Raw genomic sequence first — 49,389 nt, 5'->3', positions numbered from 1 at the left:
AACTTATGTTGAGCGTGGGCGGGCAATAGCGCGCTCGAACTTTTTTGAGTTTTTTGGACTTATTCAGCAAGCCCTACGTATGATTTGAACTTGAAAACCTACGCGATCGAGTGCTTCAGCAATATCTTTTGCCTTGTACAACCGCAAACAGTGTATTTCCTCATCTCGCCTGTAGGTTTCCCCTACTTTACGAAGAGTAATGATGCGGCGAATTAAAGTTTCATTTTCTTGATTTTCTTCCTTCTCAACCAGAACTATCCAATCTTTTCCTTCCGTGAATCCTTTGGTTGTGTTTCCTGCTAGAATCTGTCCGGGTTCTGCAATGTCAAAAATGAAAACACCGCCCTCGGTTAAGGCGTGATAAATGCGACGGAAAAATTGCACCAGGTTTTGGCGATCGTTGTCTGCATCAAACAGATAATTCAAACATTCGCCGATCGAGGTGACAGCATTACACGGTGGGATATCAGTTTTAAACAGGGACTCAACTCGAAACTCGCCATCTGGCACTCTGTTTCGGGCAATTGCAATCAAAGACTCAGAAATATCAACTCCCAGAACACGATAACCAGCCTTTGTGAATTCTAGTGCGGATAATCCGCTGCCACAACCCAAGTCCACGACTAAACCTTCTTGTAGGTTGTTTTGGGCCAAAATATTCAATATAGCAGGGGCAGATTTGAGAGCATAATCGCTATGCCCAACATGATGAATATATGCGAGGTCTTCCTTATACCACTGTGTCATGACTTCGTTCCAGCAGACTAACTCACAAATTTAGTTGCGATCGCACTTTTATTCCGGCTTGACAGACTCAGCCAACCACTTCGCATTCTCTCGCCGATGAACATTAATCGGACTGTTGCGATATATCAGCTTCTACCATCGCAATTAGTTCATCTAATGTTCGAGCCCAAGCTTCTAGCATTCGCTTGCTGTCCCACACCCAGGCGACTGTTTTCTTAACTTTCTTTGAATCGGGAAGTTGTCTTTGCTCAATCATAGTATGTTGCAATCCCTTTGAGTCTCTCCTTTCGATTAACCCCAATATACCAATCGCCAAGACAGTTAGGACATTCTTGATCGCTGAAGCTATTACCGTGGCTGCATTTTCTTTCTTCCTTCTTCCTTCTTCCTTCTTCCTTCTTCTATACAAAAAAATCCCCCGCCAGAAGGCAGGGGATTTCATTTAATTACCTAGAAACCAGAGTTCAGAGTTACCCGAATTTCCCGGCTGTCGAGGCAATTACAAAGGCGGCGTAAGTGAGGATGTATCCCACAGTAAAGTGAGCCAAACCAACAACGCGACCTTGGATGATTGACAAAGCAACAGGCTTGTCTTTCCACCGAACCAAGTTAGCCAAAGGAGTGCGCTCGTGAGCCCAAACCAAAGTCTCGATCAACTCTTGCCAGTAACCTCTCCAAGAGATCAGGAACATGAAACCAGTTGCCCAAACAAGGTGTCCGAATAAGAACATCCAGGCCCAGACAGACAAGTTGTTAGTACCATACGGGTTGTAACCGTTGATCAACTGAGAAGAATACAGCCAGAGGTAATCGCGGAACCAGCCCATCAGGTAGGTAGAAGACTCATTAAACTGAGCCACGTTACCTTGCCAGATGCCTAGGTGCTTCCAGTGCCAGTAGAACGTTACCCAACCCAGGGTGTTCAGCATCCAGAACATAGCCAGGAAGAAAGAGTCCCAAGCAGAGATGTCGCAAGTACCGCCACGGCCGGGGCCGTCGCAGGGGAAAGCATAGCCGAAGTCTTTCTTGTCCGGCATCAGCTTAGTACCGCGAGAGTCTAGAGCTCCCTTGACCAAGATCAATGTGGTGGTGTGCAAGCCTAGTGCGATTGCGTGGTGAACCAAGAAATCGCCAGGTCCGATCGCCAAGAACAGAGAGTTAGTACCGTTGTTAATCGCGTCCAACCAGCCTGGGAGCCATACGTTGCCGTAGTTCGGCCAAGCGGTAGAAGCAATGCTGTCGGGGTTAGACAACAGCACATCCATGCCGTAGAGAGCTTTTCCGTGAGCAGCTTGGATGAACTGTGCGAACACTGGTTCAATCAAGATTTGCTTTTCCGGAGTACCGAAAGCTACTACAACGTCATTGTGAACGTACAAGCCGAGAGTGTGGAAGCCCAAGAACAGCGACACCCAGCTCAAGTGAGAGATAATCGCTTCTTTGTGCTGCAACACGCGATCGAGCACGTTGCCTTTGTTTGCTTCAGGATCGTAGTCCCGCACCAAGAAGATAGCTCCGTGGGCGAAAGCGCCGACCATGATGAATCCAGCAATGTACTGGTGGTGGGTGTAAAGCGCAGCCTGAGTCGTGAAGTCCTTACCTATGAAAGCGTAGGGGGGCATCGCGTACATATGCTGTGCTACCAGGGAGGTAATTACGCCCAAAGCAGCGAGGTGAAATGCCAGTTGGAAGTGCAGCGAGTTGTTGTAGGTTTCATACAAGCCTTGGTGAGGCAAGTTGAACTGCCCTTCACTCTTGCCGCCGACCAAACCTGCCTTAGAATCCAACATCTCTTTGATGCTGTGACCGATACCGAAGTTAGTCCGGTACATATGACCGGCAACGATAAACAGAACTGCGATCGCCAAGTGGTGGTGAGCGATATCTGTCAGCCACAGGGATTCTGTTTGAGGGTGGAAGCCACCCAAGAAAGTCAGAATTGCGGTTCCAGCGCCTTCGGAAGTACCGAAGACATGGTTCGCTGCATCTGGATTCTCGGCGTATACGCCCCAGTTACCAGTGAAGAACGGAGCCAAACCGGCCGGGTGAGGCGGGGTAGACAAGAAGTTGTCCCAACCTACGTGCTGTCCGCGAGATTCGGGGATAGCAACGTGAACCATGTGACCAGTCCAAGCCAAAGAGCTGACACCGAACAAACCAGCCAAGTGGTGGTTGAGGCGAGATTCAGCATTTTTGAACCAAGACAAGCTGGGACGGTACTTGGGCTGGAGGTGCAACCAACCTGCGAACAGGAAGACAGCCGCCAGTAGTAGCAAGAAGATAGCTCCTTGATACAGGTCGGCGTTTGTCCGAATCCCTTGGGTGAACCACCAATGGTAGACACCAGAGTAAGAGATATCCACCGGGTTAGAAGCGCCCCCTTGAGTGAAAGCTTCTACAGCAGGAGCGCCGAATTGCGGGTCCCAAATCGCGTGAGCGATCGGGCGGACGTTTAGGGGGTCTTTAATCCACTGTTCAAAGTTACCTTGCCATGCTACGTGGAACAGGCTGCCCGAAGTCCACAAGAAAATGATTGCTAGGTGGCCGAAGTGAGAAGCAAAAATCTTTTGGTAAAGATTTTCTTCGGTCATGCCATCGTGGCTTTCAAAGTCGTGTGCTGTGGCAATCCCGTACCAGATCCGCCGTGTGGTCGGGTCTTGGGCAAGGTCTTGGCTAAATTTTGGAAATTTCGTTGCCATAAGCCTTGATTAATCCTGAATCCTGAACAAAATTGAAGGGATTCGGTTCGGAGTTTGGATTCTCGATTTGAGATTCCTCCCAAATCGAGAATCCAAAACCTAGGGGTAGTTTACCCTACCGAAATGATTCGCGCTAGGAAAAATGCCCACGTAGTGACAATTCCTCCTAGGAGGTAGTGAGCTACACCCACAGCCCGACCCTGAATAATGCTCAGAGCACGAGGCTGAATCGACGGAGCTACCTTGAGCTTGTTGTGAGCCCAAACAATCGACTCAATCAGTTCTTGCCAGTAGCCACGGCCGCTGAACAGGAACATCAAGCTGAAGGCGAAGACGAAGTGTCCAGCTAGGAACATCAAACCGTAGGCCGACAGTGCCGAACCGTAGGACTGAATTACCTGAGAAGCTTGCGCCCAGAGGAAGTCCCGCAGCCAGCCGTTAATCGTGATCGAACTTTGTGCGAAGTTGCCGCCGGTAATGTGAGAAATTGTGCCGTCTGGCGCTACTGTTCCCCACACGTCCGACTGCATTTTCCAGCTAAAGTGGAAAATCACGATCGAGATGCAGTTGTACATCCAGAACAAGCCTAGGAACACATGATCCCAACCCGAAACTTGGCAGGTGCCGCCACGGCCGGGGCCGTCGCAAGGGAACCGGAAGCCCAAGTTGCCTTTGTCGGGAATCAAGCGAGAACTGCGTGCAAACAACACGCCCTTCAAGAGAATCAGGACTGTAACGTGAATGGTGAAAGCGTGGATGTGGTGGATCATGAAATCCGCCGTACCCAACTCGATCGGCATCATCGCTACTTTGCCGGCGACGACTACTGCACCGCCGCCAAAAGCGTGGCTGACGATTTCCGTAGCATTAGGCGCTGTTGTGCCCGGAGCCAAAGCGTGGATGTTTTGCACCCACTGGGCAAATATCGGACGCAACTGAATCCCGGTATCCGAGAACAAATCTTGAGGACGACCGAAAGCCCGCATCGTGTCGTTGTGAACGTACAGACCGAAGCTGTGGAAGCCCAAGAATATACAAACCCAGTTCAGGTGGGAAATGATCGCATCTCTATGCCGGATCACGCGATCCAACAAGTTGTTGACATTTCCAGCGGGTTCGTAATCCCGAACCATGAAGATTGCTCCGTGAGCGGCTGCTCCAACAATCAGGAATCCGCCAATCCACATGTGGTGGGTGAACAGGGATAGCTGAGTCGGGTAGTCCGTCGCGATGTACGGATACGGAGGCATCGCATACATGTGGTGGGCAACAATGATGCTCAGAGAGCCCATCAGTGCCAAGTTAATCGAGAGTTGCGCGTGCCAAGAATTAGTCAGGATTTCGTAGAGACCTTTGTGACCTTCACCAGTGAAGGGGCCTTTGTGGTTCTCTAGGATTTCTTTCATGCTGTGGCCGATGCCCCAGTTCGTCCGGTACATATGACCAGCGACGATGAACAGCACTGCCAAAGCTAAGTGGTGGTGTGTTGTATCAGTCAGCCACAAACCGCCTGTGGTGGGGTTCAGACCGCCTTTGAAGGTCAGGAAGTCTGTGTATGCGCCCCAGTTGAGGGTGAAGAAGGGGGTTAAACCTTTAGCGAAACTCGGGTAGATGTCAGCCATCAAGCCCGGTGTCAAAATCCACTCGTGCGGCAGGGGGATGTCGGCAACTGTTTTGATCAGCTTGCCGCCGACTGTCAGCGGTGAACCTGCATCGATCGCGTCCATGCAAGCGTTGATTGGCAGCGACACGTGAATTTGCTGTCCCGCGTAGCCCAAGCAGCCGCAGCCCAACAACACAGCCAAGTGGTGGTTCATCATCGATTCCACGTTCTGGAACCATTCCAGTTTCGGAGCGCGGACGTGATAGTGGAACCAACCGGCAAATAGCATCAAAGCTGCCATTACCAGGGCGCCGATCGCAGTGCAATATAGCTGGTATGAGTTAGTGATGCCGTTGGCGCGCCACCACTGGAATAGACCAGAGGTGATCTGAATTCCGTGAAAGCCGCCGCCTACATCTGCATTTAAAATTTCTTGACCAAAAATCGGCCAGACCACTTGAGCGCTGGGCTTGATGGCTGTAGGATTTGTCAGCCAAGCTTCGTAATTGGAAAATTTAGCGCCGTGGAAATATGCGCCACTGATCCACACGAAGATTACTGCCAAGTGGCCGAAGTGAGCGCTAAAGATTTTGCGCGAAACGTCTTCTAAGTCACTTGTATGACTGTCAAAGTCGTGAGCGTTAGCGTGGAGGTTCCAAATCCAAGTGGTGGTTTTTGGCCCCTTAGCTAGAGTGCGATCGAAATGGCCGGGTTTTGACCACTTCTCGAAAGAAGTTGGAACCGGATTCTTATCGACTACTACCCTAGCTTTTACCTCTCGCTCTGGAGGACTAATGGTCATGAAGACTCTCCTCTCGGTAAGACAAGGAACGAGAACTGAATACTGTACCGGACACTCCCCGCGCTTGATTAGGCGGGGGATTCTCGAAAAAGCCGACACTGCACTACACTTTACTCTTTGCAGAGTTAGACGCAGGTGCATCGTCTCCCCAAGCATTTTGCTTCTGTGAAGAAGCCAGTTTCCCAGTGTCGCTAACAATGTGACTGGGTACTGCCAACTCTTCTCTCCAGATGAGCGGCCGATCTCGTCCTTGATTCAGACTTGATACGGCTGCTCCTTTTGAGGGAGTTTTATGAATTATAAGCTTGCTAGAGGAGTATTAATCGCTTGTTAACAATACTTAAAAAAGGCTCAATTCTTGATGTAATAACGCCTTTAAATCCCACAGTCCCTCGAAAAAGTCAAGGGGTACTGCCATTAACTTTACAAAACTCAAAGATAAAGTAATTTAGGAATACTCATTTGTAGATATATGTTTGGGAAAAAGGCTGCGGGAATTAAGAGTGGGAGATGATGGGTTGCCCGCTGCTGCCTCAATCCTGCCTCCTAGGAGCCTTTGGAATTCATGAGCTGCAATTCCCCAATACTAAATTCATTTTTGGGCTATAGTTCCCTATGAGAAGGCTTCTAGGAGTATGGTTGCGTGATTGGGATCAATTGGCACAGAACGGTTGCAGGCAGGCTGCTGGCATTGTTCGCAGTAGCAGTATTAATTTTGGGTTTAGGAAGTTGTGGCGCGGGCCATTCCGAATTGCCCAAATCAGGGAACAAGAGCGGCTCAGCTACCGCCCAGGTAAACAGAATCTCAGAGGTTTCTCCCCCAGAAGCCATTCAACAACTGCGTCAGGCTCTAGAAATCTACCAGCCTCAAATTAGTATTTTGAATCCAAAACCTGACGAAGTGCTTCAGGATATAAATGTGTCTGTTCAGTTCCAAGTGAAGGACTTGCCCATTTTCAAAGATGCAAACTTGGGTTTGGGCCCCCATCTGCAAGTTTTATTAGACAACCAACCTTATGCAGCAGTTTACGACATCAACCAACCTTTAACGCTCTCCGACTTAGAACCCGGAACCCATACCCTGCAGGTGTTCGCTGTTCGCCCTTGGGAAGAAAGCTTTAAAAACAAAGGTGCCGTTGCTCAAACCACCTTTCACGTTTTTACCAAAACAGACGACAATAATCCCGATCGAACATTGCCCCTATTAACGTACAACAGCCCCCAAGGCAGCTACGGGGCAGAACCCCTCCTGCTCGACTTTTACTTGACAAATGCCCCCCCCCACGAAGTGGCGCAAGAAAATTCCCAAGATGAAATACTCGATTGGAAAATTCGAGCCACAGTCAACGGCCAAAGCTTTGCGATCGACCAGTGGCAACCTATATATCTTAAAGGATTCAAACCAGGGAAAAACTGGGTACAGCTAGAATTAATTGACGAACGAGGAAATATCGTCAAAAACGCCTTTAATAATACAGTCAGACTGATAAATTTCCAACCGCTCGGTCAAGATCCTCTTTCAAAATTAGTGCGGGGCGAACTAACAACAGCAGAAACTCGCGGTATAGTCGATCGCACCTACCAACCCCCCGAACCCACACCAACCCCAAGCCCCGAACCGACACCGACACCGACACCTGCATTAGAAAAAACACCAGTTGTCGAACCGTCACCAGCAGTTGCAGAAACCCCTGTTACCGAACCCAGCTTAGAGCCAACAGTCGCTCCCGAAGTTGCTCCCGTTCAAGTAATAGAACCGACACCGACAGCAACCCCCGAACTCGAAGCGCCGAAAATTGTAGAACCCATTCAAGTAATAGAACCGACACCGACAGCAACTCCCCAGTTAGAAACCCCGAAAGTTGTTGCACCAGTTAAAAAAATAGAACCGAACCCAACAGCATCTCCCCAAACAAAAAAACAGGAATATAAAGGATACTACAATCGGTTCCGCAACTTCTTGCGTGAAGAACCCCAACCTGCTCCTTCAGAGCCACCAACCCTGCCAGAAATAACAGGAAAAGCTCCAGTACCAAAAGTAGTCGCTCCCGCGATACCAGAAGAGTCTCCCAATCTTGTACCGCCAACCCCACCAGTTGCCGCTGAAACTCCTAGCCAGCCAACCACCGAATTAGCAGATCCCAAAACAACTGTTTCCGAACCCGAAAATCCGCCCAAATCCGAACAAAAAGTCGAATTTGCCACCTAACAAAATCTTTCGGGGCTTCTTCGTGGCATGGGGGTCCCGCCCGTGCTCCATCTGCGGTTAAAAATTAAAGGACACTAGAAAATGACCTACCTCGAAACAGCAGCCAAATTCTACAGTGATGTTGCCGAAACACCCCAAATCGGACTTTGCTGCGTCCAAAGCAGTCCCTTGCAATTGCCAGGATTAAAAATTCCCGAACAAATGCAAGAAATGAATTACGGCTGTGGCACAACCGTTCACGCCGCCGAACTTGTCGGCAATCCCTTCGTGCTTTATGTCGGCGTCGGCGGCGGCCTAGAAGCACTACAATTTGCATATTTTTCTAGACACAAAGGAGCCGTTATTGCCGTCGATCCGGTTCCAGCAATGCGAGATGCGGCTGCACGAAACTTGCAAATTGCGGCCCAAGAAAATGATTGGTTTGATCCGAGTTTTGTAGAAATTCGTGAAGGCGATGCTTTTGCGTTGCCGGTGCCGGATGCTTCTGTAGATGTTGTGGCCCAAAACTGCTTGTTTAATATCTTTGAACCCGCAGATTTAGCTAAAGCATTAAAAGAGACTTATCGAGTGTTAAAACCGGGTGGCAGATTGTTGATGAGCGATCCGATCGCAACTCGGCCAATTCCGCAGCATTTGAAGCAAGACCAACGCTTGCGTGCCTTGTGTTTGTCCGGTGCTCTGACATACGAAGAATACGTTCAACACCTTGTAGACGTTGGTTTTGGGCAAGTCGAAGTGCGGGCGAGAAGGCCTTACCGATTGCTGGACAAACACAATTATCAATTGGATGCGGATTTGCTGTTAGAAAGCCTGGATTCGGTGTCTTTCAAAGTGGATGTACCGGATGACGGAGCTTGCATTTTCACTGGCAAGACGGCGATTTATACGGGGTCTGAAGAGCTGTTTGATGACGGGGCAGGTCACGTTTTGCAACGAGGAGTTCCGGCGGCGGTGTGCGATAAAACGGCTGGGAAGTTGGGCGGATTAATGCCGGATAAGGTGTTAATTACGGATTCGACTTGGCATTATAACGGCGGAGGTTGCTGTTAGGAGAAAAAACGCCGGTTTAAACAGCGCCTAAACAAACGAAGTCTGCCTGCGCGGCCTCTTGAGAACCCGCCCAGGCGGGTTTTGTGTGTGTAGTGACGATTTCCAATCGCCCCGTAGATTTGGGAAGAATCAAGAGTTGCATAAGGTCTGTTACCAAGCTATAAGCTGAACTTGAGGCGCGACTGATTCCCTGCAATACTGCCTGATTAGCGCTTGGGCATTTTCCCTGTTTTGTCCCGTGTATCAATTGTAAACTACTTCCTCATTTTGAGAGGATAGATATAACAAACCACAATTTTTTACCCGCGAGTAAATTAAGGGAACTTTGGCAAAGTCAAGTAAAGTAGCTTTTTTGCGATCGCGCTCTTTCGCTTCTGGGCTATCGTGGTACTGAGACTGAAACTCTACTACTAGGCAAGGATTGTAGTTCAAGTCTGTGATTAGGGCATCGACAGCACTGGGACTAAATAAAAACTTTTTGAGTTCCCAATCAAGGTTGCTGACTTGTTCGCAAACTTGGGATAAGCTAACCTGTGTATGGATTTTATAGTTGTTGTCTACACAGGTGTGAAGAAACTCAAGCATTCTTTCTTCGTAAGGGTTGACAAGTCTTTTAGCTTTGACAGACATTATTGTGCCTCCATGATAATTTTTGCAAAGTGACCAAGGAACTCTTCTAAAACTTCACTTGAACTGATAGAAACCTGCCATGCGTAGGGAAAAAGCTTATCTTCGCTGAGTAGGAGGTAGCTGTCCCTATTACTTAAGGTTTCAATGGGAAATTTTTCGTTTTTTTTAAGGGGAATTTGGAGACTTGTTCGTTTACAGTAAGCCAAAGAAACGTTAATTTTTTCCGAAAAATCCGAAGAGTCTATTAGTCGCTCTGTAATTTTATTTATATAAAAAACTCCCCTGGTTTTTCCTTCTATTAGGGTAGAAAATCGCGCATCGAGTGAATTTAAAAAAAGCTCTTTTTTACTAGGTAAAACCCAGACTGCTCCTGCTGTAAGTTCAGGTTCTAGTTCTAGCAATGTCCAATACTTGAAGTTGAGTATATGTTCGTCTAAGATATCTTGAGGAATAGAAATAAACAAACTATCCTTTCGCTCTTGAAAAACAAGTTGATAACGTTTATCCCCTTTCCCTGGCTTCTTCACTCTGTATCCTATATATTGAGAGGTTCGCTTCTCCTCAAACTTTTCGTAGAAACCAAGTTCCTTTAACAAACTAATAGCCAAAGACATCAAATCTTCGCCACCTTCAATCACTTGAATATTGGTTGAAATCAGGCGGGGTACGCCTTTTTCTACCTCAAAACGCTGGATGACATCATAGATAATTTTAGACATAGGCTGCTTCCTAAAAACCTTGGCTAAGGTTCCTAGACCTAGCTTAAACTGGTCAGCCACGAATGTCAAGCATCTTGGCTAAGATTTTTAGATTTTAATTACAGAGGATTTTTTTGAGTATTTATACACAACAAGGACAGTGAGACCCGATCGCACCCCTCGCCCCCCTCTTGTGGTACAGGCACTCCGACCTGTACCACAAGCCATCGTTTAACCTCCAGTTTTCCCCATCCTGCCAAACTTCCCGCTAAATTAAAGAAGTAAAAAAATCATTCACATCCTACCCAGGAGATGCCATGCCTCGCGTCAGAGCACCAGAATTCCCCGGAAACTACCCCTGGCTGAACACCGAAAAACCTTTATCCATTGAATCCTTAAAAGGGCGCGTTGTCCTCCTCGACTTCTGGACGTACTGCTGCATCAACTGCTTGCACGTCCTCCCAGACTTAAAATACCTCGAACAAAAATATAAAGATTCCCTCACGGTTATCGGCGTTCACTCGGCCAAATTTGAAAACGAAAAAGAAGTAGAAAACATCCGCCAAGCTATCCTCCGCTACGATATCGAACATCCGGTAATTGTAGACAGCGGCATGAAAGTTTGGCAAAGCTATGCCGTTCGCGCTTGGCCGACTTTAATGGTGATCGATCCTGAAAGTTATGTCGTCGGCTTTGTTTCCGGCGAAGGCAATAGAGAAGCACTTGACGAGTTAGTTGGCAAGTTAATTGCTGAATACAAAGATAAAAATGCACTCAAATTTAAACAACTCAGTTTTAGCTTAGAAAAACAGCGCAAACCTGTATCAACACCGCTGGCTTTTCCAGGTAAAGTGCTGGCCTTTGCGATCGCTGCAACGGAGGCAAAACAGCTTCACCAACAAGGCGCGCTTTTGGGCGAAATGAGCCAGGAAAATGAATCTGTAGATGAAACTGTATTGCCCGGGCCTGCTAATTCAGTCATACAAAACTTAGTCGGTTCTTGCTTATTTATTGCTGATTCAGGACATAATAGGATTGTTGTCAGCACCCTCGAAGGTGAGGTACTGCACGTCATCGGTAGTGGCAAATCGGGTTTAACTGATGGGGACTTTGAAGAGGCTGAGTTTTTTGCACCTCAAGGTATGGCTTTTGATGCAGAAAGTCAAATTCTATATGTTGCTGATACGGAAAATCATGCTATCAGAAAGATTGATTTTACGACTCAACTGGTAGAAACTGTTGCTGGTACCGGCGAACAAAGTCACGAAATTTCACCCCGCAGCGGCAAGGGTTTAGAAACGCAATTGAATTCGCCTTGGGATTTAGAAAGAGTTGGAAATAGACTTTTTATTGCAATGGCGGGTTCACACCAAATTTGGGAAATGCAGTTAGACACTGGCACGATCGGCACTTATGCGGGTATTGGCCGAGAATCCTGTGTGGACGGGAATCTTGCAGAATCTGCTTTTTCTCAGCCCAGCGGCCTCGCTACGGATCGATCGGAGTTGTTTGTTGCCGACAGCGAAATTAGTTCGATTCGTGCTGTGGGTATAGATGAAGACCCGAAGGTTCGCACTGTTTGCGGTAGCGGTGAATTGTTTGGTTTTGGGGATAAAGATGGTCGCGGTGATGAGGTCAGGTTGCAGCACTGTTTGGGTGTTGAATACGCTCAAAATTACCTCTGGGTGGCTGATACTTACAATCACAAAATTAAGCGGATCGACCACCGGGGCGGTACGTGCAGAACAATGATTGGAGATGGTACAGCAGGTTTGGTTGATGCTAAAGGTCTCAAGGCTCGATTTTTTGAACCTTCAGGGTTGAGTGCGATCGGGCCTCACTTGTTTGTAGCTGATACGAACAATCATGTAATTCGCAGAATTGAGTTGGATACGCTGGAAGTCACAACTTTGGATTTCCCCGGTTTGTGCGCTCCTGATGTTTGTCTTCCTGATTAAGTCGATCGACCTTTTTGACATCAGGCACGGTTTTCAATTCTCCTGATTGCCAGATTGATTGTGGTAAAGTAGGGTGCTCTTCGGCGCACCTTACCACAATTTTCAAGCCAAGTAAGTTACCCTAATTATTCGCGGTGAGTGCAGTGCCTCACCCGCAATTCACTCCTGGATGCAGTACGTCTATATTTAGGGTGTACGGCCCAAGAACACCTAACCGATATAAGTAGAACGCCAAACCACTTTTTGCGTCCAGGACTGAATTACTAAATGCTGTTAATTCCATCGCTACTAAAACCGCGATCGCCAGTAGTAAATAATCGCAAAAATCCTCGACCCTATCTAAAATTCCGAATAGCTCAGCAGCCGCACTATTTTTTCATCATCGTTCAATTCCCCGACAATTCGTCGCACCGGTTTCGGCCAGATTTTAATCAAAGTAGGAGTTGCTGAAATCTGATCTGCCTCAGCTTGGTCTGGATGTTTCAAAACATCAATTACTTTTAAAGTGTAGGGACGATCGAGGCATTTCTCTAAAAACTGGTGTAAAGTTTCCAGGGTGCGTTCAGTGCTGGGGTTGCTGCCGGAAACAAACAGACGCAAAACGTACCCTTGAGTTTGTGGCGGTGGGGTAAGTGCTGTTGGTTTGGGCAGCCGAGTCTGCTGCGATGGCGGAAGATCCAAGGGAGTTACGATCGAACTGCTCCAGTCCGATCGAGCTTCGGGGCTGGCATACTGTACAACTAAGTCGTGATTTTCCCAAAGTTCGGGGAATTGTTGGTAATAAGTAGCGATCGCCATCGGTTCGCACATTTCTTCGCTCCGGGGATGCCACACTAAGTCGCCAGTCCCAAAAATGGCGTTCAGCAGCGTTTGATGTCGCAGCACGGGGGGGTAAGCCTCGGCAGCAACCCGCACCTGCCTATCGCCTGGATCGAGCCAGGAGTCAACGGTTGCAGTGTAGCAAGGTATCAGAAAATGTGGCGGTTCCGACAAACCGAGGATCTCCTGTAGAGCTACGCACAACTGCAAATGCCAGCGAGTTTGCTTGTGCGGGTCTATGCAATAGATTAAGTCTCCCCCTGGTGTAAACAGCGCAATGCCTTTGAAAATTTCTGGCAAAATCGGGCGATCGACTTTCAATTCAGTACACCAATAGCAGTTAACAGTTAACAGTTAACAGTTAACAATTAACAGTTAACAGTTAACAGTTAACACTCGACCTTTAGACTCGACCTCGCAGCATCTGAGCCATTTCGTTCGGGTACGGCGAGTTCTCTACACAAAGTTCTTCAGTAATCCGACCTTCTTGATAAAGGCCGTAGAGCGACTTATTCATCGTCGTCATGCCTTCATAAGTATCTTTGATCATGATTTGATTGATTTCCTCATTCTGGCCCTTCAGAATGTATTCCTTAACCACGTCGGTATTGATCAAAACGTCGTGGAAAGCAGCCCGCTTCCCGTCTGTGGTTTTGCACAGCAGTTGAGCAATAATCGCCACTAGGGATTCGGAAATGGAAACCCGTATGGCCTCCTGTTCTTCGGGCCCGAACATATCCAGAATCCGGTTCAGGGTTTTAATCGCACTGTTGGTGTGCAGGGTTCCTGCAACTAAGTGACCTGTCTGAGAGGCTTTGAGGGCGATTTCCACCGTCTCTCTGTCCCGAATTTCTCCTACTAGCATCATGTCCGGGTCTTGCCGCAGAGCGCCTTTGAGAGCGTTCATAAACTTGAGCGTGTGCCTGCCGACCTCCCGGTGCTTGATCAAGGATTTTTTGCTTTCGTGTACGAATTCTACCGGGTCTTCGATCGTGATGATATTGTAGGCTTTATTCTTATTGATGTAATCGATCATCGCAGCCAAGGTGGTAGACTTACCCGAACCTGTCGGGCCCGTCACCAAAATCAGCCCTTTGTGGTAGCCGCATATTTTCTTAAAGACCTCCGGCAGCTTCAATTCCTCCAGTGTCATTATTTTGGAAGGAATTAGCCGCAGCACCATTGCCGGCCCGGCTAAGGAGTCCATGCAACTGATCCGAATCCGCACGAACCCGAAGTCGAAAGCGCCGTCAAAGTCTAGGGTTTTTTGGAAAATTTCAATTTCTTCATCGCTCATGCACTCGCGCAACCAGCCAAAAAACGTATCTAAATCTGTTGGTGGATAGCCGATGTCGGCAATTTCGCCCCGCGTGCGGAAGCGAGGCACTTCGTTTACGCCGAGGTGAAGGTCGGATACTCCTTCATCTTTGGCTCGGAGGACTAGCTCTTTCAAAGTCGGAGATCCGCCGCTGCTAAAGCTGGCACCTTTAGGTGTGGCGAAGGATTGCGGCGGCGGTGCTGGTGCTGGTGCTGGTGCGGGCGGCGGTGCGGGCGGCATTCCTGCTGCTCTGGGGGGCATCCCTGGAGCTGGAGGGCGGGGTATTCCTGGCAGTGGGGGAGCTCCGGGTACGGGCGGGCGAGGAGCTGGCGGATGCTGCTGTGTCATATGCGCTACCTTAAGTTGGTGAGAAGGCTGACTCGAACAGATGATTTGTGGGAGTTGGACAATGCCGATCGCCCGAAGAGCGTCTCTTGCACAAAAGCTTAACTGTTCTCCTCAGTCTATCGCAAGATCAGGTTCTGCTGGTGAAATACAAAGGAAATATTATGCCAATAGGAGGATGCGCTCACTCTTTATCTACGCCCAAATAGGGATTTTCCACATTTTTGGATAAATTTTTTAATGGAAAGAGTTTTCCGCACTCAAACAGTATAAATTGATACTTCATCCAACTATTAAGGACTTAAACCGATGAATTCTGTCGATCTGGCTTTTACTCCAGCTCTGGAGTTGGCGGAGTCGATCCGCACCCTGGAAGTGTCGCCTTTAGAAATTGTCAATCTCTACTTGGAACGGATTGAGCGATTAAACCCTGAGCTGGGCAGTTATTTTACAGTAACGGCCGAGCGGGCGATCGCCCTAGCTAAATCTCAAACCGAAAAACTAGCTGGGTTAAACAAGCCACAGGAATTGCCACCTTTTTTCGGAGTGCCGATCGCCATTAAAGACTTGACACCAGTTACCGGCGTTCCCTGTACATACGGCACTCAGGCTTTGCTGGGTAACATCTCTGCCTACGACGAGTCAGTAGTATGGCGGATCAAAGCAGCGGGATTTAACATTCTGGGCAAAACAGCCACCTCTCAAATTGGCTCATTACCTTACACCGAACCAGAAGGTTTCCCGCCCGCGCGCAATCCCTGGAATTTAGACTATACGCCCGGAGGTTCTAGCGGCGGCTCAGCGGCCGCTGTAGCAGCCGGTTTGTGTGCGATCGCCCAAGGTTCAGACGGCGGCGGTTCGATCCGAGGCCCAGCTTCCTGCTGCGGTTTAGTGGGCATTAAACCATCGCGGGGGCGAGTTTCCTGGGCACCTGTCGGAGATTACCTCAGCGGCATTTCTGCCAACGGCCCCCTGGCGCGCACTGTAGCTGACGCCGCCGCACTTTTGGATGTAATGTCAGGCTACACAACAGGCGATCCGTACTGGCTACCAGATTCAAATCCGACGTTTCTAGAGGCTTCCCGTCAAAAGGTGGACAAACTGCGAATTGCGTTTTCTACGACTATTTCCCCTGTGGGCGAGGCTGCGGCTATCTGTCAGGAAGCCGTACTCGAAACAGTAAAATTATTGACAGATTTGGGCCACAATGTCGAACCGGGATGCCCGGATTTTACGGGTTTAATCGAACCGTTTATCGCAATTTGGCAGTCTGGGGCGGCGGCAAGTGGCATTCCAGGCCCTGCTTTGGAACCGATGAATCGCTGGCTGTTGGAAAGAACTATTTCCGCTGGGGAATATTTGCGGGCGGTGAATCAAATGCAGGTGATTTCACGGCGGATTGTGGGATTCTTTGAAAAATTTGATGTGTTAGTTTTGCCGACTTATCTGCACTCCCCCATCCGGGTTGGAGAGTGGGCGGATTTGAGTTTTGAAGAAACTTTGCAGCGGATTATTAATTGGATTGCTCCTTGTCCGCCATTTAATGCTAGCGGTTTGCCTGCGATCGCACTTCCTGCCATTTTAGATAACAACGGTTTGCCCGTGGGAATTCAAATTATCGGGCGACCGGCGGCGGAAGCAACTTTAATTGCTTTAGCGGCGCAGATGGAAGCGGCGAAACCTTTCCCGGTTTTAGATTTTAAATAGGGAAGAGCAAGAAATAAAAGCACGTTTCCCTTTTTTATGGGTATGCCAAATCAGGACTTGTGCGCGGCGAACAAGAAATCCGGTTTTTGGCATAAATTTCTATTGACTGTTGACTGTTTGACATTTGAACAATACCGATGCAACGGCAAACGATAGGATTGAGAAAGGGGACAAATTTCAGGTTGAGTTTTTGTAAAATATAAAATACTTCTTAAACTACTTGACTTTTTGGGGAAGTAGGGTAAAATTCTTTCAAATTAATTCCCGGTGGCGGGTGTATCTAAAAAAATAACTTATGTTTAACACAGCAGGACTGTTTGAAGAAAATCAGATTCCGGGAAATGTTGTGGGTGTTCCAGCGGAAATACCAGACTTATTTGGCAGTAAGTTCGATCGCTTAAATCAGATCGGGACAATTGCCGTAGGCGATACCAATATTTTATTTGATACCAGTTACGATTTGAATCAAAAACCAGATTTGACGGCTGCTGCGACTGGTAGTGCGATCGACCTTTTTGGGCCATCCACCGACAGTGGTCTCCAATCGTTAGGAGGCGATAATCTTAAAGTTGATAGTAGTGTAAAATCCCAGACCGCTGTCTCCACTCAACTTCAGACAGACGAACTGACAGGGATGGATTTTGCTGTTGGTGATAGTGGTGGCGGGCCAGAACTCACCCTATCCCAAACTTCTTCCCTATTTCCTGATGAAAACTGGGCTTTCAATTTTAAAGATTACACCATCGAGCACCAAGGTTTAAACACCCTAAATCTCAAAGTAGGTTACGGATTAAAACCGGGAATTACCCAGAACGAATATCCCGATTTTGTGCCCATTTACCAAAGTATTGATAACTTCCTAGTTAACTACCCGAACGAAACAGATTTTTGGGAAATTGTTAACAAAAATTTGACGGAAAAGCTGCTTAATGAAAATCCGGTATTGACAGATGTTACAATTCAACTTGAAGTTTTGCCAACGGAGACATTGCCCTACGATCGCGCCAGTACAGTTTTCCGCAGTCAATCGGGAACAATCACAGAAGATTGGAATTTTTCAGTCAAAGACTACGCAATCAATCACCAAGGATTGAACAAGCTCAATCTCGATATAGATTACCAGTACAAGCCGGAAATCTCTCCCAATGAATATCCGGATTTTGTGCCAATCTACAAGAGCATTGATAACTTTTTAACCACATATCCGAACGAAACAGATTTTTGGGAAGTTGTCAATAAAAACTTGACTCAAAATATCCTCAACGAAAATCCTGCATTGGCGGCAATTAAGATAGATTTCAACGTTCTGCCAAGCCAAACCTTGCCCTACAACCGCACCAGCAAAGTTACTCGCACTCAACCCAGCAATCCTCAAGGAACTTTCCTAGTTGGCAATAGCAGGGGAAATAATGTACTTCGGTTTGACGGCAATACCGGCAATTTTCTAGGCGAATTTATTGCACCGGGAAGCGGCGGTTTGTCCAATCCAGATACCATCGTTTTTGGGCCAGATGGCAATGGCGATGATAAGTCGGACATTTACGTTAGTAGCGGCGATCAGCCCGGAAATTCGGGAGAACCAACAGCATCGGCGGTATTGCGGTATGACGGAATTACTGGCACATTTATTGACAAGTTTGTCGGCGATAATCCGAACACGGCGGCCGATGAAAGTGGCGGATTGTTTCGCCCTTACGGTTTAGCGTTTGGCCCTGACGGTAATTTTTATGTCAGCAGTTTTTTGAGTGACCAAATTCTCCGATACAACGGCAAAACAGGACAGTTTATTGATGTATTTGCTGCGGGAAATCAGCAAGCGGGAGGATTGAATGGCCCGAACGGTTTACTGTTTGCTCCTGACGGCAATTTGTACGTGACAACGCAGGGGAGTGTTGCGAGCAACGGTAAACCAGATTTTAGCGCAGGTTTCCCCAGTCAGGTGCTGCGTTACAACCCGCAAAACCGGCAGTCAAGTATCTTTGCTTCGCCCGATCCTTCGCCTCGGAGTCAGGGATTTGCAAGTCTTTTGGGAATGGCAATCGGGCCCGCTGACGGCGACCTTTATGTCAGCGATTTTGCTAACGATATCAGGCGCTACAATTTAAGAAGTGGGGAATTGGTCAAGGTTTTATTTACCAATTATACTGATACTTCGCCCAGTAGCAATTATGTAGGTAGTTTGGCTTTTTCGCCGATCGGCAATTTGTTTGCAGTTGGCTTTGACAACCGCGCCAATGCTAACGGTGCCGGCGCTGTTTTGCGGTACAATGGCAAGACTGACGAACCGCTGCCAATATCGGGAAATCCTGGGTCGAGTAACAGTTCTATTTTTGTCCCTCCCGACAGCAAGCTACAGCGTCCAATAGGAATTGCTTTCTTTCCGTCCGATGCTCAACTGACGCAGAAATGGAATTTTACATTGGCAAATTACCCAATTAATCATCAAGGTTTAAATAACCTGAATATTGATGTAAATTATCAGTACAAAGACGGGATTCAAAATTATCAGTATCCTGATTTTGTGCCGATTTACAAGAGCATTGACAATCTTTTAGTTAACTACCCCAACGAAACAGATTTTTGGGAAATTGTTAACAAAAATCTGACCGAAAAAGTGCTCACTGACAATCCGGCACTTTCGTCGGTGACGGTTAATTTGGATGTTTTACCGACGAACCGATTGCCTTACGAGCGCAGCAGTACCGTTACTCGCAGTCAAGATGGTAAATTAGGCGAATCATGGGATTTCAAGATTCCTAATTACTCGATCGATCACCAGGGTTTGAATAACCTCAATATTGATGTCAAATATCAGTACAAACCAGGAATTACGCAGGATGAGTATCCAGACTTTGTGCCGATTTACAAAAGCATCGACACTTTCTTGACTAATTATCCCAATGAAACGGATTTCTGGGAAATTCTTAATAAGAGTTTGACGCAAAAGTTGCTAGCCGAAAATCCTGCTTTGGATTCGTTGCAAATGAATTTGGAGGTTTTGCCGACTAACAGATTGCCTTACGAGCGAGCTAGTATTGTGTCGATCGCTTAGCCTATCATTGAAAACTAGATGGACAAAACTTGACAACAAATACATACTTAGCTACGGTAAGGGTACGGTTAAGTACGCTGCGTAGAAACCGGGTTTTTTCGCGTCCAAGACTAACCCATCGAAATTCTCTGTTGTGGTAAAAAACCCGGTTTTTTTAAGAAACCGGGTTTCTGAATTAGACCGAGTTTGCCAAGAAGCTCCATCTTGGGATCTATGTCTGTGTCTCCCTGCATTTGATACCTAAATAGTGGTGGACACAAATAGAATCAAAAACCAGATTTCGACGTTAACGTCGATCGCTCACAACCTGTTATTTTGAATTTTAACCGGGTTTTTGTGCCTCCAGGACTGAAAAAGATAGTTTTTTATCGCAGTTCGTGATGCACCCAATTTACAGTCATCAAACCCATATTTTCCCTATAAACCGAGTTGGTACCGCCCAGTCTTACTTATTACCAATTACGCTGTAATTAATTGATAATACCTCTTTAGATTGATAGATATTGTGCTTATTTTGTTTTAAAAATGGTAGCAGTTCGCTGCCAATATTTAGGGTGACATTTATGTTAACTTCCGGGCCGATTACCGCTCCCGTTCCCGTTTTCTTGGTTCTTTTAGCAATCATGCTACTTGCGCCGCTGTTATTTGAGCGCTTGCGACTGCCGGGAATAGTCGGTTTAATTATTGCTGGCGTAATCGTCGGGCCCAACGGTCTCAATTTGCTGCAACGGGACGCTACTATTGTTTTGTTAGGTACTGTAGGATTGCTGTTTTTGATGTTCTTAGCGGGACTGGAAACTAGCCTCGACGACCTCAAACTCAATGCGGACAAAGCTGTCATATTTGGGCTGGCTACTTTTTCGCTACCGATGATATTGGGTACAGGAGCAATGCTGCTGTTGGGATATAGCTGGCTGGCTGCAATTTTAGTCGCTTCTTGTTTTGCTACGCACACCCTTTTAGCGCTGCCAATTCTCACAAAATTGGGATTGATGCGAACTCAGACTATTACTACGACTTTGGGCGGGACTTTAATTACGAATGTGTTGGGACTGTTGGTGCTGGCAATTGTTGTCAAAGCTTTCAAAGGAAATCTCACTCTCGAATTTTGGCTGTTTCTAATTCCATCTCTTGCTATCTACACTTTTGGTACTTTGTGGGGAGTCCCCAAAATCGGTCGCTGGTTTTTTAAGAAATTTGGACACGACGAAAATGCAGAATTTATATTTGTATTGGCAACCCTCTTTCTAGTTTCTTACGCAGCAGAACTAATTGAAATTGAGGCAATTATTGGTGCATTTTTATCTGGAATTGCTATCACTCAAATTATTCCCAAAATGAGTCCGCTGATGAATCGGATTGAGTTTATTGGCAATACGCTGTTTGTGCCGTTTTTTCTGATTTCTGTGGGGATGTTAATTGACCCGCTAATTTTGGTGAAGCAGCCGCAGTCTTTATTGGTGGCGGCGGTGATGATTTTAGCTGAGGTGGTGAGCAAGTTTTTGGCAGCTTGGCTACCTGGGAAATTATTTCGTTTTGAGTTTCCCAGCATTATGGTAATGTTCGGTCTTTCTGTTGCTCAAGCTGCTTCTACTTTGGCGGCGATTACTGTTGCTTTTGACATTAAATTGGTCGATCGCGTAACGGTGAACGGCATCATTGCCATGATTTTAGTAACTTGTGTCGCTTCTCCTTGGATTGTATCTCGGTGGGGTCAACAAATGCAGCAGCCGGGGTCGAGTTTGCCGGCTGCTACGTCGGGAAAGCATTCATGGGGAGAGCGAGTTTTAGTGCCTGTTGCTAATCCGAATACGGAAGATAATTTGCTGCGTTTGGCTTTGATCTTAGCAAAAAGATATCAGGGAACTTTGCTGCCACTGCATATTTTGTCCGATCGCGGGGAAGCAATTTCGCCCGCAGAGAAAATGCAGCAAACTCAACTTTTGACGGCTGCGGAAACTGTTGCCCATGCGGCTGCTTGTGCGGTTGAACCGATCGCGAGGATAGATGATGCGATCGATCGCGGAATCCTTCGGAGTGCAACCGAACGCGAGGCTAGTTTAATTGTTTGCGGTTGGAAGGGATTTTCTACGACGCGCGACAATTTTTTTGGCAGCATCATTGACACAGTGATCAGGCGATCGCCCGTACCCGTACTGATTGCTCGATTTCCCGATCCTCTCCAGAATACAGCCAGAATAATTTTGGCGGTAACTGACAGCGAGTTGACTCGGTTTGGATTTCAGGAAACCGTGGATATTGCTAAGAGTTTGGCCGAGGAACTCAAGGCGAGTTTGCAAGTGTTGTTGGTGGCGACAAAACGGGAACAAAGCAACAAAAGTGCTGCGGAGGTGGAAATTATTTCTGAGATACCAGTAAATCGGGTGCGGGGAAATTTTATCAAGCTAGTTTCGCAGAATTTGTTAGAACACGATTTGCTGATTTTAACAACAATTTCTCACCAGAATTTGTGGGAAAAACCGGGAACTCTTAAAGAACCGGAAGCGATCGCCCGGACTCACCAAAATATTTCGATGCTTGTTGTTTATTTTCCTGTATCTTGAGGAAGATTTTAACCGCAGATGATGTTATGAATCTGCATTCATCTGCGGTTAATGTTTGAGGACTAAAGCCAAGTGGCAAATTAAACAAAGGTATGTAGTTATGCTTGTGCGCTCTTTCTTAAGCTGAGAGCGCACAAGCGCAACTACATACCTAAAATTTAACCCCCCTATTTGTGAGAATTGTGTAAGTCATATATTTAAGCCTAATCCAACGGAATTGCTAGCAAAATTTCCGCTGCGCGACTCTGAAATACACTAGATCGCCGTACATAGTTTTTAGGCAAAACTTTGATAGCTAATCGCTAGAACCTATTTTGAATCTTTCCCTTATCGCAATTTGGCTTAGTGCCTTAAGAAATATCAAATCCGGTATCATCAGAATTAATATTACCCCGAGTCAGGACAAGCGCCGTGCAGTTTCCGGAAAATTAATCGGGCGAGCAGATCGCTCTTTTCACTCGTGAAGTTTGTATTTTTGTCGCCCGATAAAAAATATTTCAACTCATCATCGTTAGCACCCGCACAAGAAGTGCACTTAGGTACGGAATGTGCGATCGGCAAGTAAATATGCGTAGAGGCCTTGACGATCGCACCCCGATGGAGACAATTTCTCGGCATCTAGGACAATTTCTCGGTATCTGGGAGAATTTTGAGAATATGGTGATCTACCCCCTCTAGTTCAATAAGGTAAAAATGAGCATCAGACCAAATTTCAGATGGTTTTCTTCGGTGGCGAGTGTTTTGGGTTCGATTTCGATTAATCCTTTCAGCGACACGACATCTCCTGTAAAAGCTGCAGAAACGGTTGTTGTCCGCAAAGGTATTTTAGAATCTTCAATATCGGTTGCGGATTTGCGCGAACTCGCAGAAACAGGAAGAGTCCCGGCAAAACTGCAAGCTTATGCCAATCTCCTGTCCTCCGAACAGCGCAGTAAAATTTTTCGGGCGCTGAAAGCGAAAATTCCCCTAAATGTAGTCGGCCTGAGCAACTTGCTAAATACGGGCATCGGCACTGCTATCCTGACGGATTTGACTACAGTGATACCCAGGCGCGACGGTGGGGGTGTGGAAGTGCTGCGAGCGGCTCTGCTGCAGGGAGCAAACGCGCCGGAAGGCTTATCAGTATTGAGTTTTATTGAATCTTATCCGAGCTCGCGGGTCGTGGTGGATCTCGATCGAGCTTTCACTGTTTTGGGAAATATGAACGCAAGTTTTTGGCAAACTCAGCGCTTTATGGCGGCGATCGCACCTCAGTTAGCACCGGTTAAACCCGCGTTTAACCTGCCTTTCGATCCAACCCAGCCCGGCCCTAATTCCATGCAGGTACGGGCGCTAGATTTGAACGATAGTGCCCGCAATCGACATATTCCGGTTGATGTGTACTGGTCGGAAGCTGCGACAGCCGACAAACCGACGATCGTCTTTTCTCACGGGTTGGGTTCCGTCCGGACGGATTTGCGCTACTTAGCCGAGCATTTGGCGTCTCACGGCTATGTAGTAGCAGCTTTAGAACATCCGGGCAGCAACGAGACGAATACCAATGCTGCGATGGCGGGTAAGTGTCCCTTGCTAGCTCCTCAAGAGTTTTTAGACCGTCCCAAAGACATCAGTTTTGTACTCGACGAACTGACAAAATTGAACCAAACTGATGATAACTTGCAGGGGAAAATCGCGATCGACCGATGGGTAATAATTGGCTATTCCTTCGGCGGCGCTACAGCCTTGTCCTTGGCCGGCGCCGAACTGCAATTGAGCGGACTCAAACAAAGGTGTGAGGGAGATTTGATTGGGTTCAGCTTGGGCGAAGGCATTCAGTGCGCGGCTGCCGGATTGCCCGAAGAACGGTATCAATTGCGAGATGGGAGGATTAAAAGGGCGATCGCCATGAATCCTATCACATCATTACTATTTGGAGAAACGGGTTTGAGTTCAATTCAAATTCCCACATTAATAGTAGCATCTTCTGCGGACAAAACAACTCCCGCCTTAGCCGAACAAATTGCCGGCTTCCCAAAGATTCCATCTCCCAAATGGCTAGTCGGTTTTGTAGGAGGAACCCACTTAAGCGTCAAAGATCCGAGTACAACTTTAAACCAAGTTCGCAGACCTAGCACAGTAATTACCGGGGATGAAGTTGTCGGCGACCAAGCTGCTAGCATACGCAATTATATAAAAGCTGTAAGTTTAGCGACCGCCGCTCAACTAACTCCAGAAGCTGACAAATATGCAGTTTTTATAACGCCAGAATACGCGCAATTTGCCTCTACAAATGAAATTCCGGTGCGGCTGGTAACAGAAATTTCCCCTGAAATTAATGCAGTAGTGCAAACTTTTATTCAAGGAAATAAGTAGTCATTAATCATTAAGTAGGTAAGCGCCCAAAAACCCTAGTATCTTGTACAGTTCTCGACCTCAGAAATAATTATGTAGGGTGCGCCCTGCGCACCTTACGGCTATTAGTCATTAGCTAATAATTTGATGTCCGGTCTAACACCTATAATAAAACAGTTTGTAGTGGTCGTTCGAGAGGACATCATATTGTGAGCAGCAGTCTTTCCTTTTCTCTGCGCCGCCGCGTAGCCCCGAAGGGTGTATTTTTCTTCTTAAGCTGTCTCTGATATTTTTTGTCCGTGCAAGGGCAAAATATAACAAAGCGCTTTCACCAACTCTACTCCCAAACTGCCATGCCTAAAAAAAATCTTATCCCACTGTTGCTGCTGTTTGCAGCCCTGTTTACCCTTTACGGTGACACTTTAACTTTTCTGCCCAAACCTGTAAGAGATACTAGCGTGGCAAGTCGAAAGTTCTTCGTCGGGTTGTGGCCAGATTGGTTGAGGCCGAGAGATTTCAACGAGCAAAGGCAACAGGATATTGAGAAATTGCAAAAAAGTCCTAGTCCCAGGCGATAGTTTTGAACTACCAGCGAGAAACCCGGTTTCTCTAACAATAATTAGCCATTTTCTTGTAGCTTTGGTTAAGCGAAGCACACTCAAACATGACGATTTGAGATTGTAGATTTTAGATTTTTCCTCCAATCTCAAATCGATTAAACTTGAGATTTTAGATTTTCCTCAAAGCAGTAAGGTGTGCAATGCACACCTTACTGATAGAGGTTATGCCTCCAGGACTGTTTTAGATTGGTATTCCCATCTAAAACCTAAAATCTAAAATCTAAAATTGATTAGGCGTGCTTTTTCAACCAGCTAAACATAGCTCGCAAATCTTTACCAACTTCTTCAATAGGATGTTCTGCTTCCTGACGGCGCATGGAGGTAAAACCTGGTTTGCCGGCTTGGTTTTCCAGAACGAATTCGCGGGCAAATTGGCCGGATTGAATTTCGCTGAGAATTTTCCGCATTTCGGCGCGGGTTTGATCCGTAACGATGCGGGGGCCGCGAGTTAAATCGCCGTATTCTGCGGTATTGGAGATGCTGTCGCGCATTTTGGCGAGGCCTCCTTCTACTACTAAGTCAACGATAAGTTTAACTTCGTGCAAACATTCAAAATAAGCTAATTCCGGTTGGTATCCGGCGTCAACTAAAGTTTCAAATCCAGCTTTAATTAAGGCGCTCAAACCGCCGCACAAAACTACTTGTTCGCCAAAAAGATCGGTTTCTGTTTCTTCGCGGAAAGTGGTTTCCAGGATGCCGGCTCTGGTGCCGCCGATACCTTTAGCATAAGCCATTGCCCGATCGCGCGCTTGACCGGAAGCATCTTGATATACTGCAAACAAACTCGGAACGCCTTCCCCTTGTTCGTAAGTCCGCCGCACTAAGTGTCCGGGGCCTTTGGGGGCAACCATTACTACGTCTACATTGGCAGGGGGAACAACTTGGCCGAAGTGAATGTTAAAACCGTGAGCAAATGCTAAAACATTTCCTTCAGAAAGGTTCGGTTCGATTTGTTCTTTGTAAATAGTTTTTTGAACTTCATCGGGCAATAAAATCATGATGAAGTCAGCGGCGGCGGCTGCTTTGTCTACCGGGTGAACTGTTAAACCCGCGTCGGTTGCTTTGGCTGCCGATTTGCTACCGGGATACAAACCGACAACGACATTCATGCCGCTGTCTTTGAGGTTGAGGGCGTGGGCGTGTCCTTGGGAACCGTAGCCGATGATAGCAATCGTTTTGTTGGCTAAGAGGTCTAGGTTCGCGTCGGTGTCGTAATACATACGGGCCATAGTGCTTGTTTCCTGAGATGCAAATAGGGTGATTGACTGCAAAACTCTCATTTTATCAAAGTAGGGTACTTTTTTAACAGAAATTTTTCGATTAAGATTTGTGCGGGGGAAAATAAAGGGCGATCGCGCTGAATTTAGCAGGGTTTTTCGCCGAGTCTGCGATCGTCAAATATAATTGTCAATAGCGTGCTGTGCATTTGCAAAAACGCAACTAACTAACTTCTTTAAGATGAAAATAAAAGCAATACATCATGTGGCGATTATTTGCTCGGATTACGAAGCATCGAAGAAATTTTATGTAGAAGTATTGGGATGTTCCATTATCAAAGAAACTTTCCGAACCGAGAGGAATTCTTACAAACTAGATTTGCGAGTCGGAAACGGCGACACCATTGAGCTTTTTTCATTTTCCCATCCTCCTGAAAGAATTAACAATCCTGAAGCTTGCGGTTTGAGACATTTAGCTTTTGCAGTTGATGACATCGAAGAATCAGTTGCATACTTAAAATCTCAACGAGTAGAAGTAGAACAAATTCGCATTGACGAGCTTACAGAAAAACGGTTTACCTTTTTCCGAGATCCCGACAACTTACCGTTAGAAATTTATGAAATTTAGAGCAAAAGCCCAATCATAAAAAGCTTAACATAGAAGATAAACAATGGACTCTATCATCAGAAACACAATCACGGTCGGATTGCCTGCTTTAATGCTATTTATAGCCATAGTAGCTACAGGGAAAACAGGTGACGCAGCCGTTTGGTCGGGCTTGGTCAAAGTCGGCGGTTCCTTTGGTATGCTGATCGGCTTAGGTGTGTTGGTATTTGTAGGATTTGTTGCCAATTCGGTTAGTTATTTTGTGGTAGATAGCTTGCTGGTGAGATTTTATCAAAAGCGGCGAGTGTTGGAACAGCCAGAACAACTGGTAACAGAAATTGATAAATTGCCGATTACCAACGACCTCAAAATCAAGCTCAAATGGGCGGTGATGCACAGTACGATCAACAAAAGCCTTAGCTTGAAGCACGTAATTTTAAAATGGTTTATTATCGCAGCAACTGTAAATGCCGTATTGTCAATAGTCGGTTATTTGGGGGAATTCAACATTTTTTTTGAATTGAGTTCTCATTTTAAACTACAATATTTGCTGGTTGGTTTCTCTACTTTTATATTCTTCGCTATCGTGCGCTCAAAAAAAATCTGGTGGCTGGTAAGCGCATTTTGCATTATCATTAATTTGGCGGAAATTGTTCCTTGGTATTTTCCAGCGGCCGCCTTTGCCGGAGCAACTCCTGGACAAAACCTGCGGATTTTGCATTCAAATGTTTTAACGAATAACCGACGCTATTCAGACGTGATATCGCTGGTTAAAACAGAACAACCGGATATCGCGGTTTTTGTGGAAGTTAGCCGAGTTTGGGCGAAGGAGTTAGCCGTCTTAAGCGAGATTTTTCCTTACTCTTCCAACCTGCAAGAATCTGAGAGATTTGGCAGTGCAATATACAGCAAGCTGCCTTTAGAAAATACTTCTGTTAAAGCCTTTTCCAAGCAAAGAAAAAGCTTGTTTGCAGATGTGAATTTTCAAGGTAAAATCATTTCTCTGATTCTTGTTCATCCGACTATACCGATAAAACAGCAGAGTTTTATCGCTCGCAATAAACAGCTCGCAGCCATTGGCGAGTATGCAGGCCAAATCAAAAATCCGCTGATTGTGGTTGGGGATTTCAATACCACCATGTGGTCGCCATTCTACAAAAATATGGTAAAAACCGGAAATTTGCGAAATGCGCGATCGGGCTTTGGCATTTTACCGACTTGGCCGACTTTTATGCCGCTGGCTTATATTCCGATCGATCACTTTCTAGTCAGCAAAGAAATTGGTGTTTTAAAGATTCGTACTGGCCGCAATGTCGGTTCGGATCATTTGCCGTTAATTACAGATTTGGTCATTTGAAGGCAGGATTCGATATTTTCTAACAAATTATTGATTAACTGTATCTGGTATTGCTGAATATTTGTCTGTAGCGGTTCTTTGCTGTCTTGAAAACAGATAACTTTTCCGGCGATTTCCTTGTAGTGTTGCAGCATGGAAAAAGTATCGGTGCTGAAGCGAGCGAGATAGTTTTTAGCAGCCTCGCTGCAAATTTCCTTTACTTGATTTAGATAAGCTTCTGACGATTCAGGCGGCTTTTCATACCCTGTTCTTTTATTCAAAATATAGCTAGCACCGCCGACTACGGCGGCTCCCACAGGCCCGCCCAACAGCCAACCTAAGCCGGTGGCGATCGCCACTGGAGCCACTTCGCCCTCGATCGACTTTTGAGCTGGAGGTGGCGGCGGTTCGGGTAAGGTGACTTGCGGGGCTGGAGGAAACGAAATCAAAAGCGCGATCGGCTGTTCTTTCTCAAAGAATTCGCAAGCTTTATTTACCCATTCTGCGATCGTTTTCTGGTGATGTAAGACCTCTCGCTGAAATTTTAGCTTCCACGCATCAAAACTTCCTTCCTGGAGCGACAGCGCCATTTCCGATTGATACCGCTGCAACAGTGTGGGCTGGTAAAGCCAACTCTCGAAGTCAGAAACGTTGGCAAAAAACCCTTTTGATATCAGTTTTTCAGCTTTTTGTTTAATTTCAATTTTGTCTTTGTGCTTTTTTTGAGCGGCAGCTATTTCTGCCGTGACAGTTTCAGATTTTGCTCGGAGAGATTGGCAAATTTTAGTAGCTATAGCTTCAATTCTGGGCAACTTAACTGCTAGTTGTTCCTGTTGAGCTGCCACAATACTTTGCAAAGCCGATTCAAACGTGGCAATTCCTGTAGTTTGGGCGGCCGCCACATCTCCTTTCAGCCTCGCCCTCAAAGCCGGCAAAGCATCGACGCGGTAGATATTGCTGATATTGTTCGGCAAGTTCGAGCGAAAACTTTCGGCAACAAACAACAACCGATTGTAGACTTGTTTTTGTTCGTCTGGTTCGAGTAGATTGAGAAAATTGGCAACAAAGACTACAGTGTTGATGTGGCGATCGCTCAACCAATCTCTCAAGTTCTCTCGTTCCCCTAAAGTCATCAATTTGCGAGCATCTAAAACCTGCACAACCAAATCAGCAGTTAGCAATTTATCCCGAACCAAATTATCCTGTTGTTCCCGATCGTTGGTTCCGGGCAAATCCAGCAATTCCACACCTGTTTTCAGGAAAGGGTGGGGACAGTAAACATTAACAGCGGCCACATCATCCCGCATTTGTCTCGCGTCGTCAAGGATGGCATAGCGTTTCAAAACATCAGTCCCCGGTTCGCTAACTTCCGTGCCGTCTTTCAGGGTAATTTTTGCGCGCAATTCCTCGCCGTAGTTGACATAAATGGCAGCACCTGTAGTGGGTACTAAGTCGATCGGCAAAGCACGATTTCCCAGCAAAGCATTGAGCAAAGTTGACTTGCCGTAATTAAACGGGCCAAAGACAGCAATTTGAAAAGTTGGTTTGGCGAGATAGTCGCAGATTGAGGTTGTATCTCGATACAGTTGGGAGTTTTTATCCAGTTCGAGAATACCGAGTGCTGATTTGAGATAGTCGGTCAGGTTTTGATAAATTTCGGGTTGTTGCATATTGCTGTTTTATTTCATTTAGCGGATGCTAGGAAAGCTTGATATAGCGATTCAATACTCTGCGACTCGGCAGAAACATCAGCCTCCAATTTTTTCAACCGCTGCGATTCAGCTTGACAATTAATCTCGCGAGATTCCTTTTGTTCTAGCAAATTATCTAACTCAGCTTTCCGAGAATTAATATCCGCATTCATGCGATCGCCCACTTCCCGCCCGTAAACATCAAAACACTCTTTCACAGCATCGTGAATCGGCTGCCACTGCTCTTGAGCCACCTGCGGCAGATATTTCACCAGCTCTTTTTTCGCAGCTTTCACCAACTCTTTGCGAGCTCCGTCTGCTTGCAAAAACCCAACACCCATCCCCAATAAAGCCAAGTACAGCGGCCCCAAAACAATCCCCGTCAAACTAGCAAGAATCGTACTAACGCTTAACACAGTGATTAAATTAAGCAGGATATTTTTCCAATCAAAACCCGCTCCTGCCATTGCTACGCCCGCCAGATTTCCGGTCGTTAAGGAGAACAATCCCATCGCCCATTTTGCCCAAGCTGGCGAGTTATCTTCGTTTGAGTTGCTGACTGCTGCTGGTATTTTTTGCCCGGTCAGTTTTTCTGTGATTTTTTCAGTCACTTTCGTGTAAGATGCTCCGTAATTTGCCGCACTTTGCGATAGCTGTGAAAATGCAGAATTCATCTCTTGTTCTGCTGTGAGAGTCCAAGCTGCTAATTTGTCGTTTATGTACTGTTCTAATGCTCGTTTTAGCGATGCTTCAAAGGCTTCTCGCTTGCCTTGGCTGAAGAAATCCAGAAATTTTAGATCCGGTTGATACCGCAAAAAGTCAGTTTCAAAGGTATTTTCTAAGTTTAGAACATAGGCGCGGAAAGAATCTGCGATCGCCCGCGATTTACTATCTCTAACTCGGCTAATTTCTTGTTGAAACTCATCGCGAATCTGAGTCAGCTTTTTAAACTCCGGCTCAACTGAATTAATCTTTTCCTTCAACTCATTGACATCGCGATCGAGTAATGGTAATCTGCGCCCAACAGCTTCGCGGACGCGAGCAGAAATTTGACGCGCCAAAGTCCTCGCCGGACGCAACTCCGAAATCGCCCTTTCCTGGGTTAAAAATGTATTCAGTGCGGCCATAAACTCGGGAAAACCAGTTCCTGCCAAATCCGCATCCGGGTTTTTCATCCGCAACCTGAGTGCCTTAATTGAGGTAATTGCAAACACTCGCTCGTCGTAAATATCGTGTCCTTCTGTTAAACAATATTCAGCTAAATTAGCTTGAAAAACCCGCCGCAGTTTCCCTTCGGCTTCTGCCAATTCTTCAGGATCATCCGGGTCAATCAAACTTTCTCGCACTTGATCCCAAGCATTAATCAGAAAGAAAATGCTCAATCCGCGATTTTTGATGTAATTTTCTAGATACCGTCTTTCACCCATTGTACAAGGCTGAGTTGCCCTGAGTACAAACAAAATAGCGTGGCAGTTGTTGATATAACCGAGAGATAATTCGTTGCGGGCTTCTGTATCGTTCAGTCCGGGACTGTCTACTATTTCTATGCCTTTTTCCAGCAAAGGTAAGGGATATTCTACTACGGCACAATCGATATCTGGAAATGCTGGTTTCTTTTCTTCTTCTAAACGTTTGGCCTCAGCGGGGTCAATTGTGTAGTTCTGTTTAAAACTTTTAAAATCTAGCTGTTTTGGGCTTTTGCCGTCATTGAAATAAACGGTGACTTTTTTTTCTGAACCGTAGCGCAAAATCGTCAGCAAAGCTGTACAGGGATTTACATCGCTCGGCAGTAGGTTTTCGCCGATTAACGCATTGAGAAAAGTGCTTTTGCCGCGTTTCATGTCGCCTAGCACTAGCAGCCGAAAGACTCCTTGGCGCAAGTTTTTACTGGCGACATTGATGTCAGCGTTGTCTGTTTCTAAACCGAGTTTTCCCGATGCTTCTCCTGCTACTAATTCTGATTGGTTGATGGCTGTCGCGATGTTGCTGAGGCGAGCGGCAATTTCTCGGCGAACGGCGGCTACTCGCTCTAAATCGTTGAGAAAGTTGCTAGTTTCTACTTTAATGTTCATGGGTATTTCCTGATAGTTTCCCTCTTTAAATTCTCAACTTTTGTCTTCTTCAATAAACATTTTGTAAGCTATGAAAGCAATGCCTCCCACTATCAGGGCGGCTGCCAGCCAAGATGCTATCCGAACTGCAACGATAACAGCAATGACAATGCCTGTAAATTGAGCGGCTGCTATAATTTTTCTGCGCCACAGTTTGAGTTTGCTCTTAGCTTGGCTGTCTGGTTCTTGGTACTTGCTCGTTAGATGTTCGGGCACTGAGCGGTCGATTTCGGCTTCTAGTTCGCGGAGCCGAAGTTCTTGTTCGCGCTTCCGCAGTTCTTGTTCTTTGCGCCGGAGTTCTCGGGATTTGTTGTCAGGAGAATTCATAAATTTTAGCCTGTTTTTCGCTGGAAAAATGTGTTATTTTTTGTCAATGTTGCGGAGCGATAAGTTCTCTACGACTGTAACTCACATTTTCCCAGGTGTCTAGAAATGTTAAGAAATTTTAAAAAGGGCGATTCCCTACGGGATAGCTACGGTTCACAACTAATTAAGCCGATCGCCCTACGCCCTAGACTAGCCGCTGCAAATCATCAATAGCCTTCGGGCCCGATAGTCGTGCGATCGCACTCCGCTTCCGACAAATCAACCAAGCGCGATCGAAATAAGTTGCAGCCCGCTAATTGAGCTTTGCTTAACTTTGCTTTCTCCAAATTAGCTCTGCTCAAATCCGCATATCTCAAATCGGCATTTGTCAAATCTGCATTGTACAAATCCGCACCTTGCAAATTGGCTTTCTGCAAATTAGCACCTTGCAAATTGGCGTGACGCAAATTGGCTCTTGATAAGTTGGCTCTTGATAAAGTTGCTTCCGACAAGTTAGCTTGATAAAGTTGAATGTCGCCCAATTCAGCATCTTGCAAATCAGTTTTATAAAGATTGGCTTGAGTCAAATTTCCGTAGGGCAAATAAGCTCGCCTCAGAACGCTACCAGAAAGATTTATTTCTGTTAAATCTGCTTGAAACAAGTTATGTTCACTTAAGTCAACGGCGTTAAAGTTTCGCTGGCCCTCAGCATACTGAGCAAGCAATTCCTCAGCGCTTAGCTTTTGCATTTTCATTCCTCATGACGACAGCTACTGCAGCCAATCCATAACATTAATTAATGGTTATTATTCTGCGTATTTATACTTATGTCTCTTATTATGTTAAGCTTGTGTAACAACAGTCGCATTTTTTCTAAGATTTTTTTTATATTTGTAAATTTCTGCCTTGCTCAACCAGTAAGCGGTTAGTAATGTCAAGATCGATCGAGAAACCAAAGCCAATCCTCTACTGAAATATGCCAGAACATCCTCTCTCCATTGCTCAGCACTACCACGAACGGACAAAATACGACCCTGAAACCATTGCTGCTAAAAGTAAACAGCTAGATTGGACAGAGCAACCTGTGCCTTTCAAAGAATATAAAATTGGAGCGTATTTTGACCTCAAGCCTTATCTAAAAGACCCCTCGGAGGATGCCGATGCCGAGTCCGATGCCGCTTGGTGGCATCGGTTATCCAGCTTGTTGCTGTGCAGCTACGGGTTGACGGCGAAAGTGCAGACGGTAGACGACAGCTACCTGTATTTGCGATCTGCACCGTCGGCGGGTGGACTCTACCCAGCAGAGGTTTATTTAATCTCCCGCGGCACTGCCCAGTTGCCGGCCGGACTCTACAACTATCAGTGCAGAACTCATTCACTTGTTCATTTTTGGGACAGTCAAGTTTGGCCATCATTGCAAGCCGCTTGTTTCCAGTCGCCAGCGCTAGAAAATACCCAATTGGCGATCGCCATTACCACTGTTTTTTTCCGTTCTTCTTGGCGTTACGAAGACCGAGCTTATAGGCGAATTTTTCTAGACACCGGTCATTTATTGAGTAATATCGAGTTAGCTTGCGCCGTCAACGATTACCGACCTCACCTGATTGGAGGATTCGCCGACGAAGCTGTCAATGAATTACTGTACATCGACTCGGAGCAAGAAGGAGCTATTTGTGTAGTTGCTTTAGCCGACTTGCTAGATATTGACCAAAACTTGCCTAAATTTAAAACTGCTTTGCCCGGAAACACCACCACAGATTACCCTAAAATTTCCGACGGTCAACTGTTAAAATACCTCCACAAAGCCACGCATTTAGACTCAGACCCTACCGGAGCAGACGGCTGGAAACTTGATGAAAGTGAAGGGGTACTAGAGGATAAATACAACTTTCCCTTTTGTACTAAAGTTTCGACGGTCACTCCTTCGATTCCTTGGGGAGTGAACCTGGAAAGTTTAGAAAACACTATGCTAAAAAGGCGTTCTACCCGTGCTTATACAGGTGCTTCTTTGAGCTTGGGCGAACTGCTAGCTATGCTCGATTTTACTTACCAGCCCCAGCACTATATCGACCAAGGGTTAGACGGTTCTCCAGACTATTTCGATCTAAGTTTGATCGAGACTTTTATTGCTGTTTCGGGAGTGAATGGGTTAGAAGAAGGCTGTTACTATTACGCTCCGAAAGCTCAAGAATTGCGGCAAATTCGGTTTAAAAATTTCCGCCGGGAATTGCATTTTTTGTGTTTGGGGCAAGATTTAGGCAGAGATGCGGGGGCGCTGTTATTTCACACGGCGGATTTGAACAGGGCTGTAGGAAAATATGGCGATCGAGTTTACCGCTATTTGCACATGGACGCGGGTCATTTGGGCCAGCGGTTGAATTTAGCAGCTATGCAACTCCGTTTGGGTGTCAGCGGTATCGCGGGCTTTTTTGACGATCGCGTCAATGACGTTCTCGGTATTCCGGCAGGTGAAGCTGTGCTTTATATTACAAGTCTGGGAAGACCTCGATCGTGACAATAAGTTAGTTGTTATTTGTCAGTAGTATTGCTTCACTAAGCCTAGGCGCATCTAAATTTTACAGTCAAGTTTGATGAAATTAACATCTTACACCATTCTCAAGAACAGGCAAGATGCCTGTTCCACAAAGAGTAAAATTCTTGTGGGGTTGGCGTCCCGCCCGCCCTAAAAATACAACTAAAATGCGAGACATCTTACCTATTTAATTTACTCTTTTTCTATGACTATTTACCAATGCAAAACCTGCTAAATATTCTGTCGAGCACTGATTCTGTCACTTCTTCGCCCGTAACTTCCCCCAATGCTTGAATTGCCCCGCGCAAATCTATTGTCCAGAAATCTAAAGGCAATTTGTTGCTAATAGTATCCGTGCATTGTTCTAGAGAAATTTTAGCTTTGGTTAAGGCTGCTGCTTGCCGCTGGTTAATTGCTAAGTCTGAGTTGGCTGCTTGCAAATTTCCCCCGCTGACTGCATCTAAAATTGCTGTTTCTAAGTCTTCTATGCCTCTATCGAGGGCGGCGGCTGCGGTAACTATGCGGTGAGTTTCCGAGGAAAAAGGTAGTTCAGTGATGGTTTTTACTAGGTCGATTTTGTTGATAATTATAATTAGCTGGCGGTACTTTACTTGTTCGTAAATTTCCGAATCTTCCTCTGTCCAGCCAGATTCCGCGTCAATTGTCAACAACACTAAATCGGCTTGTTTTGCTGCTGCGCGCGATCGCTCAACACCAATTTTTTCTACCTTGTCTTCTGTTTCTCGAATTCCCGCAGTATCGAGCACCTGCACCGGAATGCCGCCCACAACTAGCTGCGACTCTACCACATCCCGCGTCGTACCTGGCAAATCCGTGACGATCGCCCGATCGCTCTTACTCCACGCATTCAACAAACTCGATTTTCCCACATTCGGTCGCCCGACAATCGCTACTTTCAAACCTGTTCTCAACAATTCTCCACGATCTGCGGTTGCCAAAATTGTTGACAATTCCTCCAAAACATGACTTATTTCCAAAGAAGTTTTAGCTTCGTCTAAAGGCGGCAAATCTTCCTCAAAATCAATTCTCGCCTCAATTTCTGCCAGCACGTCCAAACAAGTTGTTCTCAATTTGCGAATGGGCTGCGCTAATTTTCCTTGCAAACCAGCCAAAGCACTTTGTGCAGCAGCGGGCGATTTTGCTCCCACCAAATCTGCAATACTTTCAGCTTGAGTTAAATCCAGCCTCCCGTTCAAAAAAGCCCGCAGCGAAAACTCTCCCGGCTGCGCCAATCTCGCCCCATTTTCCAAACACAACTGCAAGACTTGCTGCACGGCCATAATACCGCCGTGACAGTGAAATTCCACCACATCTTCGCGAGTAAAAGAACGCGGTGCTTTCATGATTAGCAGCAAAGCTTCATCGACTAATTCTTGAGTTTTGGGGCGGCGGATGTGACCGTAAAGAATGCGGTGAGACTCCCAAATTTGCCGTCCTGGGGCGCAAAACAGAGTTTCGGCAATTTTTAAGGCTGCGGAACCGGAAACTCGCACAATGCCGACGCTGCCTTGTTGGGGAACTATGGCAGTGGCGATCGCAGCGATCGTTCCTCCTTTTGTTAATGATTCAGACATTTTTATTGTTCACACATTTAAAATTTCTCTCAATTTCCTGTTTTTGAGTATCAGGCAATTGCTTCTCGGTATTCGAGGATATAAATCTCTGGTTCGTCATTCAAAAAAATTAAATTTCCGCCCTTTTGGGTAAGCTGCACGAGTTTCTGAGTCAAAAGGCAAGGGAGATTTTTTAATCTTTTTCCTGCGATCGCTAATTGCTCGCCGGCTTCGAGAGACAGGATAACTTGAATTAGGGATTCAACCAGTTGTACGTTCATTTGAGTCACCTCCGCCCCGGTTGTTAAATTATACAGTTTTCATTGAGAGGATAAACAATTTCAGCATTTTTTTTCTAAGATATTAGAAGAGCGTGGCTACAGCGCTGGACTTGGCTCGCCATTCCCATCACCCGTTTGCTCAGTCAGTCTATTTGAGATTTGAGATTGACTCCACAGATGAATCGGGGATATTCAACTCTGGTCTAAAATTTGGGGAGGCTAACGACTCCTGTGGGAAAGCAACTATCCGTTTTTGGGTGGGAGTCACGGCTCGATCGAACTTAAATTACTCAGCCAAATATTTTGGCTATTCTGATTTCATGCGATAATGGAACATTGACAGGGTAGAGGGCAAATCATGATTGGTCAACTTCTAGACAGACGTTACCGCATCATTAAAGTCACAGACTCAAGTGAGGTGGGAAAAACTTATCTAGCAGCAGATACTCACCGTCCCGGGTATCCGCAATGCACGGTTAGAGAAATGCGGCTACCCGGCACAAGTTCGCAAACTCCAGAATTAGTCAAAGTTATATTTCAAAGAAACGCAGAAATAATTGAAAAATTGGGTAAACACGACAAAATTCCCGAATTATTGGCGTATTTTGAGGAAAATCAAAGTTTATACTTAATTGAAGAATTTATTGCCGGATTACCCTTAAGTCAAGAACTAATACCCGGTCAACCTTGGGATGAAGACCAAGTAATTAGTCTGCTATCAGAAATATTAGAAATTTTGGTGTTCATACACGAGAAAGGTTTCATTCACCGCAGAATTCAACCAGACAGAGCGATCCGGCGCGAGTCAGACGGCAAATTTGTATTGGTAGACTTTAGCTTAGACAAAGAAATTAACCCGGAACTTGCTAACTGTCATTTGTTGTCGCAAACTTCCCCGAACTCTGTGAAACGGCATGAGGCAAAAAAACAGGATTTGGGGGCCCAGGAGTTATACGTGCCGATCGAGCAATTGAACGGCAACCCCCGGTACAATAGCGACATTTACGCTCTAGGTACGATCGCCCAGCTTGCCGTGACGGGACTCTCACCCAACGAACTGAGTGCCTTAAAAAACAACAAAAACGAAATTCCCTGGCAAAACCGAGCAACTTGTTCACCGGCCCTAGCAGATATTATCGATCGAATGGTGCGCCCTGACTGCGAGGAACGCTATCAGGAGGCAGCGGAAGTTTTAGCAGACCTCCAACAAATCGCCGTAAAATTGGAGGTTGAGCCGCCGCCAGCCACTATCATCACGCACGCTATGAGTCAACCGCGAAGACAAAGCCAAACCAAACTGCTGCTTTTGGTTGCAACAGCGGCAGCTTTAATCCTCACGGCACTGATAATTTACTTTTGGCAGAGTCAAAGTCCCGCGAGAGCAAAAGAATTGTTAGCCCGTGGCGTTACCAAGGCGCAGCAAGGTGACACAACAGGCGCGATCGCCGATTATACTCAAGCGATCGCCCTGAATGCCAGCGACGCGGAAACTTACTACAAGCGGGCAAACGCTCGCTACGACATGGGCGCAACCGAGCAAGCAATACAGGATTACACGCAAGCAATTAAAGTCAATCCTAACCACACCAAAGCTCTCTACAATCGAGGTATGGCCCGCCTCGACATCGGGGACAAGCGGGGGGCAGTGGAAGATTTCACCCAAGTAGTGCGACTGAATCCCAGCGACGGTGAGGCATACTCTCAGCGGGGTTTAGCCTACTACGATTTGGGCGACTACCGCGCGGCAATTGAAGACTACACTCAAGCAATTCGGCTCAGTCCCAACGATGCTACAGCTTACAGCAATCGGGGTTTAGCTCGATCGGCAGCAGGCGACAAAACAGGAGCAATGGCAGATTTTACTCAAGCCCTTCAAATTAGCCCCAAACAAGCTGGCGTATACTACAGTCGCGGTCGAGCGAGGTTTAATCTGGCAGATTATCAAGGAGCGATGGAAGATTATACTAAGGCGATCGAATTGCAACCAGATCTCGCTGATGCTTATACCAATCGGTGCAGCGCTTACTTGAATTTGGCCACCTACGACAAAGCGATTGCAGATTGCACCGAAGGAATTCGCCTCGCTCCAAAAGATGAAGCAGCTTACAACAACCGCTGCATTGCTTATCTGAATTTAAAACAATTTCAAAAGGCCAGCGAAGATTGCAGTTTGACGATCGGACTCAACGGCAACAATGCCAAAGCATACAGCAATCGAGGATTAGCTCGATCGGCTTCGGGAGACAAGCAGGGAGCTTTAGAAGATTTTACTCAAGCAATTCGACTCAATCCCAGCGATGCTGTAGCTTACAGCAATCGCGGTACTATTTACTCAGAACTAAAAAATTACCCTTTAGCGGTTGAGGATTTCGCTCACTCGCTACGGCTCAACCCCAACAATGCTAGCGCTTTTTACAGCCGAGGCCTCGTCCGCCGCCAACTCAAAGACCGTACCGGGGCGATCGAGGATTTTCAGAAAGCTGCAACCCTCTTTCTAGAACAAGGAAGAGCCGATGGTTTCCAAAACGCACAATCACAAATCAACGACCCTAAATAAAATATTAGTCACCATTCAGATGTTAAAAAAAGAAGAAAAAAGGGAGAAGGAAGAAGGAAGAAGGAAGAAACAAGAAGACCCAATTACCAATTCCCAATTACCAAGTTCTCATTACCAACTCCCCGTTACCAATTCCAAATTACCACCTCCCCGTTACCAATTCTCACTTATAGATATGAACATGGTTGGTCAACTTTTAGACAGGCGTTATCGCGTAGTGCAAATTCTCAGTTCAGGAGCTTTTGGACAAACTTATTTAGCTGTCGATACTCGCCGGCCGGGCCACCCTCAATGTGTAGTCAAACAACTGCGCCCTCCCAGCAACACTTCCACTGTTCTCAAAACCGCTTACCGCTTATTTAAACAAGAAGCAGAAATATTAGAAAAGCTGGGAAAACACGATCAAATTCCATTTTTACTAGCTTATTTTGAAGAAGCCAATCAGTTCTACCTCGTCGAAGAGTTTGTGCCCGGACACGCCCTAAATAGGGAAATTGTAGCCGGTCAACCTTGGCGAGAAGAACGCGTGCTGGATCTGTTAGAAGAAGTGTTACAAGTTCTCGCCTTCGTACACTCTCAGGGAGTGATTCACCGCGATGTTAATCCCTCCAACTTAATCCGCCGCAAACCAGACGGCAAATTAGTTTTAATTGACTTCGGTTCGGTTAAAGAAGTTGCGAGTCACGTCAGTGACTACGATACAGAATTTCCGCGCACCATTGCTACGGGAACTCCGGCTTATATGCCGATCGAACAATTTCAAGGCAACCCGCAATTTAGCAGTGACCTCTATGCAGTCGGGATGATGGCAGTCCAAGCTATCACTGGTTTACCCGGTACGGATTTGCCAAAATTGCAAGATCCGAGTCCTTCTCATACGGGAGAAATTGTTTGGCGAAACCGATCTCAATGTTCAGTGGGATTAGCCAATATAATTGACAAAATGGTCTGTCACCAATTTGCCAAGCGCTATCAATCTGCCGAGGAAGTTTTGGTAGCTCTTAGCAAGTTGAGACACCGCCAAGAGCCGGTGAATACGGCTCACAAGAAAAGTATTGCTCCCAGCTTAGTGTCTTCCGATCGTTTTTATTCAGGTTTGGGAAGTCGATTTGGGTTGCTGATTTTGGGGGGCATAGGGGCGGTAATAGTTCTGATATTTCTATTTAGTTATTGGAGCCGACCGAATCCGATTAAAGCTAAGGAATATTACGAACAGGGAGTAGAAAAGTCTCGCAATAAAGATGCGGAGGCAGCTTTGCAGGCTTTTAATAAGTCAATTCAATTGAATCCTAAAAATGCTGAAAGTTTTTACCAGCGCGGTAATGCTAATTATGATTTAAAAAAATATCAAGAAGCAATTGCGGATTATTCTCAAGCTATTACTCTGAATCCTAAATATGTTCAGGCTTATTTTAACCGCGGGCTAGCCCGTCACGATTTTAACGACAAGCGCGGGGCGATTGAGGATTACAATCAGGCTTTGAATCTCCAGCCCAAGGATGCTGATACATATTATGAAAGAGGAGTTACTTATTTAGAGCTGCAAGACTACAAGATGGCTATTCAGGATTTTACCGAAGTAATTCGGTTGCAGCCGAACCTTGTTAAAGCTTATCATTCGCGGGGGTTGGCTCGTGCTGGGAGCGGCGATTTGCAGGGCGGGATTGGAGATTATACTGAGGCAATTAAACTTGATGCTAAGAATGTTGATGCTTTTTACAGTCGGGGGAGAGCTCGCTTTCACCTAGGAGATTATCAGGGATCTTTGGCGGATTATTCTCAGGTAATTGCGATCGATCCCAAGAGTGCAGATGCTTATGCTAATCGTTGCAGTACGCAGTTGAATTTGGGAGCGCATCAAGCGGCAATTGACGATTGCACTCAGGCAATTTCGCTGAGCGATGAGGATGGGGTTCCTTACAACAATCGCTGCATTGCTTATTTAAATTTGAAGGAGTATCCGAAAGCAATTGCCGATTGCACTCAAGCGCTGAAAGTGAATCCGAATGATTATAATGCTTATAACAATCGTGCTTTAGCTCGCAGCGCAGGGGGTGACGCCCAGGGAGCGATCGCAGATTTTACAGCAGCAATCGGGTTCAATCCCAACAATGCTGAAGCTTACGCCAATCGGGCTAAGATTTATCAGGAGTTAAAGAATTACAATAGTGCGATCGCCGATTACGTGCAAGCTATTCGGATCAGTCCGAATTATGCTGCTGCTTACTACGGTAGAGGCATAGTTCGCCGCTCCTTGGGAGACAAAGCAGGAGCAATTAGCGATTTAGAAAAAGCCGGCAAAATGTTTTTAGATCAAGGACTTACTGGCGGTTACAAAGATGCACAATTTGAGATTGAAAAGCTCAAGTAGTCATTAGTCATTAGTCATTATTTCTGGGTATTATATTTTTTATGTGGCAGAATTTTATAATCTCAGATTGCTCAGGGGCTGGGTCACGCTAATCTTTCATACCAACAGAAAATGCACGTAAACCAGCCCCTGAGCGCTATTAATGCCAGCTATTATCAATCAATTTTCTGGGTCTTGAAGTCGTTTAACCAACTCATAAAACGGTTCCCAATTATCCTCAATAGCTATGGCTTCCCAAACAGCCTCAATCGTCGGTCTCAACAGGGATTGTTTGGGATTGTGCCGGAGCAGCCAGTCAGCCATTTTATCCATATCATCCGCAGACAAACTTTGCAAAACGTGATAATAAAACTGTCGCCAAGGTGCTATCAAGTCCGCGGGTTCCGCCTCAGCAAAAATTAAACTAGCATCATCTCGCCAAGTGCGATCGAACTGTCTTCGCAGTTCAAAAAAGAAATCGTGATAGCCTACTTGAGACTCCGCCAGCATTTTAATTGTCACCTTCAACAACTCATCTCCCTCCGCCTCTGGCAAATCCTCAAATCCCAATCTATTGAGCATCAACTGCCGATAAGCTGCATTATAATAATCGCCAAACTTTGCCAAACCCGCATCCATATCAGCTTGAGGAATCGCCGCTGCTAGCGGTTCCTGGAGCTTCTCTAAATTGTCCCTACAAATCAACGGTTGATTCCCGTAACAATAAAGACCGTAATGGTCAAAATAAGCTGCTGTAAATTCAGGCTTGTAAGTTGGGATAAAAGCGAAAGGCCCGTAATCGAAACTTTCTCCAGTAATCGACATATTATCAGTATTCAGCACAGCGTGGCAAAATCCTGCTGCCATCCACTGAGCGACTAATTCGGCTACTCGCTTGACTAAATCTGCATAAAATAGCGCATATTTTTCGGCAGGCGAGATACCAACATTACTTGCTTCTAAATGCAGTTCTGGATAGTAATATTCAATAACAAAATCTAAAAGTTTTTTAGTTAAATCCGGGCGGCGGATATAGTGCAATCTTTCAAAAGTTCCAAACCGAATGTGAGAATGACTGAAACGCACCATTACGGACGATCGCGTCGGAGATGGTTCATCGCCCCGCCACAAAGCCTCGCCCGTTTCAACTAAACTAAAACAGCGAGATGTCCGAACTCCCAACCGGTGCAAAGCTTCGGCGGCTAAAACTTCGCGAACTCCCCCTTTGAGAGTGAGTCTACCGTCACCGCCGCGCGAGTAGGGAGTGCGGCCGGAACCTTTAGTGCCGAAGTCGTAAAGTCGGCCGTCAGTCCCGCGAACTTGGCCGTATAAGAAGCCTCTACCGTCACCTAAATTGGGGTTATATGCGTTGAATTGATAGCCGTGATAGCGAAGTGCGAGAAAGGGACGGACGCAGTGAAATTCGCCGAACGCTTCGATAAAATGTTGGTCGGTTACTTGTGCGGGGTCTAAACCCAATTTTGGCAATAATTCATCGTTGCGGAACCGGAGAATGTGCTGCGGAAAATCGGCCGCAGGGACTTCATCAAAATAGTCGCCACCGAGAGATTCGATGGCGGGTTCGTAGTTGAGGGAAAGTAAGGGATTTGACATTTTTCTATTTTATCTTGAAATTGGCGATCGCTCCAAATTATATACAACTAAGGTGCGAACTGCATTGGTCTCAACAATTGCCTCAGACCCTTTTTATCTCTCGTTTATAGCCGAGTTCGATGCCCTCCCATCTGCGGGCTTTTTCATGCTCAAATTTTAGCCAAGCTGAAGTTTTAGCATGAGAAATTAATGTCTTCCTCGAAGGGAAAAACTTTTTACGGTCAATTTTATTGATAGTTGAATTAACCGTTTTCCTTGCTAAAAAGGGAGTTTAAGGCTTAAATTTTAGTTGGATTCACTAGCTAATATACATTTTGCCCTATTTAAAATTCGTCAACACCCCGTAAATGGCCCAAATTGCCATCGCCCGCAAATAGTGACTCGCCCGGAAAGTTCCCCCCGCCGTAATCGCTTCCGGCGTCCGAAACTGCAACCCATTCTCATAAATCTGCTTCACCACCGCATCCGTCAATTTAAACGCTTTATCCTCCATCCCCATCTGTACCAAAAAAGCCGCCAACCCAAAATTAATCCCCGTCCAAACTTCCAAAGGATGAGTCGCATTCGGATTTTCCGGCGAACCATTCAGCATCACGCCATTTGCCGCACCGAACTCGCCATCGTTGAACTTCAAAAAGCAAGAATCGTACACAGTTTCTAAAGCGCTGACTGCACATTCTGGCGGCACAATATCCGGCAATCCTAACAGTTTCGCGTAAAATTGACCGCACAGTTGGTCAGCCATCACCACTTCGGAATTACTCTCGCTGTCCAAACGGTAATATTGACCGTTCCACAGTTTTTCTTGATAGCTCGGTCTTGCTTGTAGCAGCCAACTGTGATATAGTGCTATCTTTGATTTGGGATTAGGAATTATCTGCGGTGCTGCCTCTTCCAAGATTTCGCCGATCGCGATCGCAGCCTCCAGCGCCGCCAACCACAAACCCCCGCAATACGCACTTATCCCCCGCATTTGCCAGTCATCAAACGTCTGATCCGGTGCTCCCGAATTCTCAGGAATTCCGTCCCCATCCTCATCAAAAGTTTTTAGATAAGCCAAAGCCTCAACAATTGCCGGCCAACACTCTTGCAGAAACTCACAATCTGTGCCGCCAGTCAACAGGAAATCCCGATAAACCTGCAACACAAAATCGCAAGGTAAATCCTTCCACAAATTGCAATCTTGATAGCTAGTATAATTCGTTTTCTCCCAAGGATGTTCGTTAGGAGCACCCAAATCGTGCGGCGTCGCGCCGACAGCTTTTCTAATAGCCGAAGCTTGATTCCAGCCAATAATTCTCGGCGTATCGTCTCCGGCTGAAATTGCTCTAGCGAACGCTAAAACCACCGACTTTTCCAAATCCGGCCACAGCATCAACAAAGCAAAAGAACCGTAAAGCCGCACGTCCAAACTTTCGTACCAGCGGTAATCAATGCATTCCAAAACCGCAAATTGACCCTTCGGATCGCGTTCGTCAGCCGCACTCCACAGAGTACCGCCGTCTGTCAGGGCGTATAACTCGTTAAACAGCGCCATTTTAAAAATGTCTGACAAATCTTTCCGTTCTAAAATCGGTTTTTGCCAAGCTTCGATATTTTCGCGCCAAGTATCCGAATGCTTCATTGCAGTGCGAATAATCGGCCAAGCATTTTTGCCATTGCGGCCGAAGAAATCTGTATAGCGGCGGTAGTACCAAACTCCCGATGCAAACTCAGTAACGGGCAAATCCCAAGCTATAATAAAGGGGATTTTGCGCGTTTTTCCCGGTCGAAGAGTAAAGCGAACTGCCATCGCACAAGCCAACTGTTCTCCTGCTGCTGCGGCTGTCTCGTCTTTGTCATCCAACAAGAAACCTTCAGCAGAAAAGTTGCGCCAAATATCCTCGCCATTCCCCGCCGGGTTCCAGCGAGTTTGATAGAATACTTCTACCGCCGGATTAGTAATAGTTGCGATCGCCCATTGTCCATCCCCCTCTTGCGGTTCGTCCTCAGCAGTCAACCGCGTCATGACGCAACCGATGCGGTGAAAATCTTCCACCAACAAATTCAAATTTCCGGCACTTTCTCCCCACCGGGATTGATAGTCATAAAATGGACTACCATCATCTCGCACCATCACTTTCGGGGACTTATTGGCATTAGTAAACCAACCGACAATATTCTCCCAAGTCAGCATGATGCTGAGAGTGATCGGCGCATCTGTAGGATTGTGCGCCACCCATTCAAACATGGCAACAGGGTAACTGCTTTCCTGATAATTGTTCGGCAAAATTGGGGAAAATTGCTCGCAGCTTAATTGAGCCTGAAACACATTTTCGTAAACAAACCAACTGCGCGGATACAAAGCATGATAAGTACCCGAAGAATTAGACTCTTCCCCGGTTCTTTCTCCTTCTTCCCTTCTTCCTTCTTCTTTCTTCCTTCTTCCTTCCGATGGATACCATTTCCAACTAGATAAACTGCCATCGGTAGGCGGTTCAGTGGAGAGTGCAAAAGCTTGTTTTTTACCTTGAGTTTCTTCAAAAACGCTGAACTGACAAGCGGGCAAACTGCGAAAAATGTGTTCGCCGCCGTCAATGTGCCAGAGGTTAAAGTCGCCACGGGGCGATCGCCCGATGCAGCCGGCACCGAATCCGCCCAAAGGCATTCCGTGCCAGGGCCCGTCGTCGAGATTGCTTGCGTAGCGGACTGTATAGGGATTCTCCCAACCGAGGCCAATGGGACGTTTCCAGGTGTGCGGGGGGATGTTTGGATTGGATGTGCGATCGTTATTCATGTGATTAATCTTAGCGCTCGATCGAGAATTGACAATTTTTTTATTTAATTTTAAACTTTTATCACTCGAACAAATCCCGATTTTTCCGAAGGTTGTTGACTGTTGATTGTTTGCCTAAAGCAATTGGTTCCAGGTTCGCCGGCTTCATCAATTCTCCAATCTAAAATCTAAAATCTAAAATCGCTTGGGCGATCGCCTAACGGGGCAGAATATCATCCAGGCGAAGTTGCAAGCTTTTTAACAGAGGAGAAATAATCGGTTGACCGAGGCGAAATTGTTGCTGGATGTAATCTTGGTCAATCAGTTGGCAAACGGTGATAGTAGGTTGTTTTGGTTTACCGATAAAAGCCACGCCTCCCAATCCGCGATAATCGACTATCCAATATTCTGGAATTCCTAAAAGAGCATATTCTTCAACTTTTCGGGCGTAATCTGTTTCCCAATTAGTGCTGACTACTTCTACCACCAATTTAACAGATCGCCCCAGCGTAATCACAGGTTCTCTTTCCCACAGAGGTTCGCTGACAATAGCAGTTTCATCTAATACGACAATATCAGGACGGCGGGCAGTAGCTGCATCTGAAAATGGACGGATCAAACAAGTGCGGGGAATGAACCAGGGTAGTTTTTCGGCTGCGATGCCGATGCCAATTTGAGTTGCTAGTTTACCGCTGACGGTTTCGTGCGGGCCTGTTGGTTCCATGTCAATTAATTCTCCGTCAGCGAGCTCGTAGCGGAAGTTGTCACAATATCGATCGAGGAATGTTTCAAAAGTTAGGATTTTTGGCGCGGTGTAAGCCATTGGAAACTAATAGTTTTTTGCTGAAAATCTTATTCTATCAACTAACCAAATCCCAACTCAGAACCTTTCCCGGCGTGTACCAAAGCCAACTTTTCGTAACGCTTAGCGTGTTCCACCAACTCCGCAGCTTCTTCCTCAGAGACATCCCGCAGGCGTTTGGCAGGCACTCCCGCAACTAGCGTGTGAGGGGGAACGTCTTTGGTGACAACAGCCCCTGCACCGACGATAGAGCCTGTTCCCACCCTGACTCCATCGAGGACGATCGCCCCAATCCCGATCAGGCAGCCCCGTTCAATGTAAGCTGAGTGAATCACAGCTCGGTGTCCCACTGTCACGAAATCTTCCAAAACCGTCGGTTTCCCCGGATCGCCGTGCAGAATTGCTCCATCTTGGATATTGGTACTTGAGCCGATCGCAATTCGCTCTACATCCGCCCGCACCACCGCCCCGTACCAGATACTAGCGCCCGCAGCCACCTCTACTCTGCCGATCACAACAGCGCCTTCAGCGACAAAAGCCGCTTGGGATAGATCTGGCCTTGGCCAATAGGAAGGAAGTGCAGACTGAGATTCGTTGAGATTGCTCATTAGTTGGTCGATCGTTATACTTCTAGCAGATTAGCTGGTTGTTGATACGGGATATAATAAAAGTATTTGGGACTTTTGCAGAGAAAATATGCTGGGACGCAAATAAATGATTGAAGTTGCCTTGCAATACCCGATGTTTGGCCCGGAAATTCAGTGTCCCCACTGTCGCCAAACAATTCCGGCTCTAACGCTAACGGATACCTATTTGTGTCCGCGTCACGGGGCATTTGAGGCAGATCCAAAAACGGGGGAACTGGTTCACCTTCAGTCTGGGCGGCACTGGCGCCGCTGGGAGAATGAATGGTATCGCCAGCACACCCACCCGGACGGGATTCGGTTTGAAATTCACGAGGCGCTCGATCGACTCTATACTCAAGGCTACCGAGCAACTCGCGTGATCGTTGCCCAACGCTATCGGGACTTAATCAGCGCTTATTTGGAACGCAGCACGCCTTGGCGCGGCCAGTCGGAATCGCCCCGGCCGAGGCTGTACGGTTTGCCTGTGGATTTTAGCCCCGATCCCCAAGAAGACCCTTGTTGGGAAGTGATTAATTTTGATTTGGAAAAAGAGCCGGGAGTTCCGATTAGATATCCCTATTTTCGGTTGTTTGAATAAGTGAAGGAAGAAGGAAGAAGGAAGAGGGAAGAGGGAAGAAGGAAGAGGGAAGAGGGAAGAAGGCTCTATTGCTTTCGCGTTAAAGATGCGACCATTTTTAATTCCGACTTCCGAGTTTACCCTCTCAAATATAAAATCTCAAACCGCAATTCCTACTTCCCAGTCTAAAATCTCAAATATAAAATCTAAAATCGAATGCACCACGCCTCGATTCGCACTGCTAACATTCACCGGGCGATCGCCTTTTACGAACAGTTGGGATTTACTGTGAGCGATCGCTTTACCACTGGTTACACTCTAGCCTGTTGGATGGAAGGTCTCAACGGACGCATCGAACTAATTCAAATCCCGGAACCAAAACCTGCACCGGATGCTTTCGCAGACGAGCATTATGTTGGATATTATCATTTATCTTTCGATTTAACTGAGGCGACAACTGACTTGCCTAGCTGGTTGCAGTCTCTGAAAGAACGGTTTGAGGAAGCTGCTAAAGACCAACCAAACCAGTTTCAAGCTTTGAAAGTTTTATTAGAACCGACTCAACAGGCGATCGGGCAAAATGTTTACGAAGTAGCCTTTATTGCCGATACTGATGGTTTGCCTTTAGAGTTTATCCGGCGGCTTAATTAGTTAATGACTAACGACTATGGATAATCATTCTCTCTCAACCGGAAAGGGAGAATAGTTTTTACTCTTAATCCCTCATAACGTTCCCTACCAACTTAACAATATTTTTATAAAAGCTACTAGATTTTTAACTCAAAATATAGTAGCTTTTATTTTTGACTCTATAATATGAATATCTATTCATACGATCAGGTGTAAGCCCAAACCCAGGAAAAACCATGCAAAAAGCCAAATCGAGCGATTCCGGCTGCTGTAGTTGCAGTCACGACGACGACAATCGCACCCATGAGAATCCTAACCACGACGGCCATGACCACGGCCATGGCCACGACCACAACGTCGGAGATTTCAACCTGAATCAAGAATTGATTCCTGTGATATTTGTTGTTGTACTATTTGTCGGCGGTTTAATTTTTGAAGAAAAACTCCACAACACGCCCTATTCTATAGGTGAATATCTGGTTTTCATCCCAGCCTATCTTTTAAGCGGATTGAATGTTTTAACCAATGCGAGTCGCAACATTCTGCGAGGTCGATTTTTTGATGAAAATTTCTTAATGACTATAGCAACACTCGGCGCTGTCGCTATTCACAAACTCCCGGAAGCAGTCGGGGTGATGTTGTTTTTCAAAATCGGAGAACTTTTTCAAGA

General features: G+C 46.2%; 36 protein-coding genes and 1 pseudogene. 17 read left to right on the top strand and 20 right to left on the bottom strand.

The features are described 5' to 3' along the window. Window positions 1–63: 63 nt before the first annotated feature. The 4 genes from QUA23_RS26165 to psaA form a co-directional block, all read right to left on the bottom strand. Entirely contained in the window at window positions 64–747 is a 684-nt protein-coding gene (locus QUA23_RS26165; protein ID WP_333078507.1) for a class I SAM-dependent methyltransferase, read from the bottom strand. Window positions 748–850: 103 nt separating this feature from the next. Then, window positions 851–1,189, bottom strand: coding sequence for a hypothetical protein (locus QUA23_RS26160; protein ID WP_333078508.1), 339 nt, complete (start codon window positions 1,187–1,189; stop codon window positions 851–853). Between the two features lie 28 nt (window positions 1,190–1,217). Then, window positions 1,218–3,446, bottom strand: a complete 2,229-nt coding sequence (gene psaB / locus QUA23_RS26155) for a photosystem I core protein PsaB (protein WP_333078509.1) — start codon at window positions 3,444–3,446, stop codon at window positions 1,218–1,220. 110 nt (window positions 3,447–3,556) lie between these two features. After that, window positions 3,557–5,851: a photosystem I core protein PsaA gene (psaA, locus tag QUA23_RS26150; protein ID WP_333078510.1), complete on the bottom strand. Its 2,295-nt coding sequence runs from the start codon at window positions 5,849–5,851 to the stop codon at window positions 3,557–3,559. Between the two features lie 643 nt (window positions 5,852–6,494). On the opposite strand from psaA, the gene QUA23_RS26145 reads away from it, so the two are divergent. Together QUA23_RS26145 and arsM are read left to right on the top strand one after the other, a co-directional pair. Beyond that, window positions 6,495–8,060, top strand: a complete 1,566-nt coding sequence (locus QUA23_RS26145; protein WP_333093925.1) for a hypothetical protein — start codon at window positions 6,495–6,497, stop codon at window positions 8,058–8,060. A gap of 81 nt (window positions 8,061–8,141) precedes the next feature. Then, a complete protein-coding gene (gene arsM, locus QUA23_RS26140; protein ID WP_333078512.1) occupies window positions 8,142–9,110 on the top strand; it encodes an arsenosugar biosynthesis arsenite methyltransferase ArsM in 969 nt (322 codons plus the stop codon). A 243-nt stretch (window positions 9,111–9,353) separates the two neighbouring features. Here arsM and QUA23_RS26135 read toward each other — a convergent pair whose 3' ends face one another. Together QUA23_RS26135 and QUA23_RS26130 are read right to left on the bottom strand one after the other, a co-directional pair. After that, entirely contained in the window at window positions 9,354–9,740 is a 387-nt protein-coding gene (locus tag QUA23_RS26135) for a DUF2726 domain-containing protein (RefSeq protein WP_333078513.1), read from the bottom strand. Next, on the bottom strand, window positions 9,740–10,459 hold the full coding sequence (locus QUA23_RS26130; protein ID WP_333078514.1) for a hypothetical protein: 720 nt from the start codon (window positions 10,457–10,459) through the stop codon (window positions 9,740–9,742). The genes QUA23_RS26135 and QUA23_RS26130 overlap by 1 nt, the downstream gene beginning before the upstream one ends. A gap of 296 nt (window positions 10,460–10,755) precedes the next feature. Here QUA23_RS26130 and QUA23_RS26125 point away from each other — a divergent pair, with 296 nt between their 5' ends. Continuing rightward, window positions 10,756–12,396: a thioredoxin-like domain-containing protein gene (locus QUA23_RS26125; RefSeq protein ID WP_333078515.1), complete on the top strand. Its 1,641-nt coding sequence runs from the start codon at window positions 10,756–10,758 to the stop codon at window positions 12,394–12,396. A 339-nt stretch (window positions 12,397–12,735) separates the two neighbouring features. On the opposite strand, the gene QUA23_RS26120 is transcribed toward QUA23_RS26125, so the two are convergent. Beyond that, complete coding sequence (locus QUA23_RS26120; protein ID WP_333078516.1) at window positions 12,736–13,536, bottom strand: circadian clock KaiB family protein; 801 nt, start codon at window positions 13,534–13,536, stop codon at window positions 12,736–12,738. A gap of 82 nt (window positions 13,537–13,618) precedes the next feature. Beyond that, window positions 13,619–14,881, bottom strand: a complete 1,263-nt coding sequence (locus QUA23_RS26115; protein WP_333078517.1) for a type IV pilus twitching motility protein PilT — start codon at window positions 14,879–14,881, stop codon at window positions 13,619–13,621. Between the two features lie 306 nt (window positions 14,882–15,187). Here QUA23_RS26115 and QUA23_RS26110 point away from each other — a divergent pair, with 306 nt between their 5' ends. Together QUA23_RS26110 and QUA23_RS26105 are read left to right on the top strand one after the other, a co-directional pair. Then, window positions 15,188–16,585: an amidase gene (locus QUA23_RS26110; RefSeq protein WP_333078518.1), complete on the top strand. Its 1,398-nt coding sequence runs from the start codon at window positions 15,188–15,190 to the stop codon at window positions 16,583–16,585. Window positions 16,586–16,880: 295 nt separating this feature from the next. After that, on the top strand, window positions 16,881–19,637 hold the full coding sequence (locus QUA23_RS26105; RefSeq protein ID WP_333078519.1) for an NHL repeat-containing protein: 2,757 nt from the start codon (window positions 16,881–16,883) through the stop codon (window positions 19,635–19,637). Between the two features lie 445 nt (window positions 19,638–20,082). Here the strand turns inward: QUA23_RS26105 and QUA23_RS26100 are convergent, their stop codons facing one another. Then, the gene (locus QUA23_RS26100; RefSeq protein ID WP_333078520.1) at window positions 20,083–20,262 is read right to left on the bottom strand and encodes a hypothetical protein; all 180 of its coding nucleotides are present in this window, start codon (window positions 20,260–20,262) and stop codon (window positions 20,083–20,085) included. Here QUA23_RS26100 and QUA23_RS26095 point away from each other — a divergent pair. The 3 genes from QUA23_RS26095 (at window position 20,261) to QUA23_RS26085 (ending at window position 25,110) form a co-directional block, all read left to right on the top strand. Further along, on the top strand, window positions 20,261–22,201 hold the full coding sequence (locus QUA23_RS26095; RefSeq protein WP_333078521.1) for a cation:proton antiporter domain-containing protein: 1,941 nt from the start codon (window positions 20,261–20,263) through the stop codon (window positions 22,199–22,201). The two genes, QUA23_RS26100 and QUA23_RS26095, sit on opposite strands and share 2 nt — an antisense overlap. 693 nt (window positions 22,202–22,894) lie before the next feature. Then, window positions 22,895–24,553, top strand: a complete 1,659-nt coding sequence (locus QUA23_RS26090) for an alpha/beta hydrolase (RefSeq protein ID WP_333078522.1) — start codon at window positions 22,895–22,897, stop codon at window positions 24,551–24,553. A gap of 332 nt (window positions 24,554–24,885) precedes the next feature. Continuing rightward, window positions 24,886–25,110 (top strand): hypothetical protein, encoded by a 225-nt coding sequence (locus QUA23_RS26085; RefSeq protein ID WP_333078523.1) that lies wholly within the window; start codon window positions 24,886–24,888, stop codon window positions 25,108–25,110. A gap of 272 nt (window positions 25,111–25,382) precedes the next feature. On the opposite strand, the gene ilvC is transcribed toward QUA23_RS26085, so the two are convergent. Then, window positions 25,383–26,381 (bottom strand): ketol-acid reductoisomerase, encoded by a 999-nt coding sequence (gene ilvC / locus QUA23_RS26080; protein WP_246276732.1) that lies wholly within the window; start codon window positions 26,379–26,381, stop codon window positions 25,383–25,385. A 229-nt stretch (window positions 26,382–26,610) separates the two neighbouring features. Between ilvC and gloA2 the strand changes: the two genes are divergently transcribed. Together gloA2 and QUA23_RS26070 are read left to right on the top strand one after the other, a co-directional pair. Then, on the top strand, window positions 26,611–26,997 hold the full coding sequence (gene gloA2 / locus QUA23_RS26075) for an SMU1112c/YaeR family gloxylase I-like metalloprotein (protein WP_333078524.1): 387 nt from the start codon (window positions 26,611–26,613) through the stop codon (window positions 26,995–26,997). 43 nt (window positions 26,998–27,040) lie between these two features. Continuing rightward, window positions 27,041–28,333 (top strand): endonuclease/exonuclease/phosphatase family protein, encoded by a 1,293-nt coding sequence (locus tag QUA23_RS26070; protein WP_333078525.1) that lies wholly within the window; start codon window positions 27,041–27,043, stop codon window positions 28,331–28,333. Here QUA23_RS26070 and QUA23_RS26065 read toward each other — a convergent pair. The 4 genes from QUA23_RS26065 to QUA23_RS26050 form a co-directional block, all read right to left on the bottom strand. Further along, window positions 28,300–29,982, bottom strand: a complete 1,683-nt coding sequence (locus QUA23_RS26065; protein ID WP_333078526.1) for a dynamin family protein — start codon at window positions 29,980–29,982, stop codon at window positions 28,300–28,302. The genes QUA23_RS26070 and QUA23_RS26065 overlap by 34 nt on opposite strands. Before the next feature lie 14 nt (window positions 29,983–29,996). After that, window positions 29,997–32,075, bottom strand: coding sequence for a dynamin family protein (locus QUA23_RS26060; RefSeq protein WP_333078527.1), 2,079 nt, complete (start codon window positions 32,073–32,075; stop codon window positions 29,997–29,999). Window positions 32,076–32,108: 33 nt separating this feature from the next. Then, window positions 32,109–32,441: a hypothetical protein gene (locus QUA23_RS26055; RefSeq protein ID WP_333078528.1), complete on the bottom strand. Its 333-nt coding sequence runs from the start codon at window positions 32,439–32,441 to the stop codon at window positions 32,109–32,111. A gap of 206 nt (window positions 32,442–32,647) precedes the next feature. After that, the gene (locus QUA23_RS26050; RefSeq protein WP_333040082.1) at window positions 32,648–33,169 is read right to left on the bottom strand and encodes a pentapeptide repeat-containing protein; all 522 of its coding nucleotides are present in this window, start codon (window positions 33,167–33,169) and stop codon (window positions 32,648–32,650) included. A gap of 227 nt (window positions 33,170–33,396) precedes the next feature. Here QUA23_RS26050 and QUA23_RS26045 point away from each other — a divergent pair, with 227 nt between their 5' ends. Beyond that, window positions 33,397–34,935 (top strand): SagB/ThcOx family dehydrogenase, encoded by a 1,539-nt coding sequence (locus tag QUA23_RS26045; RefSeq protein WP_333078529.1) that lies wholly within the window; start codon window positions 33,397–33,399, stop codon window positions 34,933–34,935. Between the two features lie 227 nt (window positions 34,936–35,162). On the opposite strand, the gene mnmE is transcribed toward QUA23_RS26045, so the two are convergent. Together mnmE and QUA23_RS26035 are read right to left on the bottom strand one after the other, a co-directional pair. Then, entirely contained in the window at window positions 35,163–36,548 is a 1,386-nt protein-coding gene (gene mnmE, locus QUA23_RS26040; protein ID WP_333078530.1) for a tRNA uridine-5-carboxymethylaminomethyl(34) synthesis GTPase MnmE, read from the bottom strand. Between the two features lie 50 nt (window positions 36,549–36,598). Beyond that, complete coding sequence (locus QUA23_RS26035; protein WP_333078531.1) at window positions 36,599–36,808, bottom strand: hypothetical protein; 210 nt, start codon at window positions 36,806–36,808, stop codon at window positions 36,599–36,601. A gap of 92 nt (window positions 36,809–36,900) precedes the next feature. Between QUA23_RS26035 and QUA23_RS26030 the strand changes: the two genes are divergently transcribed. The 3 genes from QUA23_RS26030 to QUA23_RS26020 are packed head-to-tail and all read left to right on the top strand — an operon-like array spanning window position 36,901 to window position 41,736. Further along, window positions 36,901–37,137 carry a hypothetical protein gene (locus QUA23_RS26030; RefSeq protein WP_333078532.1) on the top strand — a complete coding sequence of 79 codons (237 nt, stop codon included), beginning with the start codon at window positions 36,901–36,903 and terminating at the stop codon, window positions 37,135–37,137. A 29-nt stretch (window positions 37,138–37,166) separates the two neighbouring features. Beyond that, window positions 37,167–39,365, top strand: a complete 2,199-nt coding sequence (locus tag QUA23_RS26025) for a tetratricopeptide repeat protein (protein WP_333078533.1) — start codon at window positions 37,167–37,169, stop codon at window positions 39,363–39,365. Next, entirely contained in the window at window positions 39,322–41,736 is a 2,415-nt protein-coding gene (locus tag QUA23_RS26020) for a tetratricopeptide repeat protein (RefSeq protein WP_333078534.1), read from the top strand. The genes QUA23_RS26025 and QUA23_RS26020 overlap by 44 nt, the downstream gene beginning before the upstream one ends. Before the next feature lie 159 nt (window positions 41,737–41,895). On the opposite strand, the gene QUA23_RS26015 is transcribed toward QUA23_RS26020, so the two are convergent. From QUA23_RS26015 to QUA23_RS26000, 4 genes are all read right to left on the bottom strand, one after another. Continuing rightward, the gene (locus QUA23_RS26015; protein WP_333078535.1) at window positions 41,896–43,329 is read right to left on the bottom strand and encodes a protein adenylyltransferase SelO family protein; all 1,434 of its coding nucleotides are present in this window, start codon (window positions 43,327–43,329) and stop codon (window positions 41,896–41,898) included. 319 nt (window positions 43,330–43,648) lie between these two features. After that, window positions 43,649–46,105 carry a GH116 family glycosyl hydrolase gene (locus QUA23_RS26010; protein ID WP_333078536.1) on the bottom strand — a complete coding sequence of 819 codons (2,457 nt, stop codon included), beginning with the start codon at window positions 46,103–46,105 and terminating at the stop codon, window positions 43,649–43,651. Window positions 46,106–46,301: 196 nt separating this feature from the next. Then, the gene (locus QUA23_RS26005) at window positions 46,302–46,907 is read right to left on the bottom strand and encodes a Uma2 family endonuclease (protein ID WP_333078537.1); all 606 of its coding nucleotides are present in this window, start codon (window positions 46,905–46,907) and stop codon (window positions 46,302–46,304) included. Window positions 46,908–46,948: 41 nt separating this feature from the next. Further along, window positions 46,949–47,494: a gamma carbonic anhydrase family protein gene (locus tag QUA23_RS26000; protein WP_333078538.1), complete on the bottom strand. Its 546-nt coding sequence runs from the start codon at window positions 47,492–47,494 to the stop codon at window positions 46,949–46,951. Window positions 47,495–47,600: 106 nt separating this feature from the next. Here QUA23_RS26000 and QUA23_RS25995 point away from each other — a divergent pair, with 106 nt between their 5' ends. The 3 genes and pseudogenes from QUA23_RS25995 to QUA23_RS25985 form a co-directional block, all read left to right on the top strand. Then, entirely contained in the window at window positions 47,601–48,110 is a 510-nt protein-coding gene (locus QUA23_RS25995) for a TIGR02652 family protein (protein WP_006631343.1), read from the top strand. Window positions 48,111–48,305: 195 nt separating this feature from the next. Then, window positions 48,306–48,740 carry a VOC family protein gene (locus QUA23_RS25990; RefSeq protein ID WP_333078539.1) on the top strand — a complete coding sequence of 145 codons (435 nt, stop codon included), beginning with the start codon at window positions 48,306–48,308 and terminating at the stop codon, window positions 48,738–48,740. A 215-nt stretch (window positions 48,741–48,955) separates the two neighbouring features. Then, window positions 48,956–49,389 (top strand): annotated as a pseudogene (locus QUA23_RS25985) (heavy metal translocating P-type ATPase); the annotation flags it as partial.

Origin of the sequence: Microcoleus sp. Pol1C5, assembly GCF_036701115.1 — a bacterium.
Lineage (GTDB): Bacteria > Cyanobacteriota > Cyanobacteriia > Cyanobacteriales > Microcoleaceae > Microcoleus.
Note: the sequence above shows the minus strand (reverse complement) of the source record. Positions and strands in the feature narration are given on the sequence as shown.

Coding starts and splice junctions, on each gene's coding strand:
- QUA23_RS26025 (WP_333078533.1), top strand. CDS start 37,167: ATGATTGGTCAACTTCTAGACAGACGTTACCGCATCATTAAAGTCACA.
- QUA23_RS26130 (WP_333078514.1), bottom strand. CDS start 10,459: ATGTCTAAAATTATCTATGATGTCATCCAGCGTTTTGAGGTAGAAAAA.
- QUA23_RS26125 (WP_333078515.1), top strand. CDS start 10,756: ATGCCTCGCGTCAGAGCACCAGAATTCCCCGGAAACTACCCCTGGCTG.
- QUA23_RS25995 (WP_006631343.1), top strand. CDS start 47,601: ATGATTGAAGTTGCCTTGCAATACCCGATGTTTGGCCCGGAAATTCAG.
- QUA23_RS26020 (WP_333078534.1), top strand. CDS start 39,322: ATGGTTTCCAAAACGCACAATCACAAATCAACGACCCTAAATAAAATA.
- QUA23_RS26010 (WP_333078536.1), bottom strand. CDS start 46,105: ATGAATAACGATCGCACATCCAATCCAAACATCCCCCCGCACACCTGG.
- QUA23_RS26065 (WP_333078526.1), bottom strand. CDS start 29,982: ATGCAACAACCCGAAATTTATCAAAACCTGACCGACTATCTCAAATCA.
- QUA23_RS26115 (WP_333078517.1), bottom strand. CDS start 14,881: ATGACACAGCAGCATCCGCCAGCTCCTCGCCCGCCCGTACCCGGAGCT.
- psaB (WP_333078509.1), bottom strand. CDS start 3,446: ATGGCAACGAAATTTCCAAAATTTAGCCAAGACCTTGCCCAAGACCCG.
- QUA23_RS26035 (WP_333078531.1), bottom strand. CDS start 36,808: ATGAACGTACAACTGGTTGAATCCCTAATTCAAGTTATCCTGTCTCTC.
- QUA23_RS26105 (WP_333078519.1), top strand. CDS start 16,881: ATGTTTAACACAGCAGGACTGTTTGAAGAAAATCAGATTCCGGGAAAT.
- QUA23_RS26085 (WP_333078523.1), top strand. CDS start 24,886: ATGCCTAAAAAAAATCTTATCCCACTGTTGCTGCTGTTTGCAGCCCTG.
- QUA23_RS26000 (WP_333078538.1), bottom strand. CDS start 47,494: ATGAGCAATCTCAACGAATCTCAGTCTGCACTTCCTTCCTATTGGCCA.
- QUA23_RS26015 (WP_333078535.1), bottom strand. CDS start 43,329: ATGTCAAATCCCTTACTTTCCCTCAACTACGAACCCGCCATCGAATCT.
- QUA23_RS26005 (WP_333078537.1), bottom strand. CDS start 46,907: ATGGCTTACACCGCGCCAAAAATCCTAACTTTTGAAACATTCCTCGAT.
- QUA23_RS26165 (WP_333078507.1), bottom strand. CDS start 747: ATGACACAGTGGTATAAGGAAGACCTCGCATATATTCATCATGTTGGG.
- QUA23_RS26160 (WP_333078508.1), bottom strand. CDS start 1,189: ATGAAATCCCCTGCCTTCTGGCGGGGGATTTTTTTGTATAGAAGAAGG.
- QUA23_RS26045 (WP_333078529.1), top strand. CDS start 33,397: ATGCCAGAACATCCTCTCTCCATTGCTCAGCACTACCACGAACGGACA.
- QUA23_RS26070 (WP_333078525.1), top strand. CDS start 27,041: ATGGACTCTATCATCAGAAACACAATCACGGTCGGATTGCCTGCTTTA.
- psaA (WP_333078510.1), bottom strand. CDS start 5,851: ATGACCATTAGTCCTCCAGAGCGAGAGGTAAAAGCTAGGGTAGTAGTC.
- QUA23_RS26110 (WP_333078518.1), top strand. CDS start 15,188: ATGAATTCTGTCGATCTGGCTTTTACTCCAGCTCTGGAGTTGGCGGAG.
- arsM (WP_333078512.1), top strand. CDS start 8,142: ATGACCTACCTCGAAACAGCAGCCAAATTCTACAGTGATGTTGCCGAA.
- QUA23_RS25990 (WP_333078539.1), top strand. CDS start 48,306: ATGCACCACGCCTCGATTCGCACTGCTAACATTCACCGGGCGATCGCC.
- gloA2 (WP_333078524.1), top strand. CDS start 26,611: ATGAAAATAAAAGCAATACATCATGTGGCGATTATTTGCTCGGATTAC.
- QUA23_RS26050 (WP_333040082.1), bottom strand. CDS start 33,169: ATGCAAAAGCTAAGCGCTGAGGAATTGCTTGCTCAGTATGCTGAGGGC.
- ilvC (WP_246276732.1), bottom strand. CDS start 26,381: ATGGCCCGTATGTATTACGACACCGACGCGAACCTAGACCTCTTAGCC.
- QUA23_RS26100 (WP_333078520.1), bottom strand. CDS start 20,262: ATGATTGCTAAAAGAACCAAGAAAACGGGAACGGGAGCGGTAATCGGC.
- QUA23_RS26060 (WP_333078527.1), bottom strand. CDS start 32,075: ATGAACATTAAAGTAGAAACTAGCAACTTTCTCAACGATTTAGAGCGA.
- QUA23_RS26135 (WP_333078513.1), bottom strand. CDS start 9,740: ATGTCTGTCAAAGCTAAAAGACTTGTCAACCCTTACGAAGAAAGAATG.
- QUA23_RS26090 (WP_333078522.1), top strand. CDS start 22,895: ATGAGCATCAGACCAAATTTCAGATGGTTTTCTTCGGTGGCGAGTGTT.
- QUA23_RS26095 (WP_333078521.1), top strand. CDS start 20,261: ATGCTACTTGCGCCGCTGTTATTTGAGCGCTTGCGACTGCCGGGAATA.
- mnmE (WP_333078530.1), bottom strand. CDS start 36,548: ATGTCTGAATCATTAACAAAAGGAGGAACGATCGCTGCGATCGCCACT.
- QUA23_RS26055 (WP_333078528.1), bottom strand. CDS start 32,441: ATGAATTCTCCTGACAACAAATCCCGAGAACTCCGGCGCAAAGAACAA.